This window comes from Enterobacter sp. CCUG 70166 (genome assembly GCF_020224095.1).
In the GTDB taxonomy this organism is placed as follows: Bacteria; Pseudomonadota; Gammaproteobacteria; order Enterobacterales; family Enterobacteriaceae; genus Enterobacter; species Enterobacter intestinihominis.
The window spans coordinates 1-42,829 of record NZ_NRIQ01000046.1; the positions used below are offsets into that span (position 1 = coordinate 1).

Genomic DNA, 42,829 nt, shown 5'->3' on the forward strand with positions numbered 1-42,829 from the left:
CATGTTTCCGGTTCATACCGCAGCGCCACCCGGCGGAAAGTCAGCGTTACTGATGGTACCCCGAGAGGAATCGTCCGAAGCGGCTGATGGCCATTTCGAGATCGTCTTCGCGCGGCAGGGTTACAATACGCACGTGATCCGGCCACGGCCAGTTAAACGCCGTCCCCTGAACCAGCAGCACTTTTTCCTGCAACAGGAAGTCGAGCACCATTTTCTGGTCGTCGTGAATATTGAAGCGCTTCGCGTCGATTTTCGGGAACATATACAGCGCGCCGTTAGGCTTCACGCAGGAGACGCCCGGAATATCATTAATTAATTCCCATGCACGGTTGCGCTGTTCATAGAGGCGGCCGCCTGGAACGATAAACTCGCTGATGCTTTGATAGCCCCCGAGTGCTGTCTGGATCGCATGTTGCGCCGGTACGTTGGCGCACAGACGCATGGATGCCAGCATCTCCAGCCCTTCAATGTAGCCTTTCGCATGTTTTTTCGGACCGTTCAGTACCATCCAGCCCTGACGGAAACCGGCAACGCGGTAAGTTTTAGACAGTCCGTTAAAGGTGACCGTCAGCAGATCGGGCGCCAGCGCGGCGATAGAGTGGTGCTGCGCCGCGTCGTACAGGATCTTGTCGTAAATCTCGTCGGCAAAGATGATCAGGTTGTGCAGGCGGGCGATCTCGACGATCTCCATCAGCAGCTCTTTTGAATAGACCGCGCCCGTCGGGTTATTCGGGTTAATGATCACGATTCCCCGGGTGCGCGGTGTTATTTTGGCGCGAATGTCATCCAGATCCGGGAACCAGTCCGACGATTCATCGCAAAGATAGTGCACCGCTTTACCGCTGGAGAGCGATACCGCAGCCGTCCACAGCGGATAGTCTGGAGCGGGAACCAGCATTTCATCGCCGCTGTTCAGGAGCGCCTGCATCGCCTGAACGATCAGCTCCGAGACACCGTTGCCAATGTAGATATCTTCAACGGTGACGTCGCGCATACCGCGAGCCTGATAGTGCTGCATAATGGCTTTACGGGCGGAATAAAGCCCTTTTGAATCGCAGTAGCCTTGTGCAGTGGGCAGGTTACGGATCACATCCACCAGGATCTCATCCGGCGCTTCAAAACCAAATGGCGCGGGGTTGCCGATGTTGAGTTTCAGAACCTTATTGCCTTCCTCTTCAAGGCGTTTTGCCTCTTTGAGTACCGGGCCACGGATGTCGTAACAGACGTTGTCGAGCTTGCTGGATTTTTCGATAGGGGACATGAACCTTTAACCTTTTCGCTATTATTGCAACTTCCTGCCGTGGAAGCAGCACGGAACAATGTACTCCCACCGCGCTTCGTTTTGAAGGGCGCACAGAAGAAGATTTTGTCCAACCAGGCAGCACTGCTGTGATTGCTTAATCTAATGATGGAGTGATTTTACGCCTGAAATTACCGTGAAAACGCTTAATGTTGGGTTTTTTATGCTGAAAGTTTCACATAAATATTAATATTAATATTATTCTGATTTAAATAAAAAGACGATCCGGGCTGAAGCGTTAGTCCCCCTGAGTGACCATTCGTAAAACCTGAATGCTGAGATACAGTTTGCTCTATTAGCAAAGCCAGGTTAAAAGTTACTCATGTGAAATTAATGTTAAGTGTTATTAATGAATGGCCTGAATCTAAATTAAACTTTATTTATTATTAACGACGAAAATGCAACTTTCGTTAATTTTAATAAAAAGAGTGTAGTTGCTTATCATTGGCGTTAAATCCGTTATATTGCAATAAGACTTATAAATATAGTGGATTTGGGTTAAGATGTGTTTTGGGAATGCAGCGTAGCGATAGGCTTGTTACGTATATCAGCTTCTGCCTTCCTGTATTAATCGATTGTTATTGTTAAAGTAATCTCTGGCTGATTGGGTAAGTCACATCTTGCTACGCTGGCAACGCCGCGATATAGATGGCAGAAAACATGTCTTACTCTTAATGGAATTTACATCTACCTTCAGATAACGAAATATCCTGAACGCAAGAGAATAAAAATAACGTCATGAAACGTGATTTCTGACTGTTGATATACCAAAGTACAATAACTATCTGTCAGGCAGTCTGCCGGGCCGGGACGCGAGGGAAACTCTTCAGAAGGAATTGCTTAACTGTTACACACAGCTTCAACCCGGGCAGCTCCGCACGAGCAACCTGAAAGTGAAAAGATATGATAAATGCAAATCGTCCGATAATGAATCTCGACCTCGATCTGCTGAGAACGTTTGTTGCGGTCGCCGATCTCAACACTTTTGCAGCAGCTGCTGCCGCCGTTTGCCGTACCCAGTCCGCCGTGAGTCAGCAAATGCAGCGGCTGGAACAACTGGTTGGTAAAGAGCTTTTTGCGCGTCATGGACGTAATAAGCTTTTAACAGAACATGGTATTCAGCTTCTGGGTTATGCCAGAAAGATACTGCGCTTTAATGATGAAGCCTGTATGTCATTAATGTTTAGCAACCTTCAGGGAGTGTTAACATTAGGGGCGTCAGATGAATCAGCAGATACCATTTTGCCCTTCCTTCTCAACCGAATTAGCTCGGTTTATCCGAAGCTTGCCCTGGACGTTAGCGTTAAACGCAATGCCTTCATGGTTGAGATGCTGAAAGAAAACGAGGTTGACCTGGTGGTCACCACGCATCGACCTGGCCAGTATGACTGCCTGACGCTGCGTACTTCTCCTACGCACTGGTACTGTGCCGCGGAGTACGTATTGCAAAAAGGTGAGCCAATACCCCTGGTCCTGCTGGACGATCCTAGTCCGTTCCGCGATATGGTGCTGACTGCGCTCAACGAAGCCAGTATTCCGTGGCGCCTGGCGTACGTTGCGTCAACGTTGCCTGCGGTACGAGCGGCAGTGAAGGCCGGACTTGGCGTAACAGCCCGTCCGGTGGAGATGATGAGCCCCGATCTGCGTGTGCTGGGTCAATCTGAGGGACTCCCGTCGTTGCCGGATACGGAGTACCTGCTGTGCCATAATGCCGCCAGCAACAACGAGCTAGCGAAAGTGGTATTCGAGGCAATGGAAAACTACCACAATCCATGGCAGTACGCGCCTGTTACTCCGGAAGGAGGGGATGACTCCCTGATTGTGGAAAGGGATTTTGAGTGATCATTCCCCCAAAATTCTCGTAACAAAATGTAAGTGCAAAAAAGAGCCACTCGCATGATTTTTTCCTGCGAGTGGTTTTTTTTGCTATTCATAACCGCGAACGGAGCAGGGTTAAAGCAAATACCGCTTATTTATCAATGCAGAAAATGCTTTTGGTTAAGTTATAAACGATACCTCTTCTAACTTGCCTAATACCCCGCCGATGTTAAAAAAATAGGAAATATGTTGCTGTTTTTTTGATTGAATTAACAAAAGCGTGTCTCAGATCAAGAAAATACTCCCATTTGGGGGGAGGAATCGTTGGCAAATCCTGTCAAAATAGGAGGGTTATTTTTTTTACTTCCAAAACGGACACGATTCAACAAGATGCATTTGACGTAAAGTCATGTACCCACCAGGGTTAAAGGGCACCAAATGTTAATGAGAATCGCACGTTGTAATTTAATGTGAAGAAACCTTTGTTAAAGTTGACAAAAGGTTATAGAAAGGAGTAAAAAACCCCATCATTTTGCTGTCTATGTCTCATTTCTGACAGTTAGTGTAAGGTTATTTTGTTCCTCCCCATGAATCGATGTGATGCCCATCTGCCAGCAAGAGCAGTGTCGTCGGTATCACTTTTGATGAGTAAGCAATGAGTATGTCAACATCCACAGAAGTCATCGCTCATCACTGGGCATTCGCAATCTTTCTTATTGTAGCCATTGGCCTGTGCTGCCTGATGTTAGTCGGCGGCTGGTTCCTGGGCGGTCGCGCCCGCGCAAGGCACAAAAACACACCTTTCGAATCAGGTATTGATTCAGTAGGTACCGCTCGCTTACGCCTGTCTGCCAAGTTCTACCTGGTAGCCATGTTCTTCGTCATTTTCGACGTGGAAGCGCTTTACCTCTTCGCGTGGTCTACCTCCATTCGCGAAAGTGGTTGGGTGGGCTTTGTCGAGGCCGCAATTTTCATTTTAGTGTTACTGGCCGGTCTGGTTTATCTGGTGCGTATTGGCGCGCTGGACTGGACACCTGTGCGTTCACGCCGTGAACACATCAACCCGGAAAACAGTATCTCTAATCGTCAGCAGTAACAGCGAGGCAATAAGATGGATTATACGCTCACCCGCATAGATCCTAACGGTGAGAATGACCGTTACCCCCTGCAAAAACAGGAGATCGTAACCGACCCCCTGGAGCAAGAAGTCAACAAAAGCGTGTACATGGGCAAGCTCGAACATGCCATGCACGATATGGTCAACTGGGGTCGTAAGAACTCCATCTGGCCATACAACTTTGGCCTTTCTTGCTGCTACGTTGAAATGGTGACGTCATTCACTGCGGTGCATGACGTTGCGCGTTTTGGGGCCGAGGTACTGCGTGCTTCTCCACGTCAGGCTGACCTGATGGTGGTGGCCGGGACCTGCTTTACCAAGATGGCACCGGTTATTCAGCGTCTTTATGACCAGATGCTGGAGCCAAAATGGGTTATCTCCATGGGCGCATGTGCAAACTCCGGCGGTATGTACGACATTTATTCCGTTGTGCAGGGCGTTGATAAGTTCATTCCGGTGGATGTGTACATCCCGGGCTGCCCGCCGCGTCCAGAGGCCTATATGCAGGCGCTGATGCTGCTGCAGGAGTCAATCGGTAAAGAACGCCGTCCGCTCTCCTGGGTTGTTGGCGATCAAGGTGTCTATCGCGCGAACATGCAGTCTGAGCGCGAGCGTAAACGTGGTGAACGTATTGCCGTCACCAACCTGCGTACGCCTGACGAAATTTAATTTGCGCCTGTGGGCCTGGAGAACACCTTCGCATATCACTACTCAAATAGCGCGAAGCCAGGCTTAACAGTCACCACGGACCATTTGCAATGGTGAACAATATGACCGACTTAACCGCGCAAGAAGCCGCCTGGCAGACCCGGGATCATCGCGATGACCCCGTCATTGGCGAACTGCGCAACCGTTTTGGGCCGGATGCCTTTACTGTTCAGGCCACCCGCACCGGGGTACCCGTTGTTTGGGTGAAGCGTGAGCAATTACTGGAAGTTGTCGATTTCCTCAAGAAATTGCCAAAACCTTACGTCATGCTGTTTGACTTACACGGCATGGACGAACGTCTGAGAACGCACCGCCAGGGTCTCCCTGCTGCGGATTTTTCCGTTTTCTACCACCTGATCTCAATAGACCGCAACACGGATATCATGCTCAAGGTGGCATTGTCTGAAAACGACATGCATCTTCCGACGATCACCAAACTTTTCCCGAACGCCAACTGGTACGAGCGTGAAACCTGGGAAATGTTCGGCATGACCTTCGACGGCCACCCGCATCTGACGCGCATCATGATGCCGCAGACCTGGACTGGCCACCCGCTGCGTAAAGACTACCCGGCACGCGCCACTGAATTCGACCCGTTTGAGCTGACCAAAGCCAAGCAGGATCTGGAGATGGAAGCGCTGACCTTCAAGCCGGAAGACTGGGGCATGAAGCGCGGCACCGAAAACGAGGACTTCATGTTCCTTAACCTCGGTCCAAACCACCCGTCTGCGCACGGTGCATTCCGAATTATTCTTCAGCTTGACGGCGAAGAGATTGTCGACTGCGTGCCTGACATTGGCTACCACCACCGTGGTGCCGAGAAGATGGGCGAGCGTCAGTCCTGGCACAGCTACATTCCGTATACTGACCGTATCGAATACCTCGGCGGCTGCGTAAACGAGATGCCATACGTGCTGGCCGTTGAGAAACTGGCAGGCATCACCGTCCCGGATCGCGTTAACGTGATTCGCGTGATGCTGTCTGAACTGTTCCGTATTAACAGCCACCTGCTGTACATCTCCACGTTCATTCAGGACGTTGGTGCGATGACGCCGGTCTTCTTCGCCTTTACCGACCGTCAGAAAATTTACGATCTGGTGGAAGCGATTACCGGTTTCCGTATGCACCCGGCCTGGTTCCGCATCGGCGGCGTGGCGCACGATCTGCCGCGCGGCTGGGACCGCCTGCTGCGTGAATTCCTCGACTGGATGCCGAAACGTCTGGCGTCTTACGAGAAAGCCGCGCTGCGTAACTCCATCCTGAAAGGCCGCTCCCAGGGCGTTGCCGCCTACGGCGCGAAAGAGGCGCTGGAGTGGGGGACCACAGGTGCTGGCCTGCGCGCAACCGGTATTGATTTCGACGTGCGTAAAGCCCGTCCTTACTCTGGCTACGAGAACTTCGACTTTGAAGTCCCGGTTGGCGGCGGCGTTTCCGACTGCTACACCCGCGTGATGCTGAAAGTGGAAGAGCTGCGCCAGAGCCTGCGCATCCTTGAGCAGTGCCTCAACAACATGCCGGAAGGCCCGTTCAAGGCGGATCACCCGCTGACGACGCCGCCACCGAAAGAGCGCACGCTGCAACATATCGAAACCCTGATCACCCACTTCTTGCAGGTTTCCTGGGGCCCGGTCATGCCGGCACAAGAATCCTTCCAGATGATTGAAGCGACCAAGGGTATCAACAGCTACTACCTCACCAGCGACGGCAGCACCATGAGCTACCGTACCCGCGTGCGTACGCCAAGCTTTGCGCACCTGCAGCAGATCCCGGCCGCCATTCGCGGCAGTCTGGTCTCCGACCTGATTGTGTATCTGGGTAGTATCGATTTTGTTATGTCAGATGTGGACCGCTAATTATGCACGAGAATCAACAACCACAAACCGAGGCTTTTGAGCTGAGTGAAGCAGAGCGTGCCGCCATTGAGCACGAGATGCACCACTACGAAGACCCGCGTGCGGCGTCCATTGAAGCGCTGAAAATCGTACAGAAACAGCGTGGTTGGGTGCCGGATGGGGCGATCTATGAGATCGCAAAAGTGCTGGGCATTCCGGCAAGTGACGTAGAAGGCGTAGCCACGTTCTACAGCCAGATCTTCCGTCAGCCGGTCGGCCGCCATGTGATCCGCTACTGTGACAGTGTTGTCTGCCACATTACCGGTTATCAGGGCATTCAGGCTGCGATTGAGAAGAAACTTAATATTAAGCCGGGCCAGACGACGTTCGACGGACGCTTTACCCTGCTGCCAACCTGCTGCCTGGGTAACTGCGACAAGGGACCGACCATGATGATTGATGAGGACACTCACAGCCATCTGACGCCGGAAGCGATTCCTGACCTGCTGGAGCAGTACAAATGAAAACTGTAATTCGTACTGCTGAGACGCATCCGCTGACCTGGCGTCTGCGTGATGACAAACAGCCGGTCTGGCTCGACGAATATCAGAGCAAAAACGGCTATGCCGGTGCGCGTAAAGCCCTCGGCGGCATGGCGCCAGACGACATCGTTAATGCGGTAAAAGATTCTGGCCTGAAAGGGCGCGGCGGTGCGGGCTTCTCCACCGGTCTGAAGTGGAGCCTGATGCCGAAAGATGAATCCATGAACATCCGTTACCTGCTGTGTAACGCCGATGAAATGGAGCCGGGTACCTATAAAGACCGCCTGCTGATGGAACAGCTGCCGCACCTGCTGGTGGAAGGCATGCTGATCTCCGCGTTCGCGCTGAAAGCGTACCGTGGCTACATCTTCCTGCGCGGTGAATACATCGAAGCGGCTGAAAACCTGCGTCGCGCGATTGCCGAAGCCACTGAAGCCGGACTGCTGGGTAAAAACATCCTGGGCACCGGGTTTGACTTCGAGCTGTTCGTGCACACCGGTGCCGGGCGTTATATCTGCGGTGAAGAAACCGCGCTGATTAACTCCCTGGAAGGCCGCCGCGCGAACCCGCGCTCCAAGCCACCGTTCCCGGCAAGCTCCGGCGTGTGGGGTAAACCGACCTGTGTAAACAACGTCGAAACCCTGTGTAACGTTCCGGCTATCCTTGCGAACGGCGTGGAGTGGTATCAGGGCATCTCATCAAGTAAAGATGCCGGTACCAAGCTGATGGGCTTCTCCGGTCGCGTGAAGAATCCTGGCGTCTGGGAGCTGCCGTTCGGCACCACCGCACGTGAAATTCTTGAAGACTACGCCGGCGGTATGCGCGATGGCCTGAAATTCAAAGCCTGGCAGCCGGGTGGGGCAGGGACAGACTTCTTAACCGAAGCCCACCTTGACCTGCCAATGGAGTTCGAAAGCATTGGTAAAGCAGGCAGCCGTCTGGGTACCGCGCTGGCGATGGCCGTCGACCACGAGATCGGCATGGTATCCCTGGTGCGTAACCTGGAAGAGTTCTTCGCCCGCGAGTCCTGCGGCTGGTGTACACCATGCCGTGACGGTCTGCCGTGGAGCGTGAAGATCCTGCGCGCTATCGAACGTGGCGAAGGCCAGCCTGGCGATATCGAGACACTTGAGCAACTGTGTCGATTCTTAGGGCCAGGTAAAACCTTCTGTGCTCACGCACCGGGTGCCGTCGAGCCGCTGCAGAGCGCGATTAAATATTTCCGCGACGAATTCGAAGCAGGCATCAAGCAGCCGTTCAGCAATACCCATTCTATCAATGGTATTCAGCCGAACCTGCTGAAAGCACGCTGGTAAAAACAGAATTTTGATTAACGCTCGGTTTCGGCCGAGCCAACTGGAAGCATGCTAATGGCTACGATTCATGTAGACGGCAAAGAATACGAAGTCAACGGGGCGGACAACCTGCTGGAAGCTTGTCTGTCTCTTGGCCTCGATATTCCGTACTTTTGCTGGCATCCGGCGCTGGGCAGCGTCGGTGCTTGCCGCCAGTGTGCGGTGAAGCAATATCAAAACGCGGAAGACACGCGTGGTCGACTGGTGATGTCCTGTATGACGCCAGCCACCGAAGGCACTTTTATTTCGATTGATGACGAAGAAGCCAAACAGTTCCGCGAAAGCGTAGTGGAGTGGTTGATGACCAACCACCCACACGACTGTCCGGTGTGTGAGGAGGGTGGTAACTGCCACCTTCAGGATATGACCGTCATGACTGGTCACAGCTTCCGTCGCTATCGCTTTACCAAGCGTACTCACCGAAATCAGGATCTGGGGCCGTTCATCTCTCACGAAATGAACCGCTGCATCGCCTGCTACCGCTGCGTGCGTTACTACAAAGATTATGCAGACGGTCAGGATCTGGGCGTGTATGGCGCGCATGACAACGTTTACTTCGGTCGTCCGGAAGACGGTACGCTTGAAAGCGAATTCTCCGGTAACCTGGTAGAAATCTGCCCGACCGGCGTGTTCACGGATAAAACCCACTCCGAGCGTTACAACCGTAAATGGGACATGCAGTTTGCGCCAAGCATCTGCCAGCAGTGCTCCCTCGGCTGTAACACCAGCCCGGGTGAACGTTACGGTGAACTGCGTCGTATCGAAAACCGTTACAACGGTACCGTTAATCACTACTTCCTCTGCGATCGCGGTCGTTTTGGCTATGGCTATGTGAACCTGAAAGACCGTCCGCGTCAGCCGGTTCAGCGCCGTGGCGACGACGTCATTACCCTCAACGCTGAACAGGCGATGCAGGGCGCGGCAGATATTCTGCGCCAGTCGAAGAAAGTGATCGGCATCGGCTCCCCGCGCGCCAGCATCGAAAGCAACTTCGCGCTGCGCGAGCTGGTTGGGGCGGAAAACTTCTATACCGGTATCGCCCATGGCGAGCAGGAACGTCTGCAACTGGTGCTGAAAGTGCTGCGTGAAGGCGGTGTACACACGCCTGCGCTGCGCGAAATCGAATCCTATGATGCGGTTCTTGTGCTCGGGGAAGACCTGACGCAGACCGGCGCACGCGCGGCTCTGGCGGTTCGTCAGGCGGTGAAGGGTAAAGCACGTGAAATGGCAGCGGCGCAGAAAGTGGCTGACTGGCAGATTGCGGCGATCCTCAACATCGGCCAGCGCGCGAAGCATCCTCTGTTTGTGACTAACGTCGACAACACCCGTCTGGACGATATCGCCGCGTGGACCTACTGCGCACCGGTTGAAGATCAGGCGCGCCTCGGCTTTGCCATTGCCCACGCGCTGGACAGCAACTCGCCGGCCGTTGAACTGGATCGCGACCTGCAGAACAAGGTCGACGTGATTGTTCAGGCGCTGGCGGGGGCGAAGAAACCACTGATCATTTCCGGTACCAACGCCGGTAGCGCTGAAATCATTCAGGCCGCAGCGAACGTTGCCAAAGCCCTGAAGGGCCGTGGCGCTGACGTCGGTGTGACCATGATTGCCCGTGCGGTGAACAGCATCGGACTGGGCATGATTGGCGGCGGCTCGCTGGAAGAAGCGTTAAGCGAACTGGAATCCGGTTCTGCTGATGCGGTGGTAGTGCTGGAAAATGACCTGCATCGCCACGCTTCCGCCGCTCGCGTTGACGCCGCGCTCTCCAAAGCACCGCTGGTGATGGTTATCGACCATCAGCGCACCGCGATCATGGACAAAGCACACCTGGTGCTCTCTGCTGCAAGCTTCGCAGAAAGCGACGGGACGGTGATCAACAACGAAGGCCGCGCACAGCGCTTCTTCCAGGTTTATGACCCGGCCTACTACGACAGCAACACCGTGATGCTGGAAAGCTGGCGCTGGCTGCACTCTCTGCACAGCACCGTGCAGAGCCGTGAAGTGGACTGGACGCAGCTCGACCACGTTATCGACGCGGTTGTTGAGAAACTGCCTCAGCTGGCGGGCATTAAAGACGCCGCGCCTGACGCAAGCTTCCGTATTCGCGGCCAGAAACTGGCGCGTGAGCCGCACCGCTACAGCGGTCGTACTGCGATGCGTGCCAACATCAGCGTGCACGAACCGCGTCAGCCGCAGGATAAAGACACCATGTTCGCCTTCTCGATGGAAGGGAACAACCAGCCGTCTGCGCCGCGTTCGCAAATCCCGTTTGCATGGGCACCGGGCTGGAACTCCCCACAGGCATGGAACAAATTCCAGGCTGAAGTGGGTGGTCATCTGCGCCACGGCGATCCGGGCGTGCGTCTGATTGAAGCCTCCGAAACCGGTCTGGACTTCTTCTCTACCGTTCCGGAACGTTTCCAGGCTCAGGAAGGCCACTGGCGTATTGCGCCGTACTACCATCTGTTCGGTAGCGACGAAATATCCCAGCGTTCTCCGGTATTCCAGCAGCGTATGCCGCAGCCGTACATCAAGCTCAACCCGGCGGATGCCGCGAAGCTTGGCGTTAACGCGGGTGCGAACATTGCCTTTAGCTACGACGGCCAGACAATCAGCCTGCCGCTGATTATTTCTGAAAGCCTGTCAGCAGGGCAGGTGGGTCTGCCGATGGGGATGCCTGGCATCGCGCCGGTCCTGGCGGGTGCGCATCTTGATAACCTTCAGGAGGCAAAAGCATGAGTTGGTTAACGCCGGATCTTATCGACATCCTGCTGAGCATTCTGAAAGCGGTCGTCATTCTGCTGGTGGTCGTCACCTGCGGCGCGTTCATGAGCTTTGGTGAACGTCGTCTGCTCGGTCTGTTCCAGAACCGTTACGGACCGAACCGCGTGGGCTGGGGTGGTTCACTCCAGCTGGTGGCGGACATGATCAAGATGTTCTTTAAAGAGGACTGGGTTCCGCGCTTCTCGGACCGCGTGATCTTTACGCTGGCGCCGATGATCGCCTTTACCTCGCTGCTGCTGGCGTTTGCTATCGTTCCCGTCAGCCCGACCTGGGTGGTGGCTGACCTGAACATCGGCATTCTGTTCTTCCTGATGATGGCAGGCCTCGCGGTGTACGCGGTGCTGTTCGCAGGCTGGTCCAGTAACAACAAATACTCGCTGCTGGGTGCGATGCGTGCTTCCGCGCAGACGCTGAGCTACGAAGTGTTCCTGGGGCTCTCCCTGATGGGCGTGGTGGCGCAGGCCGGTTCATTCAACATGACCGACATCGTCAACAATCAGGCCGACATCTGGAACGTTATCCCGCAGTTCTTTGGTTTTGTGACCTTTGCTATCGCGGGCGTGGCGGTGTGTCACCGTCACCCGTTTGACCAGCCAGAAGCCGAACAGGAACTGGCCGACGGTTACCACATTGAATATTCCGGTATGAAATTCGGTCTGTTCTTCGTGGGCGAGTACATCGGTATCGTCACCATTTCCGCGTTGATGGTAACGCTGTTCTTTGGTGGCTGGCATGGCCCGTTCTTACCGCCGTTCATCTGGTTCGCGCTGAAAACCGCGTTCTTCATGATGATGTTCATTTTGATTCGTGCGTCCTTACCGCGTCCGCGTTATGACCAGGTAATGTCCTTCGGCTGGAAAGTGTGCCTGCCGCTGACGCTCGTCAACTTGTTGGTAACGGCGGCTGTCATTCTCTGGCAGCAGCCATAAGGGGCTTTGAGATCATGACCTTAAAAGAATTACTCGTAGGCTTTGGCACCCAGGTACGCAGTATCTGGATGATCGGCCTGCACGCGTTTGCCAAACGCGAAACCCGGATGTATCCGGAAGAGCCGGTATATCTGCCGCCGCGCTACCGTGGCCGTATCGTGCTGACGCGCGACCCGGACGGTTCCGAGCGCTGCGTAGCCTGTAACCTGTGTGCGGTAGCGTGTCCGGTAGGCTGTATCTCTCTGCAGAAAGCCGAGACGGTGGACGGCCGCTGGTACCCTGAGTTCTTCCGCATCAACTTCTCACGCTGCATTTTCTGCGGTCTGTGTGAAGAAGCGTGCCCAACCACGGCGATTCAGCTGACTCCAGACTTCGAGCTGGGTGAGTACAAGCGTCAGGACCTGGTGTACGAGAAAGAGGATCTGCTGATTTCCGGTCCGGGCAAATACCCGGAATATAACTTCTACCGGATGGCGGGTATGGCAATCGACGGCAAAGATAAGGGCGAAGCAGAGAACGAAGCTAAGCCTATCGACGTCAAGAGCCTGTTACCGTAAGGAGAGGGCAATGGAATTCGCTTTTTATATCTGTGGCCTTATCGCCATCCTGGCTACGCTGCGAGTGATCACGCACACCAATCCGGTGCATGCGTTGCTGTATTTAATCATTTCGCTGCTGGCTATTTCCGGGGTGTTCTTTGCGCTGGGCGCGCACTTCGCCGGTGCGCTGGAAATTATCGTCTACGCGGGTGCCATTATGGTGCTGTTCGTGTTCGTGGTGATGATGCTCAACCTGGGCGGCTCTGAAATTGAGCAGGAACGTCAATGGTTAAAACCGCAGGTGTGGATTGGCCCGGCAATTTTGTCGGCCATCATGCTGGTGGTGATTGTTTACGCTATTCTGGGCGTTAACGACCAGGGCATTGACGGCACGCCAATCAGCGCCAAGGCTGTTGGTATTGCGCTGTTTGGTCCGTACGTTCTGGCGGTTGAACTGGCCTCTATGCTGCTGCTGGCGGGTCTGGTTGTTGCCTTCCACGTCGGTCGCGAAGAACGTGTTGGTGAGGTGCTGAGCAACCGCACTGATGACCGTGCGAAAAGAAAAACGGAGGAGCGCGCATGATCCCCTTAACACATGGACTGATCCTCGCTGCGATTTTGTTCGTTCTGGGCTTAACCGGTCTGGTTATCCGCCGCAATCTGCTGTTTATGCTGATCGGTCTGGAAATCATGATCAACGCTTCCGCGCTGGCCTTTGTGGTCGCCGGTAGCTACTGGGGCCAGGCCGACGGTCAGGTGATGTACATTCTCGCCATCAGCCTCGCGGCTGCCGAAGCGAGTATTGGCCTGGCGCTGTTGCTGCAGCTCCATCGTCGCCGCCAGAACCTGAACATCGATTCAGTAAGTGAGTTGCGTGGATGAACATGCTTGCCTTAACCATTATTTTTCCGCTGATTGGCTTCGTGCTGCTGGCATTTTCTCGCGGCCGCTGGTCTGAGAATCTGTCTGCCACCGTGGGCATTGGCTCAATCGGTCTGGCTGCGCTGGTGACAGCGTATGCGGGTATCGATTTCTTTAACAATGGACGTCAGGCCTATAGCGTGCCGCTGTGGAACTGGATGTCGGTCGGTAACTTCAACATCGGTTTCAACCTGGTGCTGGATGGTCTGTCTCTGACCATGCTCTCCGTGGTCACCGGCGTCGGCTTCCTGATCCACATGTTCGCCTCCTGGTACATGCGCGGTGAAGAGGGATACTCCCGCTTCTTCGCCTACACCAACCTGTTTATCGCCAGCATGGTGGTTCTGGTGCTGGCCGATAACCTGCTGCTGATGTATCTGGGCTGGGAAGGCGTGGGTCTGTGCTCTTACCTGCTGATCGGTTTCTACTACACCGATCCGAAGAATGGCGCAGCGGCCATGAAAGCGTTCGTCGTGACCCGTGTGGGTGACGTCTTCCTCGCTTTCGCGCTGTTCATTCTCTACAACGAACTGGGCACGCTGAACTTCCGCGAAATGGTGGAACTGGCGCCAGCGCACTTCGAAGCAGGCAACAACATGCTGTGGTGGGCAACGCTGATGCTGCTGGGTGGTGCTGTGGGTAAATCCGCACAGCTGCCGTTGCAGACATGGCTTGCCGACGCGATGGCGGGTCCAACCCCTGTCTCCGCGCTGATCCACGCTGCGACCATGGTCACCGCCGGTGTCTACCTGATTGCGCGTACCCATGGCCTGTTCCTGATGACCCCGGAAATTCTGCATCTGGTGGGTATCGTCGGTGCGGTTACGCTGGTGCTGGCAGGCTTTGCCGCACTGGTGCAGACCGACATCAAACGCGTTCTCGCGTACTCCACCATGAGCCAGATTGGTTACATGTTCCTGGCGCTGGGCGTTCAGGCGTGGGACGCAGCCATTTTCCACCTGATGACGCACGCGTTCTTTAAAGCGCTGCTGTTCCTCTCATCCGGTTCGGTGATCCTGGCCTGCCACCACGAGCAGAATATCTTCAAAATGGGCGGACTGCGTAAGTCCATCCCGCTGGTCTATATCTGCTTCCTGGTAGGCGGCGCGGCGCTGGCGGCACTGCCGCTGATTACCGCAGGCTTCTTCAGTAAGGATGAAATCCTGGCGGGCGCCATGGCGAATGGTCATATCAATCTGATGGTTGCGGGTCTGGTCGGTGCGTTTATGACCTCCCTGTACACCTTCCGTATGATTTTCATCGTCTTCCACGGTAAAGAACAAATTCACGCCCACGCAGGGAAGGGGATTACCCACCACCTGCCGCTGATTGTGCTGCTGGTACTCTCCACCTTCGTTGGCGCGATGATTGTGCCACCGTTGCAGGGCGTACTGCCGGCAACAACCGAGCTTGAGCACGGTCGCGTTCTGACGCTTGAAATCACCTCCGGCGTTGTGGCTATCGCGGGCATCCTGATTGCCGCATGGCTGTGGCTGGGCAAACGCACGCTGGTGACTGCCGTTGCCAACAGCGCGCCGGGCCGTCTGCTGGGCACCTGGTGGTACAACGCATGGGGCTTCGACTGGCTGTACGACATGATCTTCGTGAAGCCGTTCCTGGGCATTGCGTGGCTGTTGAAGCGCGATCCGCTGAACAGCCTGATGAATATCCCGGCGATCCTCTCTCGCTTTGCAGGTAAAGGCCTGCTGTACAGCGAGAACGGCTATCTGCGCTGGTATGTGGCATCCATGAGCATCGGTGCGGTTGTCGTGCTGGCGCTGCTGATGGTGTTGCGATAGTGGTTTTTGCCCGGTGGCGCTGCGCTTACCGGGCCTACGAGACCGTAGGTCGGGTAAGCGTGATCGTCACCCGACACCACAAACCGCACTAACACGTGAATTTTGTCGAATTCGTTGAAAATCGGTCCCTGAGGGACTTTAACAAGGAATAAAAATCGCCATGTTATTACCCTGGCTAATATTAATTCCCTTCATCGGCGGCTTCCTGTGCTGGCAGACTGAACGCTTTGGCGTGAAGATGCCGCGCTGGATCGCGCTGATCACCATGGGATTGACGCTCGCGCTTGGCCTGCAACTGTGGTTGCAGGGTGGCTACTCATTGACCCAGTCTGCGGGCCTTCCGCAGTGGCAATCTGAGTTCATTCTGCCGTGGATCCCACGTTTCGGTATCACGATCCACCTTGCGATTGACGGTCTGTCGCTGCTGATGGTCGTGCTGACCGGTCTGCTCGGCGTTCTGGCGGTACTCTGCTCCTGGCGAGAAATCGAAAAATACCAGGGCTTCTTCCACCTGAACCTGATGTGGATCCTGGGCGGCGTTATCGGCGTGTTCCTGGCCATCGACATGTTCCTGTTCTTCTTCTTCTGGGAGATGATGCTGGTGCCGATGTACTTCCTGATCGCGCTGTGGGGCCACAAGGCATCCGACGGTAAAACGCGTATCACGGCGGCCACCAAGTTCTTCATCTACACCCAGGCGAGTGGTCTGGTGATGTTGATTGCCATCCTGGCGCTGGTGTTTGTGCATTACAACGCCACCGGCGTCTGGACCTTCAACTATGAAGATCTGCTGAAGACCCCGATGTCCCACGGTGTGGAATACCTGCTGATGCTCGGCTTCTTCATCGCCTTCGCGGTGAAAATGCCGGTAGTTCCGCTGCACGGCTGGCTGCCGGACGCGCACTCTCAGGCGCCAACGGCGGGTTCCGTTGACCTGGCGGGTATCTTGCTGAAAACGGCGGCCTACGGTCTGCTGCGTTTCTCCCTGCCGCTGTTCCCGAACGCCTCCGCAGAGTTTGCGCCGATTGCCATGTGGCTTGGCGTGATCGGTATCTTCTACGGTGCATGGATGGCCTTCACGCAGTACGACATCAAACGTCTGATTGCTTACACCTCCGTTTCCCACATGGGCTTCGTACTGATTGCCATCTACACCGGTAGCCAGCTGGCGTACCAGGGCGCGGTGATCCAGATGATTGCGCACGGCTTGTCCGCTGCCGGTCTCTTCATCCTGTGCGGTCAGCTGTACGAACGTCTGCATACCCGCGACATGCGTATGATGGGCGGCCTGTGGGGCAAAATGAAATGGCTGCCTGCACTCTCCATGTTCTTCGCGGTTGCCACCCTGGGTATGCCAGGTACCGGTAACTTCGTTGGCGAATTTATGATTCTGTTCGGCAGCTTCAAAGTGGTTCCGATGATTACCGTCATCTCCACCTTTGGTCTGGTGTTCGCCTCCGTGTACTCGCTGGCGATGCTGCACCGCGCCTACTTCGGTAAAGCGAAGAGCGAAATTGCTGCTAAAGAACTGCCGGGGATGTCGCTGCGTGAGCTGTCCATCATCCTGCTGCTGGTCGTACTGCTGGTGCTGCTGGGCTTCTATCCGCAGCCGATTCTGGATACCTCGCACTCCGCGATGGGTAACATCCAGCAGTGGTTTGTTAATTCTGCTTCTACTACAAGGCCGTAATTCGCCATGACAATAACTCCACAACAACTGATCGCGCTGCTACCGCTGCTGATCGTCGGATTGACGGTGGTGGTTGTGATGCTCTCCATTGCGTGGCGACGCAATCACTTCCTGAATGCGACCCTGTCCGTTCTGGGTCTGAACGCTGCGTTAGTCTCCCTCTGGTTTGTTGGCCAGGCGGGCGCAATGGACGTCACGCCGCTGATGCGCGTTGACGGCTACGCCATGCTCTACACCGGTCTGGTGCTGCTGGCGAGCCTGGCAACCTGTACCTTTGCGTACCCGTGGCTCGAAGGGTACAACGACAACAAAGAAGAGTTTTACCTGCTGGTACTGATTGCCGCACTGGGCGGCATTCTGCTGGCGAACGCGAACCACATGGCCGCGCTGTTCCTCGGTATTGAGCTGATCTCACTGCCGCTGTTCGGCCTGATTGGTTACGCCTTCCGCCAGAAACGCTCACTGGAAGCGGCGATCAAGTACACCATCATGTCCGCTGCTGCGTCGTCGTTCCTGCTGTTCGGTATCGCGCTGCTGTATGCACAGACGGGTAACCTCTCCTTCCTGGCGCTCGGCAAGAGCCTCGGCGACGGCATGATGCATGAGCCGCTGCTGCTGGCGGGTCTGGGCATGATGATTGTTGGCCTTGGCTTTAAACTCTCTCTGGTGCCGTTCCACCTGTGGACGCCAGACGTTTATCAGGGTGCGCCAGCGCCGGTCTCTACCTTCCTGGCGACGGCGAGCAAAATCGCTATCTTTGGCGTGGTCATGCGTCTGTTCCTGTACGCCCCGGTGGGTGACAGCGAAGCGGTTCGCGTGGTGCTGGGCATTATCGCGTTCGTCTCCATCATCTTCGGTAACCTGATGGCGCTGAGCCAGACCAACATTAAGCGTCTGCTGGGCTACTCCTCAATCTCCCATCTGGGCTACCTGCTGGTGGCGCTGATTGCGCTGCAAAGCGGTGAGATGTCGATGGAAACCGTGGGTGTGTATCTGGCCGGTTACCTGTTCAGCAGCCTCGGCGCGTTCGGCGTGGTGAGCCTGATGTCCAGCCCGTACCGTGGCCCGGATGCAGATTCCCTGTTCTCCTACCGTGGTCTGTTCTGGCACCGTCCGATTCTGTCTGCGGTAATGACCGTGATGATGCTCTCTCTGGCGGGTATCCCGATGACGCTGGGCTTTATCGGTAAGTTCTACGTGCTGGCCGTCGGTGTGCAGGCGGGTCTGTGGTGGCTGACTGCCGGTGTCGTTATCGGCTCCGCGATTGGTCTTTACTACTACCTGCGTGTGGCTGTGAGCCTGTACCTGAGCGCGCCTCAGCAGCTCAACCGTGATGCACCGTCCAACTGGCAGTACAGCGCCGGGGGGATCGTGGTGCTGATCTCCGCGCTTCTGGTGCTAATCTTCGGTATCTATCCGCAGCCGCTGATTGAGATTGTGCAGCGCGCGATGCCGCTGATGTAAAAGCAAAAAACCCGCCTCGGCGGGTTTTTTATTGCCCAGCGGCGCTACGCTTGCAGGGCCTACAGGTCTTGTAGGTCGGGTAAGCGAAGCGCCACCCGACTAAGCTAACTGCTTCCTGCTTATAAGCGGCCCGTCAATCTTCTTCATCGAGCGGTCCAGCACCTCTTCAATCACCGACGACAGCTCATTCAGCTCAAACTTCGCCACATAGCCGTCAGCCTTCACTTTGCGTATATGATCTTCGTTCGCGTTGCCGGAAAGAGACGAGTGGATCACCACCGGAATATCTTTCAGTACCGGGTCAGTTTTGATTTTGCGCGTCAGCGTAAAGCCGTCCATCTCCGGCATTTCGAGGTCGGTTAATACCAGGGCAATCTTATCGGTAACGGGGACGCCCTCAGCCTGAGCCTGCGCGGCCAGCTGAGTGATTTTCTCCCATGCGTCTTTGCCGGTGATATGCAGCTGAGCCGGGATCTCCATTGCCTGCAATCCCTTCTCCAGCATTGAGCGCGCTACTTTCGAGTCTTCAGCAACAATCGCGACAGAGCCAGGCTTGATGTTGAATTTGGTGGTTTCCAGATGGGTGGCGTGCAGATCGTGGTTCGCCGGGGTGATGTCATACAGGATCTGCTCCACGTCGAGCACCATTGCCAGATCGTTGGTATCGGTCTTATCGTCCAGACAGGCAATGCTGGTGATGTAGCGACCGCTGACGGCGGTTTCCGCGGCGTGCACCTGCTTCCAGTCGAGACGCATGATGTTCTCCACCGATTCCACGGCAAACGCCTGCACGCTGCGGGCATATTCGGTGATCAGCAAAATGTTTAGCCCGGTGGCTGGCTTGCAGCCGGCGACGGCGGCCAGATCGATCACCGGGATCACCTGGTCGCGAATATTTACCATCCCCATCAGCGGAGACTTCATTCCCGCTGGTTTGGTGAAGGTCGGCATCGGCACAATTTCGCGCAGTTTGAACACGTTGATGCCGAACAGCTCGGATTTATTTTCGTTCAGAGAGGTGCCAAGACGGAACAGCAACAGTTCAAAACGGTTGGACTGGGTCAGGTTCGCCCTGTCATCAATATCTTTCTGGAAATTATCCATTCTACCCTCAAGAGAAATGCTGGCCTTTTAATCGTTATCGGCACCCTGAGGGAAAAATGAAGGACTAAACGCTGACCTGAGCAAAATCTTCCGCCAGCTCGCATGCCGGGAACACCTCCCGACACTCTGCCAGCAGGCTTTCACAGCCGCGGACGTCATAGCGTGAGCTGACGTGAGTGACAATCAGTTTCCGGACGCCAGCCTCGCGCGCCAGCTGCGCGGCCTGACGCGTTGAGCTGTGCCCCCGGCTATTGGCTTTTTCTTCCATCGCCGCTTCCAGCGTTGCCTCATGCACCATCACATCCACACCCCCGGCAAGCCGGAGCGCCGAAGGGCAGGGGGCGGTATCCCCAAAAATAGCCAGTTTTTTGCCCGGCTGCGGCGGCGCAAGGTAATCCTGACCGTTGATGACGCGCCCGTCTTCCAGCGTGACGGTCTCGCCGTGCTTCAGACGCTGGAACAGCGGGCCAGGTTTCACCCCATCGGCCTGCAACGCGGCGGCGTTCAGCGCGCCGGGCTTGTCATGCTCCTCAACGCGATAGCCGTAGCATTCCACCGGATGGTTAAGCGGGTAAGCGCGCACCTGGTAATCTCCGTCGTCGAACACCAGACCTTCGCCGATCTCAACCACCTCCAGCGGATAATCGGTCCACGAGCCGCTCAGGCGCAGCGTGGTCTCAACGAATGCCTGAATACCCGCAGGGCCATAAATGGTCAGCGGGTTAGCGTTACCGGCCATCGAACGGCTACACAGCAGGCCCGGCAGGCCAAACAGATGGTCGCCGTGCAGATGGGTGATAAATATTTTATCCACTTTCCCCGGGTGGTATGAGGTATGCAGCAACTGATGCTGCGTACCTTCGCCGCAGTCAAACAGCCACAGCCCGCCGCGGGTAGGATGCTTAAGATCCAGCAGAATCGCCGTCACGTTGCGTGAGCGGGTTGGCACGCCCGCGGACGTACCCAGAAAAATCAGTTCCATAACGCAATCAGCCCTTTGCCGAATGGGAAGGGGTTTAGTATAACGTGATGAACCCCAGGAAGGAGAAACACATGATCCAGTGGCAAGATCTACACCACAGCGAACTGACTATTCAGTCACTCTACGCCCTGCTCAAACTGCGCTGCGAAGTTTTTGTGGTTGAACAAACCTGCCCGTATCAGGATATCGACGGCGATGACCTGGTCGGCGAGAACCGGCACATCCTCGGCTGGCGCGATAACGAGCTGGTGGCGTATGCGAGGATTCTGAAAAGCGAAGAGGATTTTGACCCTGTCGTCATTGGCCGCGTCATTATCAGCGGAAGCGCGCGCGGTGAAAAGCTGGGCTATCAGCTGATGGAAAAAACGCTGGACGCATGCCTGAAACGGTGGCCAGACAAGGCGTTATACCTGGGCGCGCAGGCGCATTTGCAATCATTCTATGGCCATTTTGGTTTTACCCCGGTCACGGACATTTACGATGAAGATGGCATCCCACACATCGGTATGGCGCGCGAAGCGAAACAGGCGCAATAGCGAGACGTTGTCTATAGTTATCGGACTGGTGTACTAACATGGAGAAAAATATGTCATTTCAATCCTGGGATACCCGAGCAGACGACGATTTAACGCTGTTAAGCGAAACGCTGGAAGAAGTACTGCGCTCTTCAGGCGATCCTGCCGATCAGAAGTACATTGAGCTCAAAGCCCGCGCCGAGCAGGCGCTGCATGACGTGAAAAACCGCGTCAGCAACGCATCCGACAATTACTACTACCGCGCCAAACAGGCGGTTTATCGTGCCGACGATTATGTGCACGAAAAGCCATGGCAGGGCATTGGGGTCGGTGCGGCCGTAGGGCTGGTGCTGGGCCTGCTGTTAGCCCGTCGTTAAGCCGGTAAACCCCTCCCTACACGTGGGTACTGCTATTTATTATCAGTACCCCGTATAATGTAAGGTTTTAACAGGGAGAGGTTCGCGTGCATTCGATTTCCATCGCGCTGGAACGCCTGCGCACTCAGCTTGCGCAAGCGTTACCCGCTACACCCGGTTTACGCCATTTCGATGTCTCTTTCCCGTTAAACGACGCCTTCGATCCGCTGGCCTGGCTGGGTGTGCAGCGATGCTATCCCCAGTTTTACTGGCAACAGCGGAGCGGTGATGAAGAACTTGCCGCGCTCGGAAGCCTCGCCCATTTTGACTCTCTGGCCTCGGCCTCCCGGTTTTTGCACACCCATGACGTAGCCAATGATACCCGTATCTGCGGCCTGAACGCCTTCAACCCGGCACAGGGAAAGCTGTTTTTACCGCGCCTTCTCTGGCGACGGTCTGGCGGGGTCGCCACGCTGCGCCTGCAACTGTGGAGCGAAACGTCGCTGTGTGATGATGCCGGTGACGCACTGAAGTTTATTGATAACCTGCGCGACGCCGCGCCGATCCGCCCGTTGTCCGTGCAGATTGTGCAGGAAACCCATCATCCGGAAAAACCGGAATGGCTGGCGTTGATTCGTCAGGCGACGGATACCCTTGCTCGCGGCGATTTTGAGAAAGTGGTGCTCGCACGTGCTACAGACGTGCAGTGCCAGCAGCCCGTGAACGCTATCGCGCTAATGGCCGCCAGCCGCGCGCTAAACCTCAACTGCTATCATTTTTGTATGGTCTTTGACGCCAGCAACGCGTTCCTCGGCTCGACGCCCGAGCGACTGTGGCGGCGACGCGGCATGCTGCTGCGCACTGAAGCGCTGGCAGGCACCGTCGCCAGCCATTCTGACGATAAGCAGGCCCAGCGTCTGGGCGACTGGCTGATGAACGACGACAAAAATCAGCGGGAAAATATGCTGGTGGTGGAAGATATCTGCCAGCGTCTTCAGCACCATACCCGGACGCTGGAGATCCTCCCAGCGCAGGTGCTGCGTCTGCGCAAGGTGCAGCATTTACGCCGCTGTATCTGGACCGAACTCAAACAGTCTGATGACGAGCAGTGTCTGCATATTCTGCAACCGACGGCGGCGGTGGCCGGGCTGCCGCGTCAGGCAGCGCGAGAATTTATTGCGAAAGTGGAGCCGTTTGACCGGGAGTGGTACGCCGGATCGGCGGGCTATTTATCGCGCGATCAAAGCGAGTTCTGCGTGGCATTACGCTCCGCCCGCGTTCATGACGCCGCGCTTCGTCTTTATGCGGGGGCGGGCATCGTCAGCGGCTCCGATCCAGAGCAGGAGTGGCAGGAGATCGAAAATAAGGCCGCCGGGCTGCGTTCCCTCCTCCTGAGGGATTAATACTGATTCGTGCAATCCCGATTCATATCAAAATTCTGACTTTTTCTATTATTTATACTGTGTCGCATTCTTGATACTGGACAATCTCATGTCAGTAAGTTCTTTTAACCGACGCTGGGCGACGGTGATCCTTGAAGCCCTGACCCGCCATGGTGTCAGGCATGTGTGTATTGCTCCGGGCTCTCGCTCCACGCCGCTCACCCTTGCTGCGGCGGAAAACAGGGCTTTTATTCATCACACCCATTTTGACGAGCGTGGTCTCGGCCACATGGCGCTCGGGCTGGCGAAAGTCAGCAACGCGCCCGTGGCGGTGATAGTGACTTCCGGCACGGCGGTGGCAAACCTCTATCCGGCCCTGATTGAAGCGGGGTTAACCGGCGAAAAGCTGATTTTACTCACCGCCGATCGTCCTCCGGAACTTATTGACTGCGGCGCGAACCAGGCGATTCGTCAGCCTGGCATTTTTGCCTCGCATCCTTCACAGACGGTCTCGTTGCCGCGCCCCACCCAGGATATTCCCGCCAGCTGGCTGGTCTCAACTCTCGACCACGCCATGAACGCACTGCGCAGCGGCGGGCTGCACATTAACTGCCCGTTTGCCGAACCGCTGTACGGCGAAATGAACGAGACCGGCCTAGCCTGGCAACAGCAGCTGGGAGAATGGTGGGAGAGCGAAAAGCCCTGGCTGCGTGAGCAGACGCATCTGGAAAGCGCTAAGCAGCGCGACTGGTTCTTCTGGCGCCAGAAGCGCGGGGTGGTGATTGCCGGGCGGATGAGTGCGGCGGAAGGCAAGCTGGCGGCGGAGTGGGCACAAACGCTTGGCTGGCCGCTGATTGGTGACGTGCTTTCCCAGACGGGCCAGCCGCTGCCCTGCGCTGACCTCTGGCTGGGGAACGCGAAAGCGGTCACCGAGCTGGCGCAGGCGCAAATTGTCGTCCAGCTGGGCTCGAGCCTGACGGGCAAGCGACTGCTCCAGTGGCAGGCCACCTGTACGCCAGAAGAGTACTGGCTGGTGGATCCGCTCGAAGGACGCCTTGACCCGGCGCACCATCGCGGTCGCCGCCTGGTGAGCGATATTGACAGCTGGCTGGAATTGCATCCGGCGGAAAAACGCAAACCCTGGGCGGTGGAGATCCCGGCGCTGTCGCGTCAGGCGTGGGAACTCACCAAAGCGCAGTGCGAGGAGTTCAGTGAAGCCGGGCTGGCGCACCGTATCCGCAAATATCTTCCCGAGCAGGGGCAACTTTTTGTCGGTAACAGCCTGGTGGTGCGCCTGATTGACGCCTTTTCGCATCTGCCCGCGGGTTATCCGGTATACAGCAACCGGGGCGCGAGCGGCATTGACGGGCTGATCTCCACCGCCGCTGGCGTACAGCGGGCCAGCGCAAAATCCACGCTGGCGATTGTGGGGGATCTCTCAGCCCTCTACGATCTCAACGCGCTGGCGCTCCTGCGTCAGGCGTCGGCTCCGTTCGTGCTGATTGTTGTTAACAATAACGGCGGACAGATTTTCTCCCTGCTGCCGACGCCGCAAAGCGAACGTGAGCGCTTCTATCTGATGCCGCAAAACGTGCAGTTCGAACACGCCGCCGCCATGTTCAGCCTGAAGTACCATCGCCCGGAAAACTGGGACGCGCTGGAGACGGCGCTGAACACCGCCTGGCGGCAGCCTGGCGCGACGCTGATTGAGCTGGTGGTAAACGATTCTGACGGCGCGCAGAAGCTGCAACATCTGCTGGCGCAGGTGAGTCACCTGTGATCCTCGCTGGCGTCACTCAGCCCGGAAAACCAGGCTACCCCTGGCTGGTTTTCCTGCACGGTTTTTCCGGCGACTGTCGTGAGTGGCAGACCGTTGGGGCGTCGCTGCATGACTACCCCAGGCTCTACCTTGACCTGCCCGGGCACGGTGGTTCAGCGGATACGGGCGTGACGGGGTTTGCAGAGGTAAGTGAATTGCTCACGCATACCTTAATTAGTTACAACATACTAAATTACTGGCTGGTAGGGTACTCACTCGGTGGCCGCATTGCGATGTTCCATGCCTGCCAGCATCCTGCGGGGTTAGACGGGGTGATTGTGGAAGGTGGACACCCTGGGCTGCAAGACGTCGAGGCGCGCCAGGCGCGGCTGACCTCGGACCGCCGCTGGGCGTCACGTTTTCGCAGTGAGCCGCTTGAAGCCGTCTTTGCCGACTGGTATCAACAGCCGGTCTTTACCTCCCTTACGGATGAACAGCGCAACGCACTGATCGCGCTGCGTAGCCGGAACAACGGCCCGAGGCTGGCTGAGATGCTGGAAGCCACCTCGCTTGCCGTTCAGCCTGAATTACGTCCCGCGCTCACCGCGCGTGATTTTTCTTTCGACTATCTCTATGGCGAACGTGACGGGAAGTTTGCAGCCATCGCTGCTGAACTTAACGCCATGCGTCATGCTATCCCTCATGCCGGACACAACGCCCACCGGGACAACCCGGAAGCGGTTGCCGCGAGTCTGGCTCAGATACTACGTTATCGAACAAAGGACACGCTATGATCTATCCTGATGAAAACATGCTTTACGCGCCGGTTGAATGGCAGGACTGCTCCGAAGGCTACACCGACATTCGCTACCACAAATCCGCCGATGGTATCGCCAAAATCACCATCAATCGTCCACAGGTACGCAACGCGTTTCGTCCGCTGACCGTAAAAGAGATGATCCAGGCGCTGGCGGATGCACGCTACGACGACAACATCGGCGTCATCGTCCTCACCGGGGAAGGGGAGAAAGCCTTCTGCTCGGGTGGCGATCAGAAAGTCCGCGGCGACTACGGCGGATACCAGGATGATGCCGGCACGCACCACCTGAACGTGCTGGATTTCCAGCGCCAGATCCGCACCTGTCCAAAACCGGTGGTTGCGATGGTGGCAGGTTATTCCATCGGCGGCGGTCACGTGCTGCACATGATGTGTGACCTGACTATCGCGGCGGAAAATGCCATTTTCGGTCAGACTGGCCCGAAAGTTGGCTCCTTCGACGGCGGCTGGGGGGCATCCTACATGGCGCGCATCGTCGGCCAGAAAAAAGCCCGCGAAATCTGGTTCCTGTGCCGTCAGTACAACGCCCAGGAAGCGCTGGACATGGGGTTGGTTAACACCGTGGTGCCGATCGCCGATCTGGAAAAAGAGACCGTGCGCTGGTGTCGCGAAATGCTGCAAAACAGCCCAATGGCGCTGCGCTGCCTGAAAGCGGCCCTCAACGCCGACTGTGACGGTCAGGCGGGACTTCAGGAGCTGGCGGGTAACGCCACCATGCTGTTCTATATGACCGAAGAGGGTCAGGAAGGGCGCAACGCGTTCAACGAAAAACGCCAGCCAGACTTCAGCAAATACAAACGGAACCCGTAATGCGTCGCGCGCAGGTTTACCGCTGGCAGATACCGATGGACGCGGGCGTGGTACTGCGTGAAAGGCGGTTAAAAACCCGTGATGGCTTTTTCGTGCATCTCCGGCAGGGCGAGCGGGAAGGGTGGGGCGAAATCGCCCCGCTTCCGGGCTTTAGCCTGGAAACGCTGGATGAGGCGCAGGCGGCGCTGATGGCCTGGACGCACGAATGGCGTGAGGGGGCAGATCCGTCGCTGCCGGACGTTCCTTCTGTCGCGTTCGGCATCAGCTGCGCGCTGGCAGAGCTGGACGGCTGTTTGCCGGATGCGGCGAATTATCGCGCCGCGCCGCTCTGTTCCGGCGATCCGGATGAACTTTTCGCGCTGCTCTCCGGGATGCCTGGCGAGAAGGTGGCGAAAATTAAGGTCGGCCTGTACGAAGCGGTGCGCGACGGAATGGTGGTTAACCTGTTACTGGAAGCCATTCCCGATCTGCACCTGCGCCTGGACGCCAACCGCGCCTGGACGCCGCTCAGGGCGCAGCAGTTTGCGAAGTACGTCAACCCGGCGTACCGCAACCGCATCGCGTTTCTCGAAGAGCCGTGCAAAACGCGCGACGACTCTCGCGCCTTCGCCCGGGAAACCGGCATTGCCATTGCCTGGGATGAGAGCCTGCGCGAAGTCGGTTTTACGTTTGTCGCCGAGCCGGGCGTCGGGGCCGTGGTCATTAAGCCAACGCTGACCGGCAGCCTCGACAAGGTGCGCGAGCAGGTTGCGGCGGCCCATGCCGCAGGGCTGACGGCGGTGATCAGTTCATCCATCGAATCCAGCCTCGGGCTGACGCAACTGGCGCGTATCGCTGCATGGTTAACGCCGGACACCGTTCCCGGTCTTGATACGCTAAACCTGATGCAGGCCCAGCTGATTCGCCAGTGGCCGGACAGCACCTTGCCGTGCCTTGATGTCGGGACGCTGGAGCCGCTGCAATGACTTTTACCGACTGGCCGTGGCGGCACTGGCGCTCCAGGAGTGCCGATACACCCGCGCTGCGTTTAGACGATATAACGCTCAACTGGTCACAGCTGGGCGAGCGTATCGATCGTCTGGCAGCCGGTTTTCAGTCTCAGGGTGTCAGGGACGGTGACGGCGTCATGCTGCTCGCCCACAACCATCCGCAGACCCTGCTGGCCTGGCTGGCGTTGCTTCAGTGCGGCGCCCGCATTTTGCCGGTGAACCCTCAGCTTCCCCGACCGCTGCTGGACGTCCTCCTGCCGCAGATGACCCTGCGCTTTGCGCTGGTGCTTAACGGTGAGTATGACGGTCTGCCTGGGCTGGTATTAAGAGAGGGCGAGGGGCAGGGCGGCGTGACGTGGCGGGCAGAACGGCTGGCCTCAATGACGCTCACCTCCGGCTCCACCGGCTTGCCGAAAGCGGCGGTGCACACCTGTGCCGCCCACCTTGCCAGCGCAAAAGGCGTGTTGTCGCTGATGCCTTATGGCGGTGATGACGACTGGCTGCTGTCCTTGCCGCTGTTTCACGTCTCCGGTCAGGGGATTTTGTGGCGCTGGTTGCAGGGCGGAGGCCGTCTCACCGTGCGTGAAAAACAGCCGCTGGAGCAGGCCCTGCAGGGCTGTACCCACGCCTCGCTGGTGCCGACGCAGCTGTGGCGGCTGCTCAATTCACACCATCCCGTTGCGCTGAAAGCCGTGCTGCTCGGCGGGGCGGAAATCCCCGTTGAGCTGACCGAACAGGCGCGCAAGCAGGGGATCCGCACGTTCTGCGGCTACGGTCTGACCGAGTTCGCCTCCACCGTCTGCGCCAAAGAGGCCGACGGCGCGCCGGACGTGGGCAGCGCGCTGCCGGGCAGAGACCTTCAGGTGGTGAACGGTGAAGTCTGGATCCGGGCGGAAAGCATGGCGGCGGGCTACTGGCGAGACGGCGCCTTACTGCCGCTGGTCAACGAGCAGGGCTGGTTCGCCACCCGCGATCGCGGCGAGTGGCATGACGGACGCCTGACCATTCTGGGCCGAATGGACAATCTCTTTTTCAGCGGCGGAGAAGGGATCCAGCCGGAAGCGCTGGAGCGCGTTATCGTCACACATCCGCAGGTTAGCCAGGTGTTTATCGTCCCGCTGGATGACGCCGAATACGGGCAACGCCCGGTGGCGGTAGTGGAATGTGAGCCGGGCACGGATATCACGCTGTTGCCGGAGTGGGTTCAGGGCAGGCTGGCGCGCTTTGAGCAGCCGGTACACTGGCTGGCGCTGCCGTCAGAACTGAAAAATGGCGGGATAAAGATTTCCCGCCAGGCGTTAAGGCAGTGGGTCAATGCCCTGTTGAGGGGCTAATCAGCCGATATCCGGCTGCGGTTTCTGCTGGCGTCGACGCATCCAGCGCAGCACCGGCGGCACGACAATCACCATGATCGCCATCGCCAGCAGGATCTTCGTCACGCTGCTCTCCCACAGGATCGCCATGTTGCCATTGCTGATGGAGAGGGCGCGGCGCAGGTTCTGCTCCAGCATTTCCCCCAATACAAACCCTAAAATCAGCGGCGACATCGGGAAGTGCATCTTGCGCAGAATGTAGCCCAGCACGCCGAGCAGCACCATTAACACCAGGTCGAAGGTGGTGCTGTGCACCGCGTACACCCCAACCGCAGAGACGGCGGCGATGGCCGGGACCAGGAACCACAGGGGAATGGTCAGCATGCGGGTGAACAGCCCGATCAGCGGGATGTTCATCACCAGCAGCATCACGTTGGCGATCAGCAGCGCCGCAATCAAGCCCCAGACGATATCGGGCTGCTCGGTAAACATCGCCGGACCCGGGGTGATGTTATAGAGCGTCAGCGCGCCCATCATCACCGCCGTGGTGCCGGAACCCGGCACGCCGAGGGTCAGCATCGGGATAAACGAGCCGCAGGCCGAGGCGTTATTCGCCGCCTCCGGCGCCGCCACGCCGCGGATATCGCCTTTGCCGAAGCTGTCGCTGTTACCGCTCAGCTTTTTCTCGGTCATGTAGGTGATGGCGCTGGCGATAGTCGCCCCCGCGCCTGGCAGAATGCCGACGAAGAAACCGATCACCGCTGAACGCAGGGTGGCACCCACACACTGCGCCCCCTCTTTGGCATTAAAGAGCATTCGTCCGGTTTTACGCACCAGCGTCTGCCCGCTGCTGGTATGTTCCAGCATCAGTAAGATTTCTGAGACAGAGAACAGACCAATCACCACAACGATAAACTGCACGCCGTCGGAGAGATGAACGCTGTCGAAGGTAAAACGATAAACCCCGGTGTTGGCATCCACCCCGACGGTGGCCAGACTGAGGCCAATCAACGCAGACAAAAACGACTTCAGCGGATTCTGCGCCATCATGCTGCCGAGACAGGCGATGGCGAATACCATCAGGGCAAAATACTCAGCCGGACCAAACGCCAGCGACCACTGGGCCAGCGCTGGGGCGAAGAGGATGATGCCGCCAATGGCGATCAGGGAGCCAAAGAACGAGCTGACGGCGGAAATAGAGAGCGCCACGCCGCCGCGTCCCTGCTGTGCCATCGGATAGCCATCCAGCGCGGTCATAATGGCGGCGGCATCGCCGGGAACGTTAAGCAGTATCGAGGAAATACGCCCCCCGTATTCGCAGCCGATATAAACCGTCGCCAGCAGGATCAACGCCGATTCCGCAGGCAGGTGCAGCGCAAAGGCCAGCGGCAGTAAAATCGCCACGCCGTTGATAGGCCCAAGGCCCGGCAGCAGGCCAACGATCGTCCCGACGAAACAGCCTATCAGGGCGATTACCAGGTTTTCCGGGGTCATCGCTACCGCGAACCCCTGAGAGAGATAGATCCAGGTATCCATAGCGTGCTCCGTTAGTTAAACCATGCGCCGAGCGGCAGGGTCACGTCCAGCAGGCGGTCGAAGGCGTACCAGAGTAAAATGCCCAGTACGACCCCGGAGATCCCCGCCGCAGGCAGCGAGGCGTTAAACAGTATGCCAATCACCATCGTCAGCAGGGCGGTGGCGATCGGGAAGCCGAGCCACTCAAAGCCCCACGCGTACATCAGCAGAACAATCACCATTACCAGCAGACGTTGCAGCGTGCGGCGTGGCGGCCACTCCACGGTGTCCGGATGGCGCAGCAGCAGGGCCACCGAACAGAGCAGCATCAGGCCGACAATGCCGACGGGAAAGGGGCGTGGCCCCACGGGTTCATAGCTGTATTCGCTGTGGATCTGCCAGGCGACGAACAGGCCGCCAATGCAGAGCAGCAGCCATATCCCTGCAAAAATGCGATCGCTCATAGCGCCTCCGGTTATTTCGCAAGACCAAAGGCTTTCGCCTGTTCGCGGTAGTCATTCACCTGTTTTTTCACGTACTCGTCCAGCTGCTTGCCGTTCAGGTTGAACTCAAACAGCCCGCGCAGATCGCGCTGTTTTTTGAACTCCTCGGTTTGCTGAAGTTTTGCGAAGGTATCCACCCACCACTGGTACTCGGCGTCGGTCACTTTTGGCCCGACGAAGAAGCCACGGATGATCGGCCAGACCAGGTTATAACCCTGCTCTTTGGCGGTTGGGACGTCTGCCAGCTGGCCCGGCAGACGGTTTTCCGAGAAGACCGCCAGCACGCGGATCTTATCCCCGCTCAGGTAGGGCACCATTTCGCTGAGATCGCCCGATACTGCCTGCACGTGATTGCCCATCAGCGCCGTCACCGGCTCACCGCCGCCTTCAAAGGCCACGTAGCGCATTTTGTGCGGATCCACTTTGGCCTGCTGCGCCAGCAGCGCGGCTTTCATCCAGTCCTGGCTGCCGATAGAGGCGCCTGCGCCAATCACCACGCTGTTTGGATCTTTTTCCATGGCGGTCAGCAGATCTTTCAGGGATTTCCACGGGGAGTCGGCGCGAACGGCGATCATGCCGTAATCGGTGCCCACGGTGGCGAGCCAGCGCACGTCATTTACGTCATAACGACCAAATTTCCCCTGCGACAGGTTCAGCAGCGAGCCGCCGGAGAAGGCCACCACGGTGCCGGGTTCAGCAGGGCGCTGGGCGACGATGGCGTTATAGGCTACCGCGCCCACGCCGCCGGGCATGTAGGTGACGCGCATCGGTTTCTCAATGGCCTTCGTCTCCAGCAGGCTGACCTGAATCAGCTTACAGGTCAGGTCGAAGCCGCCGCCGGGTTTGGCCGGGGCGATACACTCGGTGCGGGACGGGGTGTCCTGCGCCTGGACGACAGAGGCACTCAACAGCAATGCGCTTGCAGCAAGGGTAGAAAGTAATTGTTTTTTCATCGTTTATCCTCACGCCGGAGAACCGGGAGTACGGGTACGGGTGTCTTTTTTCTGATTATGTGAACCACCTTGTAGCGGTTCCGTTGCGTGATTGTTAAAACAATAACCTTTCATTTCCCTTTCACTGCGACACCAACTTTACAGGATGTGATATGCGTCTCTTACTCGCGGAAGATAATCGTGAGCTGGCTCACTGGCTGGAGAAAGCGCTGGTACAAAGCGGATTTGCCGTGGATTGCGTCAACGATGGACGGGCGGCCGATCACCTTTTGCAGGGGGAAAACTATGCCGTCGCGATCCTTGATATCGGCATGCCCGGCTTCGACGGGCTGGAGGTGGTGCATCGTCTGAGAAAGCGCGGGCAGACGCTGCCGGTGCTGTTTCTCACCGCCCGCAGCAACGTGGCAGACAGGGTGAAAGGGCTGAATGCCGGGGCGGATGACTATCTGCCGAAGCCGTTCGAGCTGGAGGAGCTTGATGCCCGCCTGCGCGCGTTGCTGCGCCGCAGTGAAGGACGAACTCAGGAGCGCCAGCGGCTGGGAGAGCTGGAGTACGATGATGAAGGCTTTTTTCTGCTGCGCGATGAACCCCTTTCCCTCACGCCGCGCGAGCTCTCTTTACTGAAGGTGCTGATGCACCGCCGGACCCGTCCCGTCTCCCGGCAACAGCTCTTCGACCAGGTGTTCAGCCTGAACGACGACGTCAGCCCCGAGAGTATCGATCTCTATATTCACCGCCTGCGTAAGAAGCTGACCGGCAGCGGCGTGCGGATCACCACCCTCCGGGGACTGGGCTACGTGCTGGAGTGCGGCGATGAAGTGGGTTAAGCCGCAGTCGCTTTACCTGCAACTTTTGCTCTTTCTGGGTTTGCCGCTGCTGCTGTTATGGGGGCTGTCAGCCTTTAACAGCTACGTTAGCGCGCTACAGGCGGCGACGCAGGCCTATGACCGTACGCTGTTATCCTCGGCTCGCACCGTGTCTGAGCGGCTGGTGGTGCACAAGGGCAAGCTGCTGGTGAACGTGCCCTGGGTCGTGCTCGACAGCTTTGAGCTGAACATGAACGATCGCCTCTACTACAAGGTGGTTGACCCTGACGGGCGGACGATCTCCGGCTATGACGATCTGCCAAATATGCCTCCCTCCACGTCTCGCACCACTCACTATCCGGCGCTGGCGTGGTTTTATCATACCGAGTATCGCGGGCAGGCGATCCGCGTGGCGAAGCTGCTCCAGCCGGTTAACGAAGATAATGTGTTCGGGATGGCGGAAATTTATGTCGCAGAAACGTTGCAGTCGCGGCGCTATCTGGCCACACAGCTGCTGTTTTCCTCACTCGTGTCGCAGGGGCTGCTGGTGCTGCTGACGCTGGTCCTGACCGCCTGGCTGCTGCGCCGCGTGCTGCGCCCAATGCGGCAACTCTCTTCGCTGATGGTGCGCCGTGAGTCCGGGCTGCTGGCCCCGCTGCCGGAGCTGCTGCCCTGGTCGGAAACGCGGCTGCTGATTGTGGCGTTTAACCGTTACATCGACCGGTTGCGCGGCGTACTTTCGCGGCAGGAGCGCTTCAATGCCGATGCCTCACACCAGCTCAAAACGCCGCTGGCGGTGCTAAAAACGCAGGTATCCGTTGCTCTGACGCGTAACGATCCGGCGCTGTGGCAGGAGAGCTTACGGGCAATGAACGTTACGCTGGATAACACCATCGTGCTGACGGAAAGGCTTTTACAGCTTTCGGCGGTGAAGCGGAAAGAGCAGGGGGAGCGACAGTTTGCCCCTGTCGATCTGGTACAGGTGGTGCAAAACTGCTGCTTTTCGCGGCTGGCGCAGGCGCGCAGCAAGGGTATCGATCTCGGTTATGACGGCGTACAGCAGCCGGTAATGATTGAGGGGGATGACGTTTTGCTGGGCGAACTCTGCGCTAACCTGCTGGAGAACGCGATCAAATACACGCCGGAGCAGGGCATCGTGACGGTGTACCTGCGCATGGATAACGATGCCGTTGAGCTGAGCGTGGAGGACAGCGGACCGGGTATTGCCGAAGACCAGATCTCCCAGGCCATGCTGCCGTTTCATCGGCTGGATAACGTGGGCGATGCCGCCGGGTCCGGCATTGGCCTGGCGCTGGCCAACGATATTGCCCGCCTGCACCGCAGCCATCTTCAGCTGATGCCCAGTGAAAATCTGGGCGGCTTGTGCGTAAAAATGCGTTTTTTATTGATGATATAAATACCGATATTATCAAATCGTTACAAACTAATTGCCCGATGTCCACTGAGCGCATTGATCCCACAGACAGTCAGGTTAAAATCTCGCGGTTTTTGGACATCTCTGAATATATTGTGCGGGATCACGACAATGAAAAAAGTGGCATTAATGGGCTTAGGCCTGATGTTTGTATCGGCAGCAGCCAACGCTATTTCCTTCAACGGCTCGGCGGGCGAAGATTATACCCACCTGGGCTTTGGTCTTGGCACGGATAGCGCAGGCCTGGCGATGACCGGCGGCTGGACGCATAACGACGACGATGGGGATGCGGCAAGCCTGGGGCTGGGCTTCAACGTACCTTTGGGTCCTTTCCTGGCGACCGTCGGCGGTAAAGGGATTTACACCAACCCGAACGACGGCGACGAAGGTTATGCGGCGGCAGTGGGCGGCGGTTTGCAGTGGAAAATCGGCGACAGCTTTGGCCTGTTCGGTGAGTACTACTACTCTCCGGATTCCCTCTCCAGCGGTATCGATAGCTATGAGGAAGCCAACGTGGGTGGACGCTGGACCATCATCCGTCCTGTCACCATCGAAGCGGGTTATCGTTATCTGAACCTGGCGGGTAAAGACGGCCACCGCGACAACGCGCTGGCAGATGGTCCCTACATCGGTGTGAGCGCAGGTTTCTAATCCTTTCGGCGCGGCGTTCAGTCGCGCCAGTTTCTCTCTTCCCCCGGTCTTCGATTGCGCTATAGTGTTTTGACCATTGAAATGGGAGAACACAATGATAAACGTGGAAATGTTATCCACTGGCGACGAAGTGCTGCATGGGCAAATCATTGATACCAATGCCGCCTGGCTCGCCGATCTCTTCTTTGAGCAAGGATTACCGTTAACGCGCCGCAACACCGTGGGTGATAATCTTGAGTCTCTGGTCAACGTTCTGCGCGAGCGCAGCGAACGCTGCGACGTGCTGATTGTGAACGGCGGGCTTGGGCCCACCAGCGACGATCTCAGCGCGCTGGCCGCCGCCACGGCCAGAGGTGAAGGCCTGGTCCTGCACGAGGCGTGGCTGGCACAGATGGAGCGATTTTTCTCCGAGCGTGGCCGCGTGATGGCCCCCAGCAACCGCAAGCAGGCTGAAATTCCCGCCAGCGCGGAACTGATTGATAACCCGGTCGGCACCGCCTGCGGGTTTGCCGTTCAGTTGAACCGCTGCCTGATGTTCTTCACTCCGGGCGTGCCGTCGGAATTTAAAGTGATGGTCGAGCAGCAGATCCTGCCGCGCCTGCGCGCGCGCTTCACGCTGCCTGAACCGCCGCTGTGCCTGCGTCTGACCACCTTTGGCCGCTCGGAAAGCGACCTGGCCCAGAGCCTCGATCACCTGCAACTGCCTCCCGGCGTGTCGATGGGCTATCGCTCCTCCATGCCGATTATTGAACTGAAGCTGACCGGACCGGCGTCAGAGAAAGCCGCTATGCTGGCACTGTGGCCGGAAGTGCAGCGCGTCGCTGGCGAAAGCCTGATTTTCGAAGGAACGGAAGGGCTGCCGGCGCAGATCGCAGCGCATTTGCAGTCCCGCCAGCTGAGCGTGACGCTAAGCGAGCAGTTTACCGGTGGGCTTCTGGCGCTTCAGCTTACCCGGGCGGGTGCGCCGCTGCTGGCCAGTGAAGTGGTGCCGTTCCAGCAGGAGACGCTGGCGCAGACGGCGCGCTGGGCGTCCGAGCGCAGAGTGAAGCATTTCGCGGGGCTGGCGCTGTTTGTGGGCGGGCTGGATGAGGAGCACCTCAACTTTGCCCTGGCAACGCCGGAAGGGACGCACGCCCTGCGGGTGAAGATGAGTATTACCCGCCACAGCCTGGCCGTGCGTCAGGAGGTGTGCGCGATGATGGCGCTGAACATGCTGCGCCGCTGGCTGAACGGGAAAGAGGTCGCCAGCGAGCACGGCTGGATCAACGTCGTCGAATCGCTGTTCGTGGAGTGAGAGTGTGCCGGGGCCGTGTCCCCGGCAACGGTTACGCCAGCGCTTTTGCCAGCAAGGTAATGGGATGTTCACAGCGTTTGCTGGTGGACATCTCGATCTGCCACTTGCAGGTTTCGCAGTCCGTCACCACGATATCTGCGCCGCTCTCTTCAATTTGCCGGAACAGCGGCGCGCCAATGGCCTGTGACGTTGGGTAGTTTTCACGCTTGAAGCCGTACGTGCCTGCGATGCCGCAGCAGCGTGAGTCCAGCACCGTCAGCTCCAGCCCGGGGATCAGCCGCAGCAGCTCCAGTGTATAGATCGACCAGCCCATCTTCTCCATATGACATGGCGTGTGATACACCACCTTCAGCGGCAATTTGCCCAGCGGTAACGTCTGCCCACTGTCAAGTTTGCGCCAGAGAAAACGGGTCGCCAGCTCAATGTGCTCGCGCAGGCCGGTGTTATCCACATCCAGCAGATGCGGATATTCATCGCGCAGCGTGAAGGTACAGGTTGACGACGTCGCCAGTACCGGGATCCCGTTGTCGACGATCGCCTCGCGCAAAGAGGTGACGTTGCTTTTCGCCTGCCTGCGCGCTTTGTCAGTAAAACCGTTGGCAATCAGCGGAACGCCGCAGCACTTCTCTTTGCTCAGCAGCTGAACGCCCGTCCCCATGGCGTTCAGCACTTTCAGCAGGTCTTTTCCCAGCTGCGGATGGTTGTAGTTCACGTAGCAACCGTGGAAGAAGGCAACCTGCTCAGCGAACTGCGCCTGTTCTGCCGCCACGGATTTATACCAGCGGCGGAAGGTGCCGTGAGAATATTTCGGCAGACTGCGGTGATGGTCGATTTTGAGCGTCGCATCCAGCAGCCTGCGCACCGGCTTCAGGGCGGTGGCGACATTGACGACCGGCGCGAAAGGCGTCGAGAGGCTACCCATCAAATCGGTGTGGCTCAGTATCGCGTCGCGCAGCGTCGGTTTTTGCGTACTGTAGCGGGCGCGGGCGCGCTGGATGATATCGCCTATTTTCACGTCCGACGGGCAGGCAACTTCGCAGCGTTTACAGTTGATACAGTATTTCAGCGCCTCGTCGTAGAGCGCGCCGTCCTTCAGGCGCAGACGCTCCCCGTCGGGGCCGGCCTGTTTCGGGCCGGGATAGCGCGGATCGACGCCGCTGACCGGGCAAACCGTGGTGCAGACCGTGCATTTGATACAGCTTTCAAATCGGGTGTCGTTCATTGTGCTCCCTCCCTGCGCTGGATAATCTGCTCCGCGACATGCAGCGCGGTGACGGCGCAGACGCCGCCACCGCAGCCCTGTGCCACGGGATCGTACCCGCCCAGAACCGAGCCGATGGCGTAAAGATTTTCAACCGGCTCCCCGCCCAGCTGCGGGCGCAGCTGGGTATCGACGATCACGCCGAACTGCTGCCAGGGCTGCGGGGTGAAGAAATCGCTTTGATACCAGTCCGCGCGGGAAGAGCTTTGCCGGACATCCAGCCCGAGAATTGCCTCACGCACGCCATCCCGGCTGCTCAGCAGACCGTTACTGAAGAAGCTGCCGCTTGCCAGCACCGTATAGCGTGCACGAAGCGGGATGTCGCCGTGGTTGCGGGTCCAGATTTCGCTTACCGCGCCCTCTGCCAGGGTGATTTTTTTCACCTCGTCGCCTGCCAACCAGACGCCACCCTGGGCGACAAACTGACGCTGAAGCTGGGTATGCAGACGAATGCCGGGCACGGAAGGGGGGAGCGTCGGCAGTAAACCGAGCGTACAGGGCAGGCGCGCCGAGAGCCAGCGCCAGAGCCGGTTGTCCGTTAAGCCAAAACAGGCGGGCATAAACAGGGCGTCGCAGCTCTCGCCGAGCGGCTGAAGCGCCGCGTACAGCTGCGGCCAGTAGCGTTCATTATCCAGCAGGCGGGCAATGTTCACCGCACGAAACTCGCTGGGGTTTTCGCGCAGCACGTCGAGCTCGGGGAGATCAATCTCCGCCGTATCCACCTGAATGCCTTGCTGTCTGAGAGACGCGGCGGCAAGATGCGGCTGGAAATCAAGGAAACCGCTGATCCCCACCACCCGCACGTGCCCGGCAGCGATGGGGGCGACAGGCACCTCTTCCGGGCTAAGCCAGGCGGCGCGCAGAGTGCCGAGCGGCGTGACGCGCTGATGATTTTGCTCGGCGTCACCCTGCATGCGTGCGCCGCAGGCGGTCAGCAGGTGTTCGGTTTCGCAGGCAAAGCGGGCCATATTCTCTGCGCCCGTCAGGCGGTAGGGATGTTCAGGCGGCAGATCGGCGAACGATAGCGCGCCCAGTAAATCCAGCGAGCCGGAGGAGAAGTGCAGGGCACTTTGACCGCGAGTGACAATGGCGCAGCGCAGACCCCGCTGCGTCAGTTTGAGACCGCACAGCAGGCCCGCCAGCCCTCCACCCACAATCACGGTATCAAATTTCATGGTTGTGTTCCTTCTCCAGACCGCAAAGTCCCTGATAGACCCAGCGGGTAAACTCACTTTCGCGCAGGGCATCGCCCCAGGCGACGGGCTGAATGCCTTTCCAGCGCTCATTTAAAAAATCGCTGAGCTGGGCGAGCGACTGGGTTGAGGAGGTGGCATGAAAACGTTGCAGCAGCCCGGCGGCACGGCAGGCGCACAGCTCCCCCTGACAGGTGCCCATCCCGACTCGCGTGCGGCGGCGTAAATCAAGCAGGTTGTTCACCGTCAGGTTTTCCACGGCATATTGCACCTCGCCTGCGGTCACGGCTTCGCATTCGCACACCAGGCTGCGGCTGAGTCGCCCTTCACCAAGCCAGGTCGGGGTGCGGTCGCCGTGGCGGTAAATCGCCGAACCGCGAAGCGGGGCAGGAAGTGAAATGATTTTGTGCAGCGTTTTTTCTGTCGATTGCTGCGAGCCGGGCAGAGCCTGTTCCGCCGTCACGCACGGCGCGGTGTTGCCGAGCTTACGGCAGACGGCATCGGTGGCCCACTGCGCCATCAGCCGGTAGGTCATCAGCTTGCCGCCGGTAATGGTGATAAACCCGTCCATGCCGTCGCGTTCGGCGTGATCGAGCAGCACGATGCCGCGGCTGACGTTACGCCCGCTCGGATCGTTATCGCTGGCGACGAGGGGACGCACGCCCGCGTAGGCACGCAGAATACGCGTCTGCGCCATCACCGGGGCCAGCTTTTCCCCTTCGCGCAGCAGGATATCCACCTCTTCGGCGGTAACGCGGTTGTAATCAATTTCGCTGTAGTCCACATGCATTGAGGTCGTGCCGATCAACGAAATGGTGTCCCCCGGCACGAGGATGTCGGCGTCAGACGGTTTACGGCAGCGGTTGATGACATGGTTATTGATGCGATGGTCGAGGATCAGCAGCGAGCCTTTGGCCGGGAACATGCGGACGGATAAATCGGCGTATTCCGCGATGCGCTGGCCCCAGATCCCCGCCGCGTTGACCACGACGGTGGCATACAGCTCGCGGTGTTCATTGTACTGCGTATCACACACGCGCACCCCGCGCACGGTATTACCTTCACGAATAAGCCCGGTGACGTGATGCCCGGTCAGGATCTGTGCGCCGTGTTCCCGCGCGTCGAGCATATTGGCGGCGGTCAGGCGGAAAGGATCAACGGTTCCGTCAGGCACTTTTACCGCGCCCAGTAACGCCGGGTTTACCGAGGGTTCAAGACGGCGCGCCTGTGCAGGATCGAGCGCCTCGGCCTGAATGCCTGCCGCCGTGCAGGCGGTGATAAAGGTTTGCTGAAAGCCGAGATCATCTTCGGGAAGGGTGATAAAAAGGCCGTTGGTCGGTTCAACGCAGTGGCGGGCGATGCGCCTGAGGATCTGGTTTTCAGCAATACACTCGCGCGCGGACTCAGCGTCAGTGACCGCATAGCGGGCGCCGCTGTGCAACAGACCGTGGTTACGCCCCGTTGCGCCGGTGGCGATGTCGTGGCGTTCCAGAAGCGTGACGCTCAATCCCCGCAGGGCGCAGTCGCGTGCGATGCCGGCACCCGTCGCGCCACCGCCAATGATAATCACATCGCTGAAGCGTGGATCGTGAATTGTCATTGCCTTTCCTCTATGTTCGTTTTTTAGCATTTAGCCACATTGATCGTGTGGTTTGTTTGATTTCGAACATAAACGCGCGAAATTCGAAAGTGAAACGTGATTTCATGCGCTTTTTTGCGCATTCTGTCATATTTCTGTAACAATCTGTGCGTTGATTCACAGTAACATTCACCGTGATTTCTTAACATCGCCGCCTCTGTAGCCGGGCGCGAGATGCCCGGTCATTTTTGAAAGGCCACGGAGGCTGTTATGCTCAGTATCTTTAAACCTGCGCCACACCGGGCGCGACTGCCAGAGGCAGAGATTGATCCTCTCTACCGCCGTCTGCGTTGGCAAATCTTCCTCGGGATCTTCTTCGGGTATGCGGCGTACTATCTGGTACGTAAAAACTTTGCGCTCGCCATGCCATACCTGGTGGAACAAGGCTTCTCCCGCGGCGATCTGGGCTTTGCGCTGTCGGGGATCTCCATCGCGTACGGTTTTTCGAAGTTCATTATGGGGTCGGTGTCGGATCGCTCGAATCCGCGTGTGTTCCTGCCCGCCGGTCTGATCCTCGCGGCAGCGGTGATGCTGTTCATGGGCTTTGTGCCATGGGCGACCTCCAGCATTGCCGTCATGTTCGTACTGCTGTTCCTCTGCGGCTGGTTCCAGGGGATGGGGTGGCCGCCATGCGGACGTACCATGGTGCACTGGTGGTCACAGAAAGAGCGCGGTGGGATTGTATCGGTCTGGAACTGCGCGCATAACGTCGGGGGCGGGCTTCCGCCGCTGCTGTTCCTGCTGGGGATGGCCTGGTTCAACGACTGGCACGCGGCGCTCTATATGCCTGCCTTTGGCGCCATTCTGGTGGCGATTATCGCCTTCGCCCTGATGCGCGACACGCCGCAGTCCTGCGGCCTGCCGCCGATTGAAGAGTACAAAAACGACTACCCGGATGATTACAGCGAGAAGCACGAAGAAGAGCTGACCGCGAAACAGATCTTCATGAAGTATGTGCTGCCAAACAAGCTGCTGTGGTACATCGCGGTGGCGAACGTGTTTGTCTACCTGCTGCGTTACGGCATCCTCGACTGGTCCCCGACTTACCTGAAAGAGGTGAAGCACTTCGCGCTGGATAAATCCTCCTGGGCCTATTTCCTGTATGAATACGCGGGCATTCCCGGCACGCTGATCTGCGGCTGGATGTCGGACAAAGTGTTTAAGGGCAACCGTGGGGCGACGGGCGTGTTCTTTATGACGCTGGTGACCATCGCGACGGTCGTTTACTGGCTTAACCCGCCGGGTAATCCGGGTGTGGATATGGCCTGTATGATCGTAATCGGCTTCCTGATTTATGGTCCGGTTATGCTGATCGGCCTGCACGCGCTGGAGCTGGCGCCGAAGAAAGCGGCAGGCACGGCGGCAGGCTTTACCGGTCTGTTTGGCTACCTCGGCGGTTCAGTGGCGGCAAGTGCCATCGTCGGTTACACCGTCGATTTCTTCGGCTGGGACGGTGGCTTTATGGTGATGATTGGCGGCAGCGTGCTGGCGGTTCTGCTGTTGATCGTCGTGATGATTGGTGAAAAACGTCACCATGCCGAGGTGCTGGCGCGTCGTCAGTAAGGAGCATTGCGATGAAATTAACTCAGTTAGCGACAGGCCTGCTGCTGGCGGGCCTGATGACAGGCTCCGCGCTGGCGGCGGATAAAATCGTGATCGCCCACCGTGGCGCCAGCGGTTATCTGCCGGAGCATACGCTGCCGGCAAAAGCGATGGCCTATGCCCAGGGCGCAGATTATCTGGAGCAGGATCTGGTGATGACGAAGGACGACCAGCTGGTCGTTCTGCATGACCATTATCTTGACCGCGTGACGGACGTGGCGGAGCGTTTCCCGAACCGCGCCCGTAAAGATGGCCGCTACTACGCCATCGACTTCACGCTGGCGGAGATCCGCTCGCTGAAGTTTACCGAGGGCTTCGAGATTGAGAACGGTAAGAAGGTGCAGGTCTATCCGGGGCGTTTCCCGATGGGCAAGTCTGACTTCCGTATTCACACCTTCGAAGAGGAGATCGAGTTTGTTCAGGGGCTGAACCACTCGACGGGCAAAAATATCGGTATCTACCCGGAAATCAAAGCGCCGTGGTTCCACCATCAGGAAGGAAAAGACATTGCCGCGAAGACGCTGGAGGTACTGAAAAAGTACGGCTACACCAGCAAGAAGGATAAGGTTTTCCTGCAATGTTTCGATGCCGCGGAACTGAAGCGCATCAAAACTGAGCTGGAGCCGAAGATGGGAATGGATCTCAATCTGGTGCAGCTGATTGCCTATACCGACTGGAATGAAACTCAGGAAAAACAGCCGGACGGGAAGTGGGTGAACTACAGCTACGACTGGATGTTTAAGCCGGGCGCGATGAAGCAGATTGCGCAGTACGCCGACGGCATCGGGCCGGATTACCACATGCTGGTGGCGGAAGGCTCAACGCCGGGCCACGTGAAGCTGACGGCGATGGTGAAAGAGGCGCATGCGAGCAAGATGCAGGTGCATCCGTATACCGTGCGTGCAGACCAGTTGCCGGAGTATGCGACGGACGTGGATCAGCTTTACGACGTGCTGTATAACCAGGCGGATGTGGACGGATTGTTTACGGATTTCCCGGATAAAGCGGTCGAATTCATTCACCGGAAGTAGGTTTTGTAGGTCGGGTAAGGCGAAGCCGCCACCCGACAATCAGGCTCTGCGGCCTGATGCCCTCACCCTAACCCTCTCCCACCGGGCTGAGGGATCCCCA

General features: G+C 57.7%; 37 protein-coding genes. 28 read left to right on the plus strand and 9 right to left on the minus strand.

What is annotated here, in order from left to right:
* Nucleotides 1-46 precede the first annotated feature (46 nt).
* Nucleotides 47-1,261 (minus strand): alanine transaminase AlaA, encoded by a 1,215-nt coding sequence (alaA, locus tag CKK19_RS19560; RefSeq protein WP_022648831.1) that lies wholly within the window; start codon nt 1,259-1,261, stop codon nt 47-49.
* Between the two features lie 942 nt (nt 1,262-2,203).
* Between alaA and lrhA the strand changes: the two genes are divergently transcribed.
* From lrhA to nuoN, 14 genes are all read left to right on the plus strand, one after another.
* A complete protein-coding gene (gene lrhA / locus CKK19_RS19565) occupies nt 2,204-3,142 on the plus strand; it encodes a transcriptional regulator LrhA (protein ID WP_032622483.1) in 939 nt (312 codons plus the stop codon).
* A gap of 631 nt (nt 3,143-3,773) precedes the next feature.
* Complete coding sequence (gene nuoA, locus CKK19_RS19570; RefSeq protein ID WP_003861475.1) at nt 3,774-4,214, plus strand: NADH-quinone oxidoreductase subunit NuoA; 441 nt, start codon at nt 3,774-3,776, stop codon at nt 4,212-4,214.
* 15 nt (nt 4,215-4,229) lie between these two features.
* Complete coding sequence (nuoB, locus tag CKK19_RS19575) at nt 4,230-4,904, plus strand: NADH-quinone oxidoreductase subunit NuoB (RefSeq protein ID WP_003861482.1); 675 nt, start codon at nt 4,230-4,232, stop codon at nt 4,902-4,904.
* Nucleotides 4,905-4,993: 89 nt separating this feature from the next.
* Nucleotides 4,994-6,796, plus strand: a complete 1,803-nt coding sequence (gene nuoC / locus CKK19_RS19580) for an NADH-quinone oxidoreductase subunit C/D (protein WP_074174446.1) — start codon at nt 4,994-4,996, stop codon at nt 6,794-6,796.
* A gap of 2 nt (nt 6,797-6,798) precedes the next feature.
* Nucleotides 6,799-7,299 carry an NADH-quinone oxidoreductase subunit NuoE gene (gene nuoE / locus CKK19_RS19585; protein ID WP_006176513.1) on the plus strand — a complete coding sequence of 167 codons (501 nt, stop codon included), beginning with the start codon at nt 6,799-6,801 and terminating at the stop codon, nt 7,297-7,299.
* Nucleotides 7,296-8,633 carry an NADH-quinone oxidoreductase subunit NuoF gene (gene nuoF / locus CKK19_RS19590; RefSeq protein WP_006811381.1) on the plus strand — a complete coding sequence of 446 codons (1,338 nt, stop codon included), beginning with the start codon at nt 7,296-7,298 and terminating at the stop codon, nt 8,631-8,633. The genes nuoE and nuoF overlap by 4 nt, the downstream gene beginning before the upstream one ends.
* Nucleotides 8,634-8,687: 54 nt before the next feature.
* Nucleotides 8,688-11,411 (plus strand): NADH-quinone oxidoreductase subunit NuoG, encoded by a 2,724-nt coding sequence (gene nuoG, locus CKK19_RS19595; RefSeq protein WP_063854243.1) that lies wholly within the window; start codon nt 8,688-8,690, stop codon nt 11,409-11,411.
* Nucleotides 11,408-12,385: an NADH-quinone oxidoreductase subunit NuoH gene (gene nuoH, locus CKK19_RS19600; RefSeq protein WP_022648828.1), complete on the plus strand. Its 978-nt coding sequence runs from the start codon at nt 11,408-11,410 to the stop codon at nt 12,383-12,385. Before nuoG ends, nuoH begins: the two co-directional genes overlap by 4 nt.
* Nucleotides 12,386-12,399: 14 nt before the next feature.
* On the plus strand, nt 12,400-12,942 hold the full coding sequence (gene nuoI, locus CKK19_RS19605; protein WP_003861491.1) for an NADH-quinone oxidoreductase subunit NuoI: 543 nt from the start codon (nt 12,400-12,402) through the stop codon (nt 12,940-12,942).
* Nucleotides 12,943-12,952: 10 nt separating this feature from the next.
* Nucleotides 12,953-13,507: an NADH-quinone oxidoreductase subunit J gene (gene nuoJ / locus CKK19_RS19610; protein WP_006176507.1), complete on the plus strand. Its 555-nt coding sequence runs from the start codon at nt 12,953-12,955 to the stop codon at nt 13,505-13,507.
* Complete coding sequence (nuoK, locus tag CKK19_RS19615; RefSeq protein ID WP_006176506.1) at nt 13,504-13,806, plus strand: NADH-quinone oxidoreductase subunit NuoK; 303 nt, start codon at nt 13,504-13,506, stop codon at nt 13,804-13,806. The genes nuoJ and nuoK overlap by 4 nt, the downstream gene beginning before the upstream one ends.
* Complete coding sequence (gene nuoL / locus CKK19_RS19620; RefSeq protein WP_023300625.1) at nt 13,803-15,644, plus strand: NADH-quinone oxidoreductase subunit L; 1,842 nt, start codon at nt 13,803-13,805, stop codon at nt 15,642-15,644. The genes nuoK and nuoL overlap by 4 nt, the downstream gene beginning before the upstream one ends.
* A gap of 160 nt (nt 15,645-15,804) precedes the next feature.
* Entirely contained in the window at nt 15,805-17,334 is a 1,530-nt protein-coding gene (gene nuoM, locus CKK19_RS19625; protein WP_023300624.1) for an NADH-quinone oxidoreductase subunit M, read from the plus strand.
* A gap of 6 nt (nt 17,335-17,340) precedes the next feature.
* Nucleotides 17,341-18,798, plus strand: coding sequence for an NADH-quinone oxidoreductase subunit NuoN (gene nuoN, locus CKK19_RS19630; RefSeq protein ID WP_046619075.1), 1,458 nt, complete (start codon nt 17,341-17,343; stop codon nt 18,796-18,798).
* 99 nt (nt 18,799-18,897) lie between these two features.
* Here the strand turns inward: nuoN and CKK19_RS19635 are convergent, their stop codons facing one another.
* Entirely contained in the window at nt 18,898-19,902 is a 1,005-nt protein-coding gene (locus tag CKK19_RS19635) for a chemotaxis protein (RefSeq protein WP_023306639.1), read from the minus strand.
* 64 nt (nt 19,903-19,966) lie between these two features.
* A complete protein-coding gene (gene rbn / locus CKK19_RS19640) occupies nt 19,967-20,884 on the minus strand; it encodes a ribonuclease BN (protein WP_022648823.1) in 918 nt (305 codons plus the stop codon).
* Nucleotides 20,885-20,955: 71 nt separating this feature from the next.
* On the opposite strand from rbn, the gene CKK19_RS19645 reads away from it, so the two are divergent.
* The 8 genes from CKK19_RS19645 (at nt 20,956) to menE (ending at nt 28,867) form a co-directional block, all read left to right on the plus strand.
* A complete protein-coding gene (locus tag CKK19_RS19645; protein WP_023300622.1) occupies nt 20,956-21,420 on the plus strand; it encodes a GNAT family N-acetyltransferase in 465 nt (154 codons plus the stop codon).
* Nucleotides 21,421-21,470: 50 nt separating this feature from the next.
* Complete coding sequence (elaB, locus tag CKK19_RS19650) at nt 21,471-21,776, plus strand: stress response protein ElaB (RefSeq protein ID WP_022648821.1); 306 nt, start codon at nt 21,471-21,473, stop codon at nt 21,774-21,776.
* Nucleotides 21,777-21,862: 86 nt separating this feature from the next.
* Nucleotides 21,863-23,158: an isochorismate synthase MenF gene (gene menF, locus CKK19_RS19655; RefSeq protein WP_023306637.1), complete on the plus strand. Its 1,296-nt coding sequence runs from the start codon at nt 21,863-21,865 to the stop codon at nt 23,156-23,158.
* Nucleotides 23,159-23,246: 88 nt separating this feature from the next.
* The gene (gene menD, locus CKK19_RS19660) at nt 23,247-24,917 is read left to right on the plus strand and encodes a 2-succinyl-5-enolpyruvyl-6-hydroxy-3-cyclohexene-1-carboxylic-acid synthase (protein WP_063854241.1); all 1,671 of its coding nucleotides are present in this window, start codon (nt 23,247-23,249) and stop codon (nt 24,915-24,917) included.
* Nucleotides 24,914-25,690 carry a 2-succinyl-6-hydroxy-2,4-cyclohexadiene-1-carboxylate synthase gene (gene menH, locus CKK19_RS19665; protein ID WP_063854240.1) on the plus strand — a complete coding sequence of 259 codons (777 nt, stop codon included), beginning with the start codon at nt 24,914-24,916 and terminating at the stop codon, nt 25,688-25,690. The genes menD and menH overlap by 4 nt, the downstream gene beginning before the upstream one ends.
* Nucleotides 25,687-26,544: a 1,4-dihydroxy-2-naphthoyl-CoA synthase gene (gene menB, locus CKK19_RS19670; protein WP_013098093.1), complete on the plus strand. Its 858-nt coding sequence runs from the start codon at nt 25,687-25,689 to the stop codon at nt 26,542-26,544. Before menH ends, menB begins: the two co-directional genes overlap by 4 nt.
* Nucleotides 26,544-27,509, plus strand: a complete 966-nt coding sequence (gene menC, locus CKK19_RS19675) for an o-succinylbenzoate synthase (protein ID WP_058646997.1) — start codon at nt 26,544-26,546, stop codon at nt 27,507-27,509. The genes menB and menC overlap by 1 nt, the downstream gene beginning before the upstream one ends.
* Nucleotides 27,506-28,867: an o-succinylbenzoate--CoA ligase gene (gene menE, locus CKK19_RS19680; protein ID WP_063854239.1), complete on the plus strand. Its 1,362-nt coding sequence runs from the start codon at nt 27,506-27,508 to the stop codon at nt 28,865-28,867. The genes menC and menE overlap by 4 nt, the downstream gene beginning before the upstream one ends.
* On the opposite strand, the gene CKK19_RS19685 is transcribed toward menE, so the two are convergent.
* Genes CKK19_RS19685 through CKK19_RS19695 form a run of 3 tightly spaced genes read right to left on the minus strand, consistent with a single transcriptional unit; the run spans nt 28,868 to nt 31,817 of the window.
* On the minus strand, nt 28,868-30,382 hold the full coding sequence (locus CKK19_RS19685; RefSeq protein ID WP_022648814.1) for a tripartite tricarboxylate transporter permease: 1,515 nt from the start codon (nt 30,380-30,382) through the stop codon (nt 28,868-28,870).
* 11 nt (nt 30,383-30,393) lie between these two features.
* On the minus strand, nt 30,394-30,825 hold the full coding sequence (locus CKK19_RS19690) for a tripartite tricarboxylate transporter TctB family protein (RefSeq protein ID WP_022648813.1): 432 nt from the start codon (nt 30,823-30,825) through the stop codon (nt 30,394-30,396).
* Between the two features lie 11 nt (nt 30,826-30,836).
* Complete coding sequence (locus tag CKK19_RS19695) at nt 30,837-31,817, minus strand: Bug family tripartite tricarboxylate transporter substrate binding protein (protein ID WP_022648812.1); 981 nt, start codon at nt 31,815-31,817, stop codon at nt 30,837-30,839.
* Between the two features lie 152 nt (nt 31,818-31,969).
* Between CKK19_RS19695 and tctD the strand changes: the two genes are divergently transcribed.
* The 4 genes from tctD (at nt 31,970) to CKK19_RS19715 (ending at nt 36,003) form a co-directional block, all read left to right on the plus strand.
* Nucleotides 31,970-32,644, plus strand: a complete 675-nt coding sequence (gene tctD, locus CKK19_RS19700) for a transcriptional regulator TctD (RefSeq protein WP_046619087.1) — start codon at nt 31,970-31,972, stop codon at nt 32,642-32,644.
* Nucleotides 32,631-34,040, plus strand: coding sequence for a sensor histidine kinase (locus CKK19_RS19705; RefSeq protein WP_063854238.1), 1,410 nt, complete (start codon nt 32,631-32,633; stop codon nt 34,038-34,040). The genes tctD and CKK19_RS19705 overlap by 14 nt, the downstream gene beginning before the upstream one ends.
* A gap of 129 nt (nt 34,041-34,169) precedes the next feature.
* Complete coding sequence (locus tag CKK19_RS19710; protein ID WP_022648809.1) at nt 34,170-34,709, plus strand: YfaZ family outer membrane protein; 540 nt, start codon at nt 34,170-34,172, stop codon at nt 34,707-34,709.
* 94 nt (nt 34,710-34,803) lie between these two features.
* A complete protein-coding gene (locus CKK19_RS19715; RefSeq protein WP_023300615.1) occupies nt 34,804-36,003 on the plus strand; it encodes a nicotinamide mononucleotide deamidase-related protein YfaY in 1,200 nt (399 codons plus the stop codon).
* A 31-nt stretch (nt 36,004-36,034) separates the two neighbouring features.
* Here CKK19_RS19715 and glpC read toward each other — a convergent pair whose 3' ends face one another.
* From glpC to glpA, 3 genes are read right to left on the minus strand one after another with little or no spacing between them, the layout of a single operon-like run.
* On the minus strand, nt 36,035-37,225 hold the full coding sequence (gene glpC / locus CKK19_RS19720) for an anaerobic glycerol-3-phosphate dehydrogenase subunit GlpC (RefSeq protein ID WP_063854237.1): 1,191 nt from the start codon (nt 37,223-37,225) through the stop codon (nt 36,035-36,037).
* Nucleotides 37,222-38,439 (minus strand): glycerol-3-phosphate dehydrogenase subunit GlpB, encoded by a 1,218-nt coding sequence (gene glpB / locus CKK19_RS19725; RefSeq protein ID WP_063854236.1) that lies wholly within the window; start codon nt 38,437-38,439, stop codon nt 37,222-37,224. The genes glpC and glpB overlap by 4 nt, the downstream gene beginning before the upstream one ends.
* Nucleotides 38,429-40,057: an anaerobic glycerol-3-phosphate dehydrogenase subunit A gene (glpA, locus tag CKK19_RS19730; protein WP_063854235.1), complete on the minus strand. Its 1,629-nt coding sequence runs from the start codon at nt 40,055-40,057 to the stop codon at nt 38,429-38,431. Before glpA ends, glpB begins: the two co-directional genes overlap by 11 nt.
* 249 nt (nt 40,058-40,306) lie before the next feature.
* On the opposite strand from glpA, the gene glpT reads away from it, so the two are divergent.
* Nucleotides 40,307-41,659, plus strand: coding sequence for a glycerol-3-phosphate transporter (glpT, locus tag CKK19_RS19735; protein ID WP_022648804.1), 1,353 nt, complete (start codon nt 40,307-40,309; stop codon nt 41,657-41,659).
* An 11-nt stretch (nt 41,660-41,670) separates the two neighbouring features.
* Complete coding sequence (glpQ, locus tag CKK19_RS19740) at nt 41,671-42,729, plus strand: glycerophosphodiester phosphodiesterase (protein WP_038416437.1); 1,059 nt, start codon at nt 41,671-41,673, stop codon at nt 42,727-42,729.
* The last annotated feature ends 100 nt before the right edge of the window (nt 42,730-42,829 follow it).

What these genes read in the sequence shown, in the direction of transcription:
- alaA (WP_022648831.1), bottom strand. Translation starts at nt 1,261, where the DNA reads ATGTCCCCTATCGAAAAATCCAGCAAGCTCGACAACGTCTGTTACGAC.
- lrhA (WP_032622483.1), top strand. Translation starts at nt 2,204, where the DNA reads ATGATAAATGCAAATCGTCCGATAATGAATCTCGACCTCGATCTGCTG.
- nuoA (WP_003861475.1), top strand. Translation starts at nt 3,774, where the DNA reads ATGAGTATGTCAACATCCACAGAAGTCATCGCTCATCACTGGGCATTC.
- nuoB (WP_003861482.1), top strand. Translation starts at nt 4,230, where the DNA reads ATGGATTATACGCTCACCCGCATAGATCCTAACGGTGAGAATGACCGT.
- nuoC (WP_074174446.1), top strand. Translation starts at nt 4,994, where the DNA reads ATGGTGAACAATATGACCGACTTAACCGCGCAAGAAGCCGCCTGGCAG.
- nuoE (WP_006176513.1), top strand. Translation starts at nt 6,799, where the DNA reads ATGCACGAGAATCAACAACCACAAACCGAGGCTTTTGAGCTGAGTGAA.
- nuoF (WP_006811381.1), top strand. Translation starts at nt 7,296, where the DNA reads ATGAAAACTGTAATTCGTACTGCTGAGACGCATCCGCTGACCTGGCGT.
- nuoG (WP_063854243.1), top strand. Translation starts at nt 8,688, where the DNA reads ATGGCTACGATTCATGTAGACGGCAAAGAATACGAAGTCAACGGGGCG.
- nuoH (WP_022648828.1), top strand. Translation starts at nt 11,408, where the DNA reads ATGAGTTGGTTAACGCCGGATCTTATCGACATCCTGCTGAGCATTCTG.
- nuoI (WP_003861491.1), top strand. Translation starts at nt 12,400, where the DNA reads ATGACCTTAAAAGAATTACTCGTAGGCTTTGGCACCCAGGTACGCAGT.
- nuoJ (WP_006176507.1), top strand. Translation starts at nt 12,953, where the DNA reads ATGGAATTCGCTTTTTATATCTGTGGCCTTATCGCCATCCTGGCTACG.
- nuoK (WP_006176506.1), top strand. Translation starts at nt 13,504, where the DNA reads ATGATCCCCTTAACACATGGACTGATCCTCGCTGCGATTTTGTTCGTT.
- nuoL (WP_023300625.1), top strand. Translation starts at nt 13,803, where the DNA reads ATGAACATGCTTGCCTTAACCATTATTTTTCCGCTGATTGGCTTCGTG.
- nuoM (WP_023300624.1), top strand. Translation starts at nt 15,805, where the DNA reads ATGTTATTACCCTGGCTAATATTAATTCCCTTCATCGGCGGCTTCCTG.
- nuoN (WP_046619075.1), top strand. Translation starts at nt 17,341, where the DNA reads ATGACAATAACTCCACAACAACTGATCGCGCTGCTACCGCTGCTGATC.
- CKK19_RS19635 (WP_023306639.1), bottom strand. Translation starts at nt 19,902, where the DNA reads ATGGATAATTTCCAGAAAGATATTGATGACAGGGCGAACCTGACCCAG.
- rbn (WP_022648823.1), bottom strand. Translation starts at nt 20,884, where the DNA reads ATGGAACTGATTTTTCTGGGTACGTCCGCGGGCGTGCCAACCCGCTCA.
- CKK19_RS19645 (WP_023300622.1), top strand. Translation starts at nt 20,956, where the DNA reads ATGATCCAGTGGCAAGATCTACACCACAGCGAACTGACTATTCAGTCA.
- elaB (WP_022648821.1), top strand. Translation starts at nt 21,471, where the DNA reads ATGTCATTTCAATCCTGGGATACCCGAGCAGACGACGATTTAACGCTG.
- menD (WP_063854241.1), top strand. Translation starts at nt 23,247, where the DNA reads ATGTCAGTAAGTTCTTTTAACCGACGCTGGGCGACGGTGATCCTTGAA.
- menB (WP_013098093.1), top strand. Translation starts at nt 25,687, where the DNA reads ATGATCTATCCTGATGAAAACATGCTTTACGCGCCGGTTGAATGGCAG.
- menC (WP_058646997.1), top strand. Translation starts at nt 26,544, where the DNA reads ATGCGTCGCGCGCAGGTTTACCGCTGGCAGATACCGATGGACGCGGGC.
- menE (WP_063854239.1), top strand. Translation starts at nt 27,506, where the DNA reads ATGACTTTTACCGACTGGCCGTGGCGGCACTGGCGCTCCAGGAGTGCC.
- CKK19_RS19685 (WP_022648814.1), bottom strand. Translation starts at nt 30,382, where the DNA reads ATGGATACCTGGATCTATCTCTCTCAGGGGTTCGCGGTAGCGATGACC.
- CKK19_RS19690 (WP_022648813.1), bottom strand. Translation starts at nt 30,825, where the DNA reads ATGAGCGATCGCATTTTTGCAGGGATATGGCTGCTGCTCTGCATTGGC.
- CKK19_RS19695 (WP_022648812.1), bottom strand. Translation starts at nt 31,817, where the DNA reads ATGAAAAAACAATTACTTTCTACCCTTGCTGCAAGCGCATTGCTGTTG.
- tctD (WP_046619087.1), top strand. Translation starts at nt 31,970, where the DNA reads ATGCGTCTCTTACTCGCGGAAGATAATCGTGAGCTGGCTCACTGGCTG.
- CKK19_RS19705 (WP_063854238.1), top strand. Translation starts at nt 32,631, where the DNA reads ATGAAGTGGGTTAAGCCGCAGTCGCTTTACCTGCAACTTTTGCTCTTT.
- CKK19_RS19710 (WP_022648809.1), top strand. Translation starts at nt 34,170, where the DNA reads ATGAAAAAAGTGGCATTAATGGGCTTAGGCCTGATGTTTGTATCGGCA.
- CKK19_RS19715 (WP_023300615.1), top strand. Translation starts at nt 34,804, where the DNA reads ATGATAAACGTGGAAATGTTATCCACTGGCGACGAAGTGCTGCATGGG.
- glpC (WP_063854237.1), bottom strand. Translation starts at nt 37,225, where the DNA reads ATGAACGACACCCGATTTGAAAGCTGTATCAAATGCACGGTCTGCACC.
- glpB (WP_063854236.1), bottom strand. Translation starts at nt 38,439, where the DNA reads ATGAAATTTGATACCGTGATTGTGGGTGGAGGGCTGGCGGGCCTGCTG.
- glpA (WP_063854235.1), bottom strand. Translation starts at nt 40,057, where the DNA reads ATGACAATTCACGATCCACGCTTCAGCGATGTGATTATCATTGGCGGT.
- glpT (WP_022648804.1), top strand. Translation starts at nt 40,307, where the DNA reads ATGCTCAGTATCTTTAAACCTGCGCCACACCGGGCGCGACTGCCAGAG.
- glpQ (WP_038416437.1), top strand. Translation starts at nt 41,671, where the DNA reads ATGAAATTAACTCAGTTAGCGACAGGCCTGCTGCTGGCGGGCCTGATG.